Below are 57,671 nucleotides of genomic sequence, written 5' to 3'. Positions count from 1 at the left end.
TCCAAATCTAAGGGAATCAAGGTAATTGAGGACAATGCACAGGCTTTTGGAGCAATTCAAAAAGGGAAAAGTGCCGGTTGCTTTGCTGATATAGGATGTTTAAGTTTTTATCCAACCAAAAACCTTGGAGCACTTGGAGAGGCCGGTGCACTGATTACTCAAGATGAACAGCTCGCCATGAAAATAAGAATGCTGATCAACCATGGCCAAATCAGCAAAGACCATCATGAAATTCTCGGCAGAAATGCCAGAATTGACACCATTCAAGCAGGTTTTTTAAATGTAAAAATGAGTTTTTTTCAAACTTGGCAGCAAAAAAGAAAAACCTTGGCCGGTGTTTATCTTAAAAAACTATCAGGTGTAGGAGACATTATTCTACCTGAGACAATTTTGGCTCCTGACCATAATGCCCATTTATTTGTAATACAAAGTGATTATAGGGATGCATTAAGGCAGTATCTGGAAAACAAGGGAATTGGAACAGCCATCCATTATCCAACCATAGTCCCAAAAATGAAACCTTATTCTTTTCAAGAGGAATACAAAGTCTCAGAAAAACTTTCCAAAACTGTACTCTCTCTTCCTTTGAACCCATTTTTGGAGGAAAATGACATTAAGAATATCAGTGCAGGAATCAAAAATTTTTACTCCAAAATCTCATAGGTTATCACCGGCTTTTCCCTATTTTTTAAATCAAAAGATCCGACTTTTTCAAAGTGGAATGAATTTTTGGCAGATTCGTAGCATGCTTCGCTCACCAAAATCTGTCCTCTATTTGCAGCTGCCTGCAATCTTGCTGCCACATTTACCGTATCCCCGATGACGGTGTAATCAAGTCTTTTTAGCGTGGCAGATCCAATATTTCCCCAAACCATGTCTCCTGTATTGATTCCTATAGAAACATCAGGTTTATAGGTACCTGATTCGATTCCGATTTTGGCTTCATGGATTTTGGACCTAATCGAAGAACAAGCTCTGATACCTTTCTCCAAATGTCTTTCACCTTTGAAGGTAGCCAATATGGCATCTCCCATAAATTTATCCACAACACCTGATTCTTTGATGATTTCTTGGACCATGATATCAAAATAGGCATTCAACATGCTCACAACCCTGTCAGCAGGTTCATTTTCACTGATGGCCGTAAACCCACATATGTCAATAAAAACCACAGTTCCTTCTTCTATTTCATTATCGAAAAAGGAGGATTCAGCATCCTTTCCCACCATGAAATTTAAAACTGTTTCATCAACATACATTTTGAGGATGTTGTTTTCCTTTATCGCTTTTATTGTCTCTTTGATACCCTGTACATGTTTTATTGTCCTGTCGATTGTGATTTCAAGGTCTACGAAATTGACAGGCTTTGTCACAAAATCAAAGGCGCCTCTATTCATGGCAGTCCGGATATTGTCCATATCACCGTAGGCTGATACAATTACAGATTTCATCAATCCATTCAGCTCATTCAGTTTGGAAAGAAGCGTCAAACCATCCATTTCAGGCATATTGATATCACTCAATACTACATCCACATCCTTATGCTCATGGAGTTGTTCTAGCGCATGCCTACCATTCAGCGCAAATACAAATTCATATTCATTCTGCCGAATTTTCTGCCTAAACTTCTGTTTGATCAAAATCTCCAAATCAGCCTCGTCATCAACTACTAATATCTTTGCCATAATAAATCAATGATTTAAGTTTTCATCAAATTCCGAATTTCCTCTTTAAGAGATTCAAAATCAATTGGTTTTGTGAAAAATTCCTTTGCGCCGGATTTGATTGCTTTGTTATAATTATCGCTGTCCCCATAAGCAGAAATCATACTAACGTTGATCTGTGGAAAGCGATCCTTGATTTTTTCCAATAATTCTAGGCCTGTCATTCCCGGCATATTGATATCTGAAAATACGTAGACAACATTTGGAGGGTCTGATTCCTCTAATATTTCCAATGCTTCTGCACCTGAAAAAGCGAATACCAATTCCAGATTTTCGGTACGTGTTTCCTTTCTGAATTTTTGCCTAAAAAGCATTTCGACGTCTTTTTCATCGTCCACAATCAGTATTTTCATAACAATCTAAATTATTGAATCTTTGGAATTAAAATAATAAATCTGGTGTAAACTCCCACCTGAGAGTCTATTTCCAGAACACCCTCATGGTCTTTAATTATATCGTGTGTGATGCTCAGGCCAAGTCCCGTTCCCTCTGTCCCTTTTTTAGTCGTGAAAAACGGCATCAGCAACTTATCACGAATATCATCCGCCACACCTGGCCCATTGTCCTCAACTACAACCATAACACTGTCATCAAGGTTTTTGGTACTCACAGAAAGTTTAGGGAGATAATCTTTACCAATTGCTTCAATTTTATCCCGCATTGCATCAAATGCATTTTTGCATAGATTCAAAATTACCCTACTAAAGTCCTCAGGATTGAGCATCACTTTGGCAAGGTTTTCTTCTAATTGGACTTTTATATCCACATTGATCGGATTCTTGCTTGCCCGCATTCCATGAAAAGCTAGATTGACATATTCCTTAATCAATTCATTAAGATCTGTCGGTTCCTTGATTCCTTTTCCACCCCGTGAGTGCATCAACATCGACCTTACAATGCCGTCAGCACGTGACCCATGTTGCAAAATTTTGGCAAGGTTTCCGTTAACTTCATCAAGAAGGGAGTTGATTTCTTCCTTAATTTCAACCTGTTCCAACTTCTCGACAGCTTCTTTTATTTCACCGACATATTCAATACTCAGCTCTGAAAAATTATTAACAAAGTTCAAAGGATTTTTAATTTCATGGGCTATTCCTGCTGTAAGCTGCCCTAGACTGGCCAATTTTTCCTGTTGGATAAGTTGCTCTTGCGTGGCTTTTAAGTTTTCATAAGCCTCTCTTATTTCATTTGCATGTTCCAATTCTCTTTCTCTAGCTTTTTCTCGTGCCTTAGCTATTAATCTCCTTCTCTGGTAGCGGTCAATCAAGTAAATTATGAATCCAATTATTGTCAGGTATACTAGATAGGCCCACCAGGTACCGTACCAAGGTGGAAGAATGGTAAATGAATATGTAACCTCTTCACTGACTGAATTATAAATGTTTTTTGCTCTCACCCTGAAGGTGTAATCCCCCTTACCTAGGTTGGTATATTCTTTGTATGAGTTTGTTCCCCAATCTGACCAATCTTTGTCAAAACCTTCCAAAAAGGTTTGAAACTCAATCCGATCCTCTTGTTCAAAAAACGGGGATGCATAATCAAACCTCAAAGAATTAATACTATTTTTAATTTCTGACTTTAGGGATCCGGAAGATTCATTCCACTCTAATAAATCCGGACCTGCTTTTACCTGCCTCATTAGAATTTTAAAATCCCTGGATTCGTTTCCACTGACTTTCTCATCCAACCTTATCAATCCATTACCAGTTCCCATCCACACGATCCCGTTTTCCTCAAAATAAAAAGACAAAATCACCTCACCTCCAAACATATTTGCAGGGCTATCTACGATTTTATAGCTCCCATCAGGTTGCGGTTCTGCTATAGCTTGCTTTTCCTCAAATTGAATCCAGACTCTTCCCTCAACATCTTCCTGAATAAATGCTTCTTCTGGTGCTACTTTTCTTGAATCAATACTGAATACACTATCAATTTGAAATTTTTCAGTTTTGGTATCAAACGTATAGAATCCTGAGGCTGCAGGAAAATAAACTTTGTCTTTTACCTCTAAGACAAAACCTGAACCGTCCTTAAGGCCTTGCTCAGGGCCAAAATTTCGGATTTTTGATTTTTGTATATCTAAATTTCCAGAGGAATCCTCTTCGAATTCGACTTTGAATACCACTCCGTCTTGAGTACCGACCCATATTTCCCCTCTTGAATTTTGGGCAATGGACCATATTTGATTTTGGAGTAAAGGGACTTTTCCCAAATTCTCCCAAATGGTTTTGCCAGAATCCAAATTCCTTTTAAATATAACTAGACCTTCATTGGTTCCTGCAAACAAATAATTCGGACGATTGGGTGAAATCGATAATGAAAGGGCTTCAAATCCTAAATCAGTCCCTTCAATTTGGATAAGTTCTTGGTCTCTTATGATGAACAATCCCTTAGTGGGCACTATCAAATCCTCACCATCCCTCAATAATTGAAAAATCTGGGTATTGGGAACTCCAAGAATCTTGTTAAAACTTTTGGTTTTATTTTCAAATTTAAATAGACCTGTGGCTGTTCCTGTGTAGAGATTTCCTTTTACACGTGCCATTGACAAAACACCACTATTAAGGCCTGATTGCTTGGTAAATCTTGTGGCAGGTGAAGATGCCTCGACTCTTGCTATTCCGTTTTCACTACCCAACCATAAAGTGCCTGATTTATCTAAATAGGTGGCATAAAAAGATTCATCTAACATTCCTGTCTCACTATTGATGATTTTTTGGACTTCACCATCCTTGTTTACAATCACCAAACCTTCTCCTAACAATGAAAAAGCCAGATTTCCGTCAGGAAGAGAAATTCCTTTATAAATAACAGAACCGTTTTTTACAAATGGGTCAATTTCTGATTTGAAAGGCTGAAATTTTTCTCCATCGTAAAGTATAAACCCACTAAAAAACATACCAAAAAGATACTTTTTTTTGCCTTCAGGACTTTCACCAAGAGGTACCATGACTTGTACTCTTTCATCCCCCAAAATTTCACTGCCCTCTATAAATTCTAACTCTTCTCCAACAACTTTAAATAGACCTTTTCCAAGTTCATGAACTATAACCTCTCCATCCTTGTCAAATGCATACATAAATGAGGTCTCAGGTTTCCAGATTTTAAATTCCTTCGCTGTATTATCTTCATTAAGTTCCAATCTAAATAGAAATTCTCTTGCCTGTCCAAAAATTTTGTTGCCTGAAAAAACCAAACTCCAGATATCTCCATATAGGTCTTCCTTATTCGAAAAAATAGACTTCAGGGATTTTGGCCTAGTAAACCCAAATGGGTCAACTTCCAAATAACCAAAATCACTTCCTCCAAAAAACACTTTCCCGTTTGGATCTTTTCCCAAAAATCGGACATTAGAGGACCCGAATTCTTTAAGCAAATCAACCTTTCTCCAAGAAACTCCATCAAATTCCACAATACCATTAGAAGTACCAAAGTACATGATCCCTCTATTATCTTCAACTGCGCTCCAAACCTGATGGTGGCCTTTGTACACATTGGGAGGATAGGCTTTAATGGGTGGAATACCAATTTCAATATCGGATTGAGCTATTCCGGGAAATTGGATTAAAAGAAAAAAAAATAAAATGAAAACCGGTAAATAAAATATGCTACAAAAAGAGTTATTCGGGCGAAAGGCTTTTTTCATATTATGACAAAGGTCAATTATTAATGTAAAATACAAATTCTATTCGATATTTTGAACATCCTTTGTTTTTAACTCAATTGATGTATCGCTAACTCAATACTTTAAACAAATTCTAGATAAGGATAAAATGTATTCCTAATGCCCCGTTGGTAAAGTAATTACAAAATGAGTTCCTCTTCCTGCTGCACTTTCTACATTTAATTCTCCTCCATGTGCTTTTACAATGTCATACGAAAGGGATAAACCCAAACCCGTCCCCTGTCCTGTTGGCTTTGTGGTAAAGAAAGGTTGGAAGATTTTCTCCTTTATGTCTTCAGGAATACCCGGTCCGTTGTCGGAAACAGTGATTTGTATTTTTTTTCCAAGTTTCTTGGTAGAAACGGTTACTGTGGGTTTCAATTCCGGATTCTTTATCCTGTATTCAGAGTTTCCGCATGCATAAAATGCATTGTTGATCAGGTTTAACAATACCCTTCCGATGTCTTGTGAAACAATATTTACTTTCGGTAATGAAGCATCAAAATCCATTTTAAAATCGGCGTTGAAACTTTTATCCTTGGCCCTCAAACCATGATAGGATAATCTCAGAAACTCATCTGCCAATTCATTGACATCGGTCAGCTCCTTTTGGCCGGAACCTGTCCTGCTGTGTTGCAGCATTCCTTTGACGATGCCATCTGCCCTCTTGCCATGATGGGCTATTTTTCCCAAGTTTTCTTTGATGTCTTTTAATATTTCATCTATTAATTCTTCATCTCTGGCTTCTTGTTTTTTACTTCTCTCCTCTTCGATCTCTTCGATCAGTTCATTACTGACTTCCGAAAAGTTATTCACAAAATTCAATGGATTTTGTATCTCGTGGGCGATTCCGGCAGTGAGCTCTCCAAGAGAAGCCATTTTTTCTGCCTGAATGAGTTGGGATTGGGCAGCTTTAAGTTCGCTGAGGGTAGTTTCCAATTCTTCTTTTTGTCGAGTGAGAGCGGCAGTACGTTCCGCAACCTGGATTTCAAGCTGGGCCTTGAGAGCTTGACTCATCTGAAACTCTTTCTCTTTTTCGAGCGCTTTCAATCTTTCTGCATCAAGTGCTTTTTTCTGTTTTCTACCTGTCCACCATACAGAAATAGCCCATATAAAAGCAAAGAATTCAGCTGTCTCAAAGTAAGTGTCAATTTTACCAAAAAAATCAGGTGCCAGATTTTGAATCAACTGTCCGGCAGAAGTGATAATAAAATAAGGCAGAACAGCATAGACGAATGATTTCCCTTTAGAAAATCCGGGTACCCTATAGACCAAATAACTGAGGGCGGCAAATAATGCTATGGTCAATACAGTGAGTAGAAAATCCGGAAGCAGATGGGTGACTTCCAAAAAAATAAGAGCAACTCCTATCCCGATTCCAATTTTTAGTAATTTCTCCCATTTGGCAAAATCAGCCGTTAAATCTCTATTCTTCCTGAGATAGTTTAAAATAAAGATTGAAATAATATTTTCTAAAATCATATTTCCTTGTGTGAGGTAATTTTTTTAAGATATTCAAAAACCAAACATACTGACTAACAAATTATTTTTTTGCAAAATTTTTACTGACAGAATTACGAATTCCAAGGAAAAACCGGTATCTGAAATCCCAATCCTACTACCGGAATTAATTTGGATTTACGCCTTAAATATCAATCTAGACAGGTAAAGTTATAATAAACTCTGTCCCTTCTCCTTCTTTAGATTCAACAGCAATTTCTCCTCCGTGGGCTTTGACAATATCATAACTTAAACTCAAACCCAATCCTGTACCTTGACCTGTGGGTTTGGTGGTGAAGAAAGGTTGGAAAATCTTATCTTTGATAGAATCAGGAATACCCGGTCCGTTATCCTTTACTGAAATTTCGATTTTATCTCCTTTATTTTTGGTGGTGACAGTTACAAGTGGTTTGTATCCAAGACTAGGGTCAATAGATTTTTTTATACTAAACTCATTGTTATTCAAAGCCTGAAAAGCATTACTTATGATATTCATCAAAACTCTTCCAATATTTTGGGGAATGACATTGACTTTAGGCAGGTTTGGATCAAGGTCTGTTCCAATGGCTATGGTAACAAAATCACCGTTTGCTGATTTATCCTTTGATTTAATTCCATGATAAGAAAGCCTAAGGTATTCTTCACATAATGAGTTGATATTTGTCGGTTCTTTTTCTCCTGTACTTGGCCGGCTGTGGGCAATCATGCCTTTGACAATAGCATCGGCTCTCTTTCCGTGGTGGGTGATTTTATTCAGGTTGGTTTTGACATCTTTCAAAACTTCACTGATAAAAGCTTCACTTCTTTTATCTGCACTTTTAGCCCTTTCCTGTTCAATTTCATCAATCATTTCGCTACTTACCTCTGAAAAATTATTTACAAAATTTAATGGATTCTGGATTTCATGGGCAACCCCTGCGGTCAGTTCGCCAAGAGATGCCATTTTCTCAGATTGAATCAATTGGGCCTGAGCAGATTTCAGTTGGTCAAAAGCAGATTCAACTTTTTCTCTTTGGGCGTGGATTTCTTCTTTTTGGGCTTGAAGTAAGTGATTTGCCTTTTGCTTGCTGAGGTTGTTTTTAAACAGAGAGATACTGATGATGATAAACATCAGCAATCCTCCCAATGAGGCAAAGATGATTATCCTTTGGTTAAAAACTGCAGCATTTTTTAAATCTGTATCTTTTTGAAGAAGGGCTATTTCTGCCTCTTTTTTATCCAATTCAAATTCGAATTGAAGTTGTTGGATCATTTTTTCAGTACTCGATTTTGCAATTTCCTCCTTTACAGACTTTGCATTGATTTCATTTTCATAGGCAGCTTTATAGTCTCCCACAAAGGCATGTATTTCCGAAAGGTTTAGATATACCTCAACCAATTCGTTTTTTGCATCTATCTCTTTGGCTATGATTTTGGCTCTTTCCAAAGTACTGACGGCACTCTCAAAATCTTCCCTTTTCCTTTGTGTTTTGGCTAATCCTATCAAGCCTTGTGTCAGCTCAAATTTTGCATCCAAGCGTTCAGAGATTTCCAATGCCCGTCTGTGAAAACCAAATGCTTTTTGAAAATTCCCCAATTGCGCATTGATTTCACCTAATTGAGTGAGTGGAAATGTCGCGTCAAGAGTACCATCGCAAAGTTCTAAAGCTAATTGATGAAAATATATTGCAGAATCATACTTAGATTTTAAAAAATAAACCTCTCCAATATTCATAGCTGCAGTTGCTTTCCCCTGCTCTGATTCTGTTTCCTGAAACACTTTTAGGGATTTTTTGAAAAAACCCAATGATTCGTTGATAGTGTTTGGGTTTTTTTGGTAGACAGTCCCAATATTATTCAAAGAAGTCCCTATCCTCAGTTTGTTGTCAAGTTCCTCTGATAGTTTGAGGGATTCAAAATGAAGTTCTAAAGCCCTGGTACTGTTTCCCAACAAAAAATAAATGGAACCTAGATTGCTTAAAATATTTGCTTCACCTGTTTTATCATTGATGTCGTGAAAATTTTTCAATGCTTCTTGAAAGCTCAAAATACCTTCCTGAAAACTACCCTGCTGGGCATATGCCCTTCCTTTTGCATTGTAAGCATTTGCAAGACCCTTTTTGTAATTTAATTTATTTCCCAAAGAGATGGCTTCATCGAAGTAAAATATGGCTTTATTTATATCTGAGCCTAAAAATTCGAGACCCAATTCCAAATAGTGAGAGACTTTTACACTGTCATCATTGAGTTTTTCTAGAGAGTTAAGCAAACTATCTGACCTGTAGGTCTGCCCAACACTATGCCAAACAAATACTAAATAAAACAATGGAAAAAGAAGGATGTATTTAAAAATCGTCATATTTCGGTTCATATACCTAAGAGAATACTAATAACAGCACTTTTGTCAGAACGGATATTTTTTCCTCATTTTACACTTTTAAAAATATCATTTAATTAACCAAAATCCAATCATGTCATTTTGCAAATGATTTTGAGTTTAAAAATATGTTTTTCCTCCTTCCACCATATATGAAAAAAACATCTGTTTTCTATTCAATTGAATTCACTTAGGACTTTCGTGAATTGAATGTGGTCGATTTTTAACAAACCTAAGACCAATTTAATCTATGCTTTCAAAATATCTAATGATCTAACTATTAATCAATGAAGCATTTTACCAGACAAAAAGGCATAAAATCATTTATGGTTCAGGGATAGAAATGAAAATCATTTACAACTGGATTTTTTTATACAAAACTCAAAAAGAATAAATCTTCTTTCACTTTGAAATTAAAACATGATTTTCGAAAGAATATTAATGTTTACCGTCAAACCTGAGATTTACATCCTTTTGATCCATTTGGCAAACTGACTGATTTTGGTTAAAACAAAAAGAAATGGAAGTAACTTCCATTCCCTTTTGCTTTGTTGAAATTGAATTTTTTACTGAGTCTGTTTGATTACCCGTATGGATTTGACACCATCCAAAGTTTGGATATTGATAATATAGAAACCAATGTGCATTTGTGAGAAATCCAATTCCAAACGGCCTTCATTTCCATACCAAACCTGAGGTAATCTATGGCTTCTACCCATCGCATCCAATATCACCAATGAAGACTCACTTGGCTCTTCATTGACCAGACCCCTAAGGCTTAAATTCATTCTGTCTTTTACAGGATTAGGATAAGCCTTTATTTGACCTGAAGTTTCATCTTGCTCAAGTTTAGAAACACCTTCAGAAACTGACAACTCTGTGAGAGATTCTCCTGACAAAGGTTTTGTTCGTACTGATTCAAATGAAGTAAGCAAAGGACGAACAGCAATTGCCTGTGCCACCCAATGTTCTGCCAAAGAAGCGGTTGCACGTAAATCACCTGTTTCTCCCGCCTCACTTTGAATGAAGTATGACATCATATTAGAGGTCAAACCTTGTTGATTATTAGGATCATCATATACCTCAATGGTTCCAACAGGTGACGTCCATGTGGCATTCTTCTTATTTGTGTAGAACAGCATCACCATAGTATTACATTCCTCTGTGGTCAATGACGGTGCAGTTGCAACAAATCCCTGAGAACCTGACAAACCACTGAATGCTGCTATGGGTCCATCCGGATGATTGATATCCGCACCGCGAACCCTTGAAATTCCCATTGTCCATTTTGGACTTTGATTGATTCTGAATCCATAAGTTTCAGGCTCATTGTTACTTGTTACAACTTTGTAATAAGTTACCATTGCCACTTGGTTTAACTGATCGATCCTTTGGATGATTTTCCAACTATTATCAGGTGGAGACACAGATGGCGCCCTACCTTTTTCAAACATTAAACCTACTATCAACAAATCTCCTGTTTGGGTATTAGCTGGCCTTTTTATGGTTGCGGGATTAGTTGAATTTCCACTTCCCATGGCTGTTTCAAAATCACCCATTTCAGGTGCTTCATTGACACAACCTACAATTACCAAGGTGGCATATTCAGAACTTGCAGAATTGTAATTCTCATTTCCTCCAAAACTGGCAATCACACGATAGGTACCCGGTAATACAGGTGCAGAAGAGGTTGGTCCATATTTGGTTTCGCCTGTTCCTTCATACTCCAAAGTAATTAAGCTTTGATCAAGTACATCCTCCATTCCGCCTACCCCATAAGCAAACGCAGTCGCTTCCATCGGTTGCCCATCAAACTCAAACACTCCCCCTGTTACAGAAACATTTGGCGTAGCTTTCCCTACGTTTAACTGACCTCTAGTAATCGTTCCAAGGATATAGTTAGAAGTTTCAAAAAGGCTTACTGTAGGATCAATCTCATAAAGTCCTGCTGCGATTAACCCACTTCCGGGGAAGGATCCTCCATCTTTTAATAACGAATAATTAATAGATTCAATGATTGATTCCTGATTTTCTTCTTGGATCACTTCATTTCCTTCATTATCTATGAACCTTGTACTTACCTCAAATCCTTCGAATTCAGTAGAGAATTCAGGTGATTCATCACCATACACAATCACATCTGGATTAGCTGATGTTGTTGCTATAAGAGTGGCAGGTGTAATTGAAAGGTCCGCAGGCAGGTATCCAACTCTATAATTTCTTGACTCAAAGGTTCCTGGAATAATAAAATGTTCCCCTACATCAGTTCCTGTCACCATGTTTACAGAGAAAAATTCAAGGTTGAAATCATCATCACTCTCAACGACCTCTTCACCGAAATCATAATATTTGATTCCATCTTTTTCCACTTCTTCTGCGAGTTCAAGGTCTTTTTCACCAAAAATCACCAAGGTATTATCATCCTCCCCTTCTCCTTCACCACCAGAGCTGTTGATTATGGTTCTTGAATTGAAGATGGTCCGACCATTGAGAATAGTACGTGCATTAATGATAGTCCTACCATTGATAATTGTTCTACCATTTACAATAGTACGTGCATTTAAAATTGTTCTGGCATTGATTATAGGTCTACCATTGATGCTTACAGTTTTTAGTTCCTGATTTTCTTGATCATCAAGATATTCCAAGAATGAATCTGCCGGAACATCAAAGGCAGAATTAATAATCGGCCTGCTATTGAATATGGTGCGAGCATTGAAAATAGTTCTAGCATTTATCATGGTTCGTGAACTGACCATGAAACTCTTATTGTTGAAACTAGCCTTATTGAAAATTGTCCTACCGTTAAAAATCCCCAATGGAAGGCTGTTGTCATCAGGCTGTTTTGCAATTGCAAGATCTTCGAAATATTGATTGAGAATGGCATCCTTTATACTTTGTACATCAACTATTTTTACCTTACCATCAGATTCAATGACGTCTTGAGGAATAATTACCTCAAATTTCAAAGCGTCACTGATTGACTCTCCGTACTTCAATGCAGATTCACCTGTCAAATCTAAAGGCTTGATGGTAATCGGTAATGGCTCTACTGTGATTATCCCAGGACCATAGTTTCCAAAAGCATTATTTGTACCATCGTAAAATAAATCCCCGTCTTCTTGAACTATTCCTACATAATTGAAAAAGTCAGAGAAAGCAACGCTCGTTTGAGGATGAGAAGCTGTAATGATATATGTACCTACCTCTGCTAAATCACCTTCGATTGGACTAGTTAGTGTCAACAGAACTAAAGGACTTCCTTCCGATAAGGGACTCAAAGTAATTCCAACATCTTCAAGCGTGAGTGTACTCAGAACCCAATCATTATCAGCTCTTTCGTATACCCTAGCTGAAAATGGCTCCAAAATCTGAGCATATTTCTTTGTTTGGTTATCAGCCTTGATAGCAATTGTTTTTTTAACTATATCAAAGAAATAGACAGGCCCGGCTGTTCCACCATCGAGTCCGCTATCCGAAATAGCATTATTAACTACAGTTACGCCAGGGTTCCCTTCAAATTCCGGAATGGTCACCTCCAAGAATCCTGCTCCAAATTCGTCTAATCCATAGGTGGCATTTAAGATTTCATCTCTCAAATAGACATTGGAACCTTCGTATAAGTTGGTGCCAGTTATTTTCAATTTGAACTCAACTTCTCCCGGATTTACTCCTTCATCATATACTAGTTCTATGTTTTCAGGATTTGGTGCAGCAAGAAAAAGTAAAGCCCTATCCGCACGTACTAATCCGGAACCAGACTTAATGTCAAAACCTGTTTCATGCATGTCTTGTGAGGTAGTTTTTAACACTCTCCTAATATCTGCAGGTAAACTTGTTCCGGTCCCTCCTAACCAATCCGTAGGGTTAGTTGTCGGGTAATATTTTAAACGTGCTTGCTTCACCAAAGCTGCAACTGCCGCTACATGTGGAGCTGCGGCTGATGTTCCAAAGAAGTTTGGAAAACCATCACCTTCCAAATCCGGTGCCCCTAGGTCCACCGTAGTGTTTCCACCATTTGGACCTGTGAAATCCGGTTTGTCCCGAAGTTCTCCATTGGTAATTGTTCCTCCTCTTGAAGAGAAAGTTGCTACTGTGAATGGGTCAGTTCCGCTCGGTACGAGGGTTGGACTAAATCCAAAAACCGAGGTATTGGCATAGAGTACTGCACCTACTGTCATGGCACCGGCTGCATTTGCATGGCCTACAACTGTCGAAGCATTTATTCCATTCGGATCATTAGGATCAAGTTCTCCCCTGAAGACCACATATTTAAACTTAATCCCCCTATTTGAATCCAAATCTGTACAAGTCTCACATTCACGTGCAATCAAAAGATCTACTGTAGTTGGCTCTGAAATGGTGAAAGATAGGATTTCAATTGGGTCACCGTTTGCGTTATTTCTGTTAAATCCAAAGAGTGGTGCACCAAAATCTTTAAGATAAATATCAAGGTCATATAAGCTTCCGATTTGGTCGACAGAATAGAGTGGATCATCCCATTGAAGTGCAATCATGTAAACTGCCGGACTATTTTGACCGGGGAAGACTTTGATCGACTGTGTAATATTACCATCACTAAATTGATGAATCCGGCCACCATCTACCCATTCATCATCATTAAGAGGCAAATTGACTGACGGGTCTTTAACAGGATTAAATGTTCCTTCGAAAGATTTACTTCCAAAATTTCCTGCAGAGGTAAAATAGGAAACGCCATTTGCAACTACTTCATTTACTGCTTTTGCTACTTTCCCGTCGCTAAAGAATGGTTCTGTTACATAAGTAATATCATCCACAATAATATCACTTCCTGCTGCGGCTAAGTCACGGATTCCTTGGGCAAAATCACCTGAAGTGATAACTCCCGTACGGAAACCTAACTGCGCACCAGGTGCAACATCATGAACAATTTGAAGCATGGCACGGCCCTCATCAGAACCTATCCCAAACCTACTAGGCATATCTCTATAAAAATAAAGACTTTCCGGTAGGTCTCCGTTGCTTATATCTGCCGCCAAGGTATTGACACCTCCATCATTTCTTGTGGCATAGCTATCAGAAAGCAAACCAATTTTAATTCCTGAACCATCTATGGCTTGATCACCTTCAAAATGAACATAACCTGCTCTAACTAGATTGGAACGCATTACCCTATCTCCTTGAGTAGTGGTCGCTCCTTTATTGGGAACACCGGGAATTGCAGGACGAACAGAGTTGATGACATCCGGAAAATTGTTTAATTCCAATAACTTTTCAATTGGAAGAAATCCTGCAATGATAAGGGAATTAGGATCTTGCTTAAGTTCCGATTCATCAGGAGTAACAAAATTTAAACTTAGTAAGGCTGTTTTTGCTTCGTTAAACTTGTTTTTGAAGTAAATAACCTCGACGAGGACCTCATTTCCACTGATGTAAAATACTTCATTGGATCCAACAGTCTGGCCTTGTTTGAAAATTTCATAAAGGGCTTTCAATTCAGAGCCTATAGGTTCATACACCTTACCTTGGGAGCAAATACCGAAGATCTGACGGTCGTTGACTTTGATCTTCATTATTTCAGTTTTGCCGCAACCACCTGTTGCAGTAACTTCAATAACATCTCCATCTGTAACTAATATAGACTCCGGTGTTTCGATAATATTTCCTTCGCGCTTGAAAATCAATTCTCCAAAACTGACCCCTGCAAATTCAAATAAATTTGCGATTGCTGTATTACCACCATTCTCTGTACTACAAAGGGTTCCATCAACTACTTCTAAGATTGGTGGAGTGGTCAGGGTAACATTCAAACTACAATGTGTTGGGCCGCAGGAACCTTGGTTGCTCACTTCTAAAGAGACTGTCCCGGAAGACACCCAATTAACAGTGATCGACTTGCTACCCTGCCCTTCGACGATTTCACCACCTGAAACTGACCAATTGTAATTATCGGCATCTACTGCTACTGAATAAGAAGCTGAAGAACCAGCGCAAACTTCTGCATCACCTGTGATAGCGCAGTCAGGGTCCAAGTCTATGGAGGTAGAAGCCGCTTGCACTGAACGATCCTGACTTCCTATTGATTTTCCATTCAATGAAACCACTCTTGTATGATATGGAGATCCATTAATACTTGAAGCCGAGTTTCCTTCACCCCAATCAGTAGCACTTGCAATATGTCCACCCCAAGCAATTACTACAGAATTGTTTGTGCCTGACTGTGTTCCGGTCGCGGTAAATGCTATCCTCAGGCGAGTGATGGCTGATGTTGAAGAAGGACTTTGTTGAATTACATAACTTATCGTTCCAAATTTTCCACCATAGATGGCCAACCTTCTTTCAGATTCAGGTATGAGGTTAAAGCTAGATGCCGGCAATCCATTTCCAGACCCCGGAACAGGAATCTGAACATATTGATATTGATTTGATCCAAATGGAATACCCGGAACAGGTTCAACATCCTCACATATTCTGTTAAACCCTGTTATATAGTCAATGGCACTTTTCCCATTGGTTCTGGTATCCCATTCTATTTCAATAACACCTTTATAGCCGGACTTGATTTTAGAAATGGTTAGTCTGTAAGGTATAGATTGACCCTCAAAAAAGTGGCTATTGGCATTATTGGAGTTACCGGTAGCCCAATTTACAGGACTTATGGGATCACTTTGGATACCTCCATTTTGACCTTGTTCTAGTTTGACAGTTTGGGCATGTGAAAAATTTGCCGAAAGTAGCAATAATATCAACAGCAAATTGCTGAATTTTGATAGCATCCGCATTGGAAAGTTGTTTAAAATTGAAGAGTTAAAATTCAAGTAATCTTAAAAGAATTGGTTAAGTTATTAGGTCAATCCAATAAATAACAATCTGTCGCTTTTGGATTATGAAGTGCAAATAACTTCTAATAAAAAGGACTTTCCAATATACGAAATTACTTTTAAAAAAATTATCCTACTAAAAATAGAGAAAAAACGGCTTGTTTTATAATGAGAATTCAAATAAAATTAAATCACTAAAAAATTTAACTATTTATATTATTTATATCTAAATTAAAATTATAAAATTTTATTCTTTGGTTATTTTTGTATCAAAATATGTAATATAAATAAATACACAAAGCCAATTTTTTTTGATTTAAGAAATCCTTTTTGGAAAAATTTAAGATTTTTTTTGAAGGATTGAAATTAGCAAGAAAAGACCCAAAATAAATTAGGTAATGGACAACACCAGAAATTAAATTCATTTATAAAAAATACCAGATTTTCCAATGGATGGATTCCCAAAAAGAAAAAAAAGCAGAATTGAAGGATTCTAATTAGACCCTTAAGCAAGATTTTGAATCAAAAAAATGATCTTAATATAAAATAGAAAAACTGTGATTTTTATTTGCCTTAATCAGAAAAATCAATTTAAGCTAGACCTCTTTCTGTCTAAATGTTAAAACTGCCTCAATAATTGGAAATATGGTTGATAGGTAAAAAATCAAAATATTTAGTTCTCTTTTGATTAAGCTTCTTTGGGGATTGTAATTACAAACTCACTACCTACTCCTTCTTTACTTTTCACCAAAATTTCGCCCCCATGTGCTTTGATAATATCGTAAGAAAGGGACAACCCCAATCCCGTTCCCTGTCCAGCCGGCTTGGTAGTAAAGAAAGGCTGGAAGATTTTGTCTTTGATCGCATCAGGAATTCCCGGACCATTGTCGGATATGGAAACTTGGATTTGGTCACCAAAATTTTTCGTGGAGACGGTTAGGTGTGGTTCAATACTCTTTGAAGATTGCGCTAGGGCCTGAAATGCATTGTTGAAAATATTCTGCAATACCCGGCCAATATCCTGTGGTATAACATTCACTTTTGGAAGACTCGTATCAAAGTTAGTTTCATAGGTTACATTGATATCTTTTTCAATCCTTTTCATGCTTTGAAAAGACAATCTTAAATATTCATAAGACAAAGCATTGATATCTGTCAATTCTTTTTCACCAGAACTTTTTTGGCTGTGCTCTAGCATTCCTTTTACAATGTCATCTACCCGTTTGCCATGATGGGTTATTTTTTCAAGGTTTGATCTGACATCTTCAAGTATCTCAGTAACCAAAGACTCGTCTCTTGCTTCTTGACTCTTGGATCTTTCCTCTTGTATTTCTCCAATCAATTCATGGCTAACTTCCGAAAAGTTATTTACAAAGTTTATAGGATTTCGCATTTCATGGGCAATCCCTGCTGTAAGTTCACCAAGGCTCGCCATTTTCTCTGATTGGATAAGCTGTAATTGTGTTGCCTTTAATTGTGAAAGGGCATTTTCCAATTTCTCGTTTTTGCTTCCGATTTCAATGTTTTTTTCCTTCAGGATAAGAAATGCCCTATTAAGTTTGTTCCTGTTTCGATAAACCAAAAACAGGATGATCAAAAAGGCAAACAATCCGAAAAAAGCAGAAAAAATAAGCCATTTCTGCCTTAGGTTAGCTTTTTCAAATTCCAACGTCTTTTTAGAAAATTCATATTCAGCCTCTAAAGTTGCAGCAAGTCTTTGTCCCTGAGTATTGTTGACACTGTCGCTATACTGTTTGAAAAGTTTGAATTTTTCCAAAGCCTCAGCAAAGTCTCCGTTTTTTTCATAAATTTTTGCCAACAATTCATTTGAATTACGCAACTGCATAATCTGCCCCATTTTTTCTGATTGTGCCAAACCTTCGTTAGCCAAATCCAAGGCTTCTTTGATTTTTCCCTTCTTAAGGTACAAATCAGCCAAACCGATAGTCGAATGTGACAATGGAACCCCATATCCCTTTTCTTGGGATATTGATATTGATTGTTTGTATAAAATTTCTGCTTTATCGATGCTGTCAAGCGCTGTGTAAATATCCGCCAAAGTCCTCGAAGTCATCTCAATGAATTCCGAGCTTTGTAGCTCTAGAGCCATGGCATGTCCCAATTTCAGATTTTCAAGTGCATCAAAAGGTCTGTTTTGCTTGAGTTCTACATCACCAATGTTATTTAAAGCGAGAATCATCCGGCCTTGATTTCCCAAAACCTTATAGATTTCCAACATCTCTATATACTTGGATTTCGCATCTTCAAATTTGCCTTGTTCAAAATAGATAAGAGCGATATTGTTCAACGCAGCAGCTTTCACATTTAGGTTCTTTGTGTTTTCAGCTCCTTTTATAGCATCATAGAAATTTTTTAAAGCCTCTGCATAATTTCCTTGGCTAAAGTAAACCAAACCGATATTATTCAAGATTCCCGGGACAAGATTTCCATCCGGCAGACCCTCTGCTATTGAAAGTGCTTTTTGGTAATATCCTATAGAAGCAGTAAAATCCCCCTTATTTTGGAGGGCATTCCCATATATTTTCAACGCCTCAGATTCACCTTTTTCAAATTTTGCCTTCCTGCACATTTCTATTTGCTTGTCGAGAAAAGTAAAAGCCTCCTCCGGATTACTTTCTGCAAGCATAAATCCAAGTTCATTCGCTTTATTGAGATAGATGGTATCTTTTTCAAAGCCAGGTTTTTGCCTAAGGGTTTCAAGTTCTGAATTCAGACTTTCAATGGTCTGTGCCTGAACTTCTAAAAAAGGCATATAAAAAAAGCTGAAAACGACCAGTCGAAAACCCCAAATACTTCCCTTAATCAACATAAGAACGGACTTCATATATATTTTACAAATTAAGGTTTTGATTGTTGGTAATTCATGGCACACATTTTCAATGTATTAAAATTTGGTTTTTTAACATAAAAAACTACCTTTAATATATAAAATTTGCATTTTAAATTTAAAATCATGAAAAAGCACTTTATCAATTTTGAAAACAACGGGTTCATATTTTTTACTTTTGAATTAGAGTCAAGCTTTGAATTGGCAGATTCCAACACTGATGATCAGGATAATCTATTGCCTTCTGATGAAGATGGACAAGGGTCTTCTGATAGTCTGGATCAGATCAATGAAAACCTGGCTCAACAGATAGTGGATCCCGCGAGAACCCGTGCTGTAGATCCTGCAAGGACCAGAGTTGACCCAGCCCGGACAAGAAGGTAATCATTGATAGTAAAGGTATTAATCTTTGCAAATCCTAAGCAAGGTATCTGATTGATACCCGGTTTAGGATTTTTTTTGAAATAGCACCTATCCAAAGCAATTAGATTTATTGGCTTACCAGATATAGAAACCTTCAACATGGTAATATTATTCTAAATTCTGTGCCTTCTCCCCTTCCGCCAATCTCTTTAGCATCCGTGCTGAAAGAGGTATGTTTTGTTTCTACTTTCAATTCCCCACCATGAGCCTTCACAATGTCGTAAGATAACGATAGTCCCAATCCTGTCCCCTGTCCTGTGGGCTTGGTGGTAAAAAAGGGCTGGAATATTTTATCCTTGACATGTTCGGGAATCCCATTTCCATTATCAATTACTTTAATCTCCACCTTATCACCAAGGTTGATGGTTTTTACCACGACTGTTGGTCTGTATCCTTCATTGTGCTGTTTTGCCCTTTCACTTACTGCATAAAATGCATTGTTGATCAGATTCAATAATACCCTGCCCAAGTCCTGTGGAACCGCATTTACTTTTGGAAGGCTTAAGTCAAAATCTGTCTTGAAGTCGGCATTGAAGCTTTTATCCTTGGCCCTTAATCCGTGGTAAGACAATCGCAAGTATTCATCCGCCAAGGCATTGATATCTGTGGGTTCCTTTTGGCTTGAGTTGTTTCGGCTATGTGCCAACATTCCCTTTACAATTGCATCTGCCCGCTTGCCGTGGTGGTGGATTTTTTGTTGGTTTTGGATGATGTCGTTCGCTATAGATTCCAACTCCTTTTTTTGACCTAATTCCAAAGTGATTTTTGACAATTCCTCCTTCAATTCATCAGCTAACTCCACACTCAACTCAGAGAAGTTATTGACAAAATTCAGTGGGTTTTGGATTTCGTGGGCGATACCGGCTGTGAGTTCACCCAAGGAAGCCATTTTTTCAGATTGGATAAGTTGGGATTGGGTGGCTTTGAGTTCATCTATGGATTTATTGAGTTGCGAAGTCCGGTGCATTACTTTTTCTTCCAAAATCCTGTTCTCCTTTTTCAGATACTGTGATCTTACATGGACAATTCCATAAGTCATACCTCCAAAGAGCGAGGCAAAAAGCAAATATGCCCACCAAGTCTGCCACCATGGAGGGAGGATTTCAAAATCCAAAGTGGCAGGTTCACTCCAAATACCATTGAATCCCCGGGTGGCCACCTTGAATGTGTAATCTCCCGGGGTAAGGTTATAATAAATCCGGGAGTTTGCTTTGGGACTGACGTTTGACCATGCTTGGTCTGCCCCTTCTAAAATGTACCTGTACACAATTTTATCCCTTCCCAAAACAGATTGGTTGACAAAACTGAAATTGAAGGAATTTTGGTCGTAGGGAAGTTTGAGATTTACAGGCATCTGAAAACCCGGGCTAATGCTATCCCATTGGATGTTGTTTTGGGCAAGATAACTGGAATCTTTAGGAAAATTGTCTTTTGTAAATCCTTTTGAAAAATCACTGTTCCAAAGCGTATCTCCCTCAGAAAGGCTGTTTTTTAGAAAAGAAGTATGCATGAATACCGGGTTTTGATCCATGATATTCATCCCTTTGATTTTTACCACAGGGGCAAGGCTGTCCATGATGGGGTCCTGATGCACCACAGTCATGATCGGTGAAGCTCCCCAAAAAACCGGACCTTTTTTGGTTGGAAATGCAGTGGACTGGTTGTAATCATTGTATGGAATCCCTGAAGATTTGCCATAATTGGAAAAATGCCAAACCTGATCGGGATTGTTGGGTGTCGGCCGATCGACTACGATTATCCCGTTTTCAGAACCGACATGGATCTTTCCGTTTACTTCAGTCAGGTCATATAGTGCCGGTGGCATCAGGCCGTTTTTGGCCGAAACGTGGGTGATGGAAGTTTCATCCAAACTAAAGATCGAGAAGCCCTCATCCCCTCCGACAATAACTTCTCCGGATGCAGACTCAAAAACCATGGAGTTATAATTACTTAGCAATCCCTCCTTTTTTTGTAAGGTCACATTGGTATTGGTTTTGGGATCGATGATGTTGATCCCCGCATCTGAACAAACCCAGATCTTTCCTTTCCGGTCATTGATGACGACAAAGGAGGTGTTGGATACTAGTCCATTTGATTTGTCCAATTTTTGGAAGGAATTTGAAGAAGGATCAAAAACCAACAATCCGTTTCCTGTTCCCATCCAAAACTTACCATCTGCAGTTTGTATGCCATTAAATACAGCGTTTACAAGGCCTTTTTGAACGGTATTGTAATGGGTGATGGATTTCGCCTGGACATCTATGATGGCAAACCCACCCATAATACCAGCAAGAAATTTATCTTCCCCGATCGCAATCAATTGGCGAAAATCATTTCCGCTCAATTCACTAGGAAGTTTCAAAAGTGAAAGTTTTTCTTTTTCCGGGTCATAAATGTTGATGCCTCTGTAAGTCGCCATCCAGATTCTTCCTTGGGAATCTTCATCGATTCCCCAGACATCATTGCTTTCCAAGCCATTATTGGTTGAAAAATTTTCCGCCATCATTCCCTTTGGATCAATCAAGAGAATGCCATCCTTGTCTGTACCTATCCATATTTCACCACCTTTGCCCATCATGGAGGAAGAGGGAAAACCCACCACCCGGATCGGTGAACCTGTCAGGATTTTCTTAATTTTGGACGAAACCGGGTCATACACCGTAACGGTATCGTTGGATATCAGCCAAAGCCTATCCATTTTATCCTCAAATACATCTGTGGTCCGTCCAAAATATCCCTGAGCAGCTCCCAAATGATTGATCTTGCTGTTTTGCAGGGAAACACTGAAAGCATCAGTTGAAAACGCGGTGATCCAGACATTCCCGGATTTGTCCTCTGTAAAGTTATAGGCAGTCCTCACAACAAGGCCTTCAGGTTCTCCGATAAACCGGATGGCTTTTCGTTCGGGATCAAGTACTCCGATTTTTTGTCCCAAACCTATCCAAATATTTTTTTGACTGTCCTCTTTGACTCCAAAAGCAATATTCATATTGGGATTGGTCCGGTGAAGGTCGACCTCAGAAATCAGCCTGTTTTCCATATCTAGGAAGAACAAGCCATTATTTGTCCCCCACAAAATTCCCTGATGGTCTAATTCCATCCGTACAAACCCTTTTTCGTAAGCAAAATGCTCTAAGATACCCAACGTAATATCCAATCGATAAACCCCGGTAACTAAACCTGAAATAATCAACCTACCTTCTTTATCCAATATCAGATCGGAGATTATTTCAATGGAGCCGTTTTCATTTTTTCCAAAGAAATTATAAGTCAAAAACTCAGAACCATTGTATTTGTGCAATCCCCGTTCTGTTCCAATCCAGACGCTCCCAAAATTATCAGTCTGCAGGGAGTAAACTTTATTTCCCAACAAACCTTCAGCTTGACCCAATCTCACAATGGCAGATGTTCCTCCCGTCCATACTGAAGGCAGGGCCGCAGAAGTCACAACTGGATTAGGTAAGATGAATTTCCGGACTTTGACAGGAAACTTATCAATAGAATCGGCTTTAAAAGGTATGGATTCAAGCTTATCCCAATCAAAAGAAGTAGAAGTGATGGGATTTTTGAGCGGTTTAAACTCATTTATGGTAAAGGGCTTTGAGGGGAGTTTTTCTACATCAAAGGCAATTTTGACAGCCTTGGGAATACTGTCCTCCGGATAGGTTTTCCATTGGATGGGTTTTCCTTCCGGCATTTGGAAGGGAACAGCTTTTGGGATTTCATATCCTGACCCATTTTCCGGAAAAGGAGTGTCGGTTTTGTTGGTACAGGAGATGGCCACTACCAATAGAATAAATAACAGATAAAAAATGGGGTGCGAAAATCCTGTCTTGGGTTTCATATGCTTTGGGGTGATGGTTTGTGATTCAACAGTATTGTAAACGTAGTGCCTTTCCCTATTTCGGATTCGACCTTTATCTCTCCGCCATGCACCTTCACGATATCATGTGTAATGCTCAGCCCAAGTCCGGTTCCTTCGGTACCTTTTTTGGTGGTGAAAAAAGGCTGCAGGATTTTGTCTTTGATGTCGTCGGGGATGCCGGGGCCATTGTCCGCCACTTCGATGGTTATTGTATCTCCCTGCTTTTTGGTGTTTACACTTAGAGACGCTGCATGCTGCGTCGTTACGGTCCTCATTGCGTCAAAAGCATTGTTACACAGGTTGATGATTACCCTTGTAAAGTCCTCTTTGATCAGGGCTACTTCCTTTACTTCAGGGTCCAAATCCAAGACTATCTCCACATCGATCGGATTCTTTCCTGCCCGCATACCGTGAAAACTCAGGTTAACATATTCTTTGATGAGGGCATTGAGGTCAGTTGGTTCTTTTTCCCCTGATCCTCCACGGGAATGTTGTAACATCGAGGTCACGATACTATTGGCGCGACTGCCGTGTTCGTGGATTTTCTGCAAGTTGGACTGGATATCCTCAAGGTTTTCTAGGATGATTGTCTCGTCTCTGGTCTCTCGCTTCTCCATCTCTTCCAAGGTCTCGCCAATTATCTCAATAGACACCTCCGAGAAGTTATTGACAAAATTCAGCGGGTTCTTGATCTCATGCGCGATTCCTGCGGTAAGTTGGCCGAGAGAGGCGAGTTTTTCCTGTTGGATGAGTTGGGCTTGGGTGGCTTTGAGATTTTCCAAAGAGTTTTTTAATTCCTTGGTTCTTTCGGTTACCTGAGCTTCCAGCAGTATATTTTGATTGGCTAAAATTTCTCGCTTTTCTTCGGTGACTTGCAGGAGCTTTTGACTTTCAATTTGGACAGCTGAAAGGGTTTCCTTGAATCTGACTGAGATGTAGGCCAGATAAAATAAAGGCGGAGTTAAAATATGCAGTGAAAGAATCAGTTTGTCATATTCATTGTACAGATCCAGCGAATATTTATGCAGAATGATTTGGACAATAATTGCCACGGTTGGTATGACGACTGCCGCTACAATTGTCCATTTTGCTCCCTTTATTTCAAGTCTATGAGCGTATAGCTTTTTCCCAAAGTGCAGGAGCATGAAGACAAAAGCTATGGCGAATGGTTGGGAAATAGAAAAAATATGCGCCGGGATATTCATGATAAGCAATACCGCAAGTAAAGCCCAGGACAGCCTCGATATTTTTTGAGTAAGAACCCACTCCAAGATAAAGAGCCCAAAAAGGGTCATGATGGCTTGGAAAGTGATAAAAAGTATAAACCTGAGCTTTTCTAAACTGTAGGAGATTTCAAAAAACGTGTTGCCGAAAAAAACAATTGCTCCAATCAAAACGACCGTCGTGTACCAAGCAATGATGCGGAACAAGGTCTGATCGGGATTGAGGTACAAAAGAAACCAATACAGGAAAAACAATAAGAAAGAAACCCCAAGGCAAAGGGTCACATAGATGTGGGTATGCTTGTAATCCCTGCTGACCCACGTAGTATAATCAGGGCCGGTTAGGTTGATAAAGGGCTGGAGATTCTGTGGGGTCAGTCTGATTTCCCGCTGGGTAAAAGTAGATTCGTAATCCACAAAATGGATGGCCAGCAGATATTCCTTCCCAGCCTCAAGATCAATAGGAACCGGATATTTGAGGATGGGATTGAAAGCCTGATAGGGATCTCCAGTATTTCCGAAAGAATGAATGAGCTTCCCATCAAGATAGACATCTGTGGCTGCCCAAAGACTCCTGCTCAAATAAAACGGAGTGTCTTTCAAAGAGTCATCTAATTTTAATATGATCCGAAACCAGCCTTCCAACCTTCCATTTTCATCTTCCATCTTTGGGTTTAGAGCTGTGGGATTCATAGTTTCCCATCCATTGGAATCCAAGTCCAGATCTGCCCATTTGGGGTCATTTCCTTGTCTGAAAATCCAGCCATCCAATGGCGCTAAAAAAATCCTTTGATGAGACTTAAACATATCAGCCGATAACACAATCACCTCTTGTTGGGCAAAACTGTTAAAAGAAAAGGCATAAATAACCAAAAGAAAAATCAAAAGTCTTTTCATAGAATACCGATTTTAGGTAGTGAAATTATGAAAGTAGCTCCTTGCCCGGATTTACTTTCAATGCTCAATTCTCCCCCATGGACCTTTACGATATCATGCGTAATGCTCAGCCCCAAGCCTGTACCTTCGGTGCCTTTTTTAGTGGTGAAGAAGGGTTGCAGGATTTTGTCCTTGATGTCGTCAGGGATGCCGGGGCCATTGTCCGCTACTTCGATGGTTATTGTATCTCCCTGCTTTTTGGTGCGTACTCTTAGAGACGGAGCATGCAGCGTCTTTACAGTCTTTAGGGCATCAAAAGCATTGTTACACAGGTTGATGATTACCCTTGTAAAGTCTTCTTTGATCATGGATACTTCCTTTACTTCGGGGTCCAAATCCAAGACTATCTCAACATCGATCGGATTCTTTCCTGCCCGCATACCGTGAAAACTCAGGTTTACATATTCCTTGATCAGGGCATTGAGGTCAGTCGGTTCTTTTTCCCCTGATCCTCCACGGGAATGTTGTAACATCGAGGTCACAATGCTATTGGCGCGACTGCCGTGTTCGTGGATTTTCTGCAAGTTGGACTGGATATCCTCTAGGTTTTCCTGTATGAGTGTCTCGTCTCTGGTCTCTCGCTTCTCCATCTCTTCCAAGGTCTCTTCAATTATCTCCATAGACACCTCCGAGAAGTTATTGACAAAATTCAGCGGGTTCTTGATCTCGTGTGCGATACCGGCGGTAAGTTGGCCGAGAGAGGCGAGTTTTTCCTGTTGGATGAGTTGGGCTTGGGTGGATTTGAGTTGCCTTAAGGCTGATTCAACTTGTTGGTTTTTTTGAAGCAGTGAATATGCCGCTTGCTTTTCTTTTCTATAGCCACGGAAAATAATCAAAGCAATTACAATAATCACTCCGAGGCCACTCAGCAACAAAATTTGCCTAAAACTATTTTTGAAAGCTGTTTCTGCGGCAGCAATTTCAAATTCTTTTTGTTGTTCATCAAACCCTGCGATTGTTTCGAAGTCAGTAATGTTGGCTAAGTGTGTTAAGCTGTCATTGTAAGCAATTGCATGGGTGCTATATGCTAGTGCTTTTTCAAAATCTATTTCCCGATGGATTTGGGAAAGAAATTCGTTTGCTTCTATGATGTTGGTATAAATGCCACTAGCATTGGCTATGTCTAAAGATTTTGTTGCGTAGAAAATGGACGAATCACTCTCTCCTAACCGATAATGGAGTTGGGCCATATCGAAATTGGCTTGGAACAACCAAAATGTACTTGTAGCCTCCTTCGTGCTTTGATGCAGGTAAGATTTGGCCAGATCAAAATGTCCATTTCGTTCTTCCACTCTTGCCTGGTTAATCAGTGTAATATTGGACAACCAATTAGTTTCAAGTTGAATCGATTTTTCATATGCCATTTGATTATAGAATGTTGCTGAATCGATGTTATTCAATTCCAAATAAGCGTTGCCTAAATAGGACATCGCAAGCGTTGCCATAGGCAAAGGGTGAGCCTCCGATTTTTGCACCGAATCCAAAACAAGGTAGGCTTGTTGAAAATACTTTGATGCGTTTTTATAATCACCAATGTTGGTGTATGTATGACCTAGGCCCAGCAGAAGCATTCCTTTCATTTCTTTCTGACCAATTTTGCTTGCGAGGTTGACGCCCTGCAGAGTGATTTGAAAGGCTTTGGAAAAATTCCCGAGTGTATTTAATGCAATAGCACTTGCTTGCATGGCATCAACTTCTCCTTTTGGGAACCCAACTTCTCTGGCAATATTTATAGCTTGATAGCCATAGAAAAGAGCGGAATCAGGCTTATTGAACATATATTGATTGCACAGTCTGACCATAATAGCAATTTTGCCGGTGTCTGTTTTTGATTGAGTGAGGGCATGCATTAGGCTATCAGTTACGGTATTGTGATTGGCAATGATCGTATCAAGACTTTGTGCAATAGTCCGTTTAGCACCAATGAAAAGGAGGAGAATCAATATTGTCGCCAGTTTCTTCATAGCGTTGTTTCGTTAGGTAAAGAGACAATAAATTTTGATCCGTTTCTCACTTCACCATTATCGCTAGTAGGAGGGCTTTCCACCCTCAACTCCCCTCCATGCGCCTTTACAATATCATGTGTAATGCTCAGCCCAAGTCCTGTACCTTCTGTTCCTTTTTTGGTAGTGAAGAAAGGCTGTAGGATTTTGTCTTTGATTTCTTCTGGTATACCTGGGCCGTTGTCCGCTACTTCAATAATGATGAAGTCTTTTTCAGCTTTGGTGCGTACTCTTAGAGACGCAGCATGCAGCGTCGTTACGGTCCTCATTGCATCAAAGGCATTGTTGCATAGGTTGATGATTACTCTTGTAAAGTCCTCTTTGATCAGGGATACTTCCTTTACCTCAGGATCCAAGTCCAGGATTATATCGACATTGATAGGGTTTTTACCGGCGCGCATTCCGTGAAAGGAGAGGTTTACATATTCCTTGATGAGGGCATTGAGGTCAGTCGGTTCTTTTTTCCCCGATCCTCCTCTTGAATGTTGTAACATCGAGGTTACAATGCTATTGGCGCGGGAGCCATGCTCATGGACCTTTTTGAGGTTGGACTTGATGTCCTCCAATATTTCGTCCACCAAAGTCTCGTCCCTTGCTTCTTGGCTCTTGCTCCTTTCTTCAATTGCCTCATCCACAAGTTCGATTGAGACTTCTGAGAAGTTGTTGACAAAATTCAGCGGATTCTTGATCTCGTGTGCGATACCGGCGGTCAGTTGGCCGAGGGAGGCGAGTTTTTCTTGCTGCACGAGCTGAGATTGCGTGGCTTTGAGTTCGCTCATGGCGGATTCCACTTCGGCTTTGGCCTGCTCCAGCTTGACAAAATCCTCAAATCGGGCATAGGCGATGGAAAAAGCTTTGGCCAATGCCTGAACCAATTCCAATTCCTCATCATCCAATGGATTGACTGCGCCAACATAAAGCATCCCCTGTGTGAAAGGAACAAAATGAAGATTGAGCGATTCGGGAGGTGCCGCAGTTCCCTGATAGGTGCTGCTGTCCTGGATCTGATCCTGTTCCATCAATTGGTTGATCCACTGGATAAAGTCCTCCTTATTCCAATGCTGATGGTAAACCACTCCTTTTCGCCAGGCCTCCACTGTCTGATAGGTGAGTTCGCTCGCCTGATAGGGAAGCCTCAAAACCCCTAACGAATTACCCTCCGGTGAGGAAAGGTAGGCTTCTACTATTTTTTGTTTTTTTTGGATAATAAAAACCCCACAGCGGATAAATGGAACACCTAGTACGGTCAATTCTTTAAAGATCAGTGGTGTGATTCTGTCCAGGTCACTGGCACTGCGCATAGAGGAGATATCAGCTCTTACCCTATCAAGCGAAGCCTGTCTCATCGCCGCCCGTGCGCTCGCTTCGGCCCTTTGAAGATCCTGAAAACGCGTGAAGGCAAAGGAAAAAACAGCGGTGGCTCTTTTTAGCAGGTCCCAGCTTTCTGAGGAAATCTCCCCCGGAGCGGCTGCTCCGATGTAGCCGTTTGAAAATTTATACAAGTGATAGGTACGCTCTGGAATGGTTTCCCCATAGAAATTGCTTGTTCCAAATAATTTTGATTTTCCCTCACAGTATCGGATCCATTCGATTCGGTTCTTTCCTTGCATCAAAATGGAAGTTTTCTCAGCTGAGGATTGGAAAAAATCCCTCATCTGCCTTCCAACCCAAGTTTCTTCCAACTTGATGGTCATTTGATCGGCAACAGCCTTACCGGGATTCGATGTGTTCTTGATAGTAAACCAACATTCCGTCAATCCGCTACTCTCATCCTGAATGTAGATGGAACTTGTTTCCAGCTCTTCAACACCCAATTCCCCCATTTCCTCTCGGAGCATTTGGGCTACCTCGATCAGTTCATCTGGACTTTGCATAGCCAAAGAGCGAGAACGGACTTTTTCCAATGCTGCTTGAATTTGGGCTTCTCTGGCTTGTTTTTCCGCTTTTTGAAGATCAAGGAATCGGGTATAGGTCAAGTCAAATACCTGAGCGAAGCGCTTGAATATTTCTTCCTCTTCACAGGGCACTTCAGTAATAATGACCAAATACCCAGTCTTAAAATAGGCGGCATGTAAGCGTTGCCAGTTTGGACGTGGAATCCCTGAACCTTCCATGTCTTCAAAAATTTTCCTCGCAATGGGGATGCTCATCAGCCAGTCGTAGTGCTCTTGTAAGCGTTCATTTTCTAGGGTCACTTTGCAATAAGCTTCTCCTTTTTCCCAACCTTCATAGAGCGTTTCATGTGCATAATCCCCTACATTTGGAAGAGAAAAAGGCTCAATCAATCCGTTTGTTAGACTGAGCCACCACTCGTCTTCTTTTCGGTTTTTTTCACAAAGCACAAAACCACAGGTCCAAAGATTGTCCACAAGGGTATTCATCTCTCCGAACAATATCGTGGCTACTTCTCCCAATTCCTCGGCTTTTTGCATTCCCATGGTGCGGGATCTTACACGTTCCAAGGCAGCTTCAATACGAGCTTCACGGGCTTGGGCTTCTGCTTTTTGCAGGTCAAGAAAACGGGTATAGGTCTGATCAAAGATTTTGGTAAAACGCCGGAAAATATCATGGGCATCCGGAACTTGTTCGTAGGTGATAAACAGCAGAAAACCGTGGGAGAATTTGCAAAGGTGGTTGATTTGGTAGGTGGGCAGGGAAAGTCCCTGCGCTTCAATAGCAGAAAAAGTGGGTTTTAAATCCGGGAAGGATTTCATGTGATCATAGTGTTCCTCCAACGCTATTCCGCCAAGTTCCTGAACCAACATTGTTTGATCACTCAGGACGAATTCACCCATTTCATCGAATGAATTTTCACCCCAAAGGCGAAGCTGAAATGGCGTTTGAATGGTTCCTTCACTACTCATCCAGCAGGTAGCCGTTTTCTTATCCTCTGCAAGAATATTGTATCCACAGCTCCATGCATGGATTCCGAGTGCTCTCACTTCAGTAAAAAGGAGATTTGCTACCTCGGGAAGTTCCTCACTACTCTGCATGCCCATTGTTCGGGAGCGGACTTTTTCGAGTGCTGCTTCTATTTTGGCTTCGTGCGCCTGAGCTTCTGCCTTTTGCAGATCTAGGAACCGGGTATAAGCCTGCTCAAACACTCTCCCTATTTCTCGCAGGATTTTATTTTCATCCTCTTTGAAAGCCTTTCCATTGTGATTGATAATGAAAATGCTGGTATTGTTTGAAACAACACAAGATCTTGCATAGCCCATGGAATTTGACAGCAATGCTTTCTGGCGTTCAGGTGGAGTTTCGTCAAAAGGGGCATGCTTGAAAAGATGCTTGAAGAATTCCCATTTTTCCTCATAACCGTAATTCTCCGTGAAAAATGGAGTTCTGTTTTCTATACCTTTTTTTAGCTCCTTATAAATTGGTCTGTCTAAAAAAGGAATGTCAACTTTGCGGATATAGTTACCAACTCCTCCCGCACCCCAACAGCTGAAACCATCTTGTAAATCTTCATTGATTACGATAAAGGCTCCTCCGGAATTGTCCACATTGAGTGCCTTTATTTGGTCATCAACTATTTTAATGACTTCTTTTAATTCGGAGGTTTGGTGCATTGCCAAGGCCATCGCTCGAATTCTTTCTACTGCAAGGTTTATCTGTGATTCCCTTCCTTGTGCTTCGGCTTTTTGGAGGTCTAGGAATCTGGTATAGGTTTGTTGGAATACTTTTCCAAACCGCATCAGAACAGCATTCTCTTCGGCATTAAAAAGTGTCTCTGAGTAATGCTCGATATACAAGCCCACATTGTCCAGCAATACAGTGGAAATGGCAAGTCCAGGTTTGTTGAAAATTGCTTGCTGCGCTTCTTCCGTTAATTCCGGAATCAATTCAAAAAGATCCCGGTAGAATTTGTTTTTTACTTCAAAGGGGAGCAGGTTGGCAAAGAAAGATTCTCCCTTGGCTTTTGCTTCGAGGTAACTGTTCCAATGCGGGGAATCAAAATAGGGAATGGTGATCTCAGTTGGCACTCCTTGTTGGTGATCTGCCAGCCAAATATGCATATCCTCCCGTTCTTTATAGTCCAGAATAAACCCGGCATGATCGACATGGATACTCAAACCCACCATTTGCTCGAATACGACCTGGATGACCTCTTTGAGTTCTTCGGTATGGTGCATGGCCATGGTTCTGGACCGAACCCTTTCCAAAGCTGCTTCTATTTTTGCTTCTTTTGCCTGGGCTTCCGCTTTTTGGAGATCCAGGAAACGCGTATAGGTCTGTTCGAAAACTTTAGCGAAGCGCTGGAAAATGGCATGTGATTCGGGAACTTGCTTATAGGTAATGAATAATAAAAATCCATGCTTGAAAAAAGCAATATGGTCATACTGCGACTCAGGAAGGGAGGCACCAGAAGACACAATTTCACGAAGTGCATCACCCATAACCGGAATAGTCATGAGGTAATCATAATGAACTTTGCAATCGTCACCTAAGAATTCTTCCACATGAAAAGTTTCTCCGGCTTTGCCTTTTTCGTAAAACTTCAAGAAGAAATTTTCTCTGGGAGTTTTGTAAAATGGCAAAGTCCCTTCACGGCTACTGAACCACTCATAATCCCCTTCAGGATCATCAGCATATATATGAAAAGCACAGCCCCAGGTTTCGATACCCAATGCTCTGACCTGCTGGTCCAAAACCACTGAGGCTTCGGTCAGCTCATCAGAGTGCTGCATGGCCATCGTTCTTGCCCTTACCCGTTCGAGAGCCAATTCGATTTCTGCATCATGGGCTTGGGCTTCAGCTCTTACCAGATCGAGATACCTTTGGTAAGTTTGTGCAAACAGAGAACTAAACCGCTTGGTTATGTGAATCAATTCGGGTTGGAATTCACGGGGACTAAAGGCATAAAAAAATCCATGTTCGAAGATGAAACAATGTTGTATTTCTTTTTTGGGTAATTTTTCAAGCGGGATCTGAATCTTATAATCAGGTGCTTTATTGAGCATTCGATAATAATCCAGCAAATCCTCTCCTTCCAATACATACTTGTGGAAGGGAGTCTGCTCTTTCCAGGCTTTGCAGGCGCTTTTCAGCAAGGGGTGTGAGGTCATATCGATATTGCCGATATGCATGTTGACTTCATCTCCATTTTTGCGGGCCGTCCAAAGTTGGTTGTTTTCGTTGTCATGGTTCAGGATGCCGATGCCAAATCGGGTGCCTTCATCGACACCTAATGCAGTGAGTTCAGAGAACATCTTGACGATGCATTTTCCTACATCCTCGCTACTGTGCATGGCCATTGTTAAGGCTCTTACCTTTTCCAACGCTGCCTCTACATGCAAATCCCTGTTTTTCCTTTCCAGTTCGGCCGTCCGGCGCTTTACCGCATCACGGAGTTCAAGGTTTTCTTTTGTGATTTTCTTAAAAGCCATTGTTTCCCCTTTCTCCACACGCATGTCAGGGAGAGAACCATGCTGCTGTATTATTTTCCACCCTGACTTGGTTTCATGAAGAATCGTCGACAATCTCAGTTTGGAATAAAAAGTCAATTCCGGTGTACCTAAAATATATACATCACAAGCTTCATTCACGAGAAACATGTCACCCAAAGGTTTGGAAGAAATGATTCTATTTCTCATTTCTGTCTTTCCCACTACCTCTTGGATTTGGGCTTTGTAAAATTCTATGCCATCTTCTTTGGAATGACAGACTTCGGATTCTGATGTTCCGATCATTTCAAAAGCATCATCCATGGTGGATGCAAAAGTCTCAAGGTATCCGTTTAAATAGCTGTCCCAATACAAATTGTAGACTTTCAAAACTTCGGATTCCCGATCCTTATTGGATTTCTTCATATTGGCTTTTTGGGTAATTAATATTCTGAGGTCTACTCTTTGAATTTTACAGATTCGTCCAAAAAACTATCCTATAAATTCCAAAAACTATTTTCACATAGACCTATTTTCACTTGGAACCTGACAGTATTTCTTGTAATTCCGCCTTGAGAGAAATAAAATCTATTGGTTTGGTGAAGAATTCTTTTGCCCCCGAACTCATGGCTTTGTCGTGGTTTTCATTGTCGCCATAAGCCGAGATCATGCTGACCTGAATTTGAGGAAACTCGGATTTGACCTTTTCCAATAACTCTAATCCTGTCATTCCCGGCATGTTAATATCCGAAAAAATATACATAACCTCAGGTGGCTGATGACTACGCAAAACTTCCAATGCCTGACTTCCCGAGAAGGCAAATTCAAGCTCAATCAATCCTTCACGGACTTCCTTTCGGAGTTTCTGTCGGAACAACAATTCGACATCTCTTTCATCATCTACAATTAAAAATTTCATGGACATATTGGTTCTATTTTTTAAATTTTGGTTAATTGTTTACAAAATTTTTTTAAAAATGGAAGGGCCTGACTTTTTTAATCAACTTGAAGTTAATTCATTTTAATCAATTTCCATTTATCCATCTTTTATAACTATTAGCGACCAAATATTGAAATGAAATTTGGTATAAATAGTTTCAGATAAAATTTTCATTTAAAAGGAAAAATCTATTTCCTCTCACTTGAAAATTGCGATAACATAATTTAAAAAATACTAGAGGAATCTAATCCTATTTAGGACGAACGCAGGGATATATTGTCCCAATGTATAAAAAAAATTCCCGAGGTTTATCTCGGGATTAGGCATTAAAGTATTATATAAAAAAGCTTTTTTAAAAAGAAAGAGGTAAAAAAATTGAGGTAAAAAATGAATTCCTGTAAACCTCAAATAACAAAAAAATAATTTGGCTGCGCCTATTTCGAGGGTGGTCGAACCTCAAAACCCTGCGCTTCCAAAATATTTAACATATCATACCAATATCGCAAAAACACAATCTTACCATTCACTACCCTTCCGGCAGTATGGTAAGGAACAGGAATGGTTTTACCGGTTTTTTTGTCCTGAATAGTGTTGGTACCCCATGATAATACCCATTCACCCTCATTCCAATTGTTGGTGACTTTGACTGGCAAATAAAGTTCTCCTGAAAGGGTGTGTTTGTATTGACTGGTACTGTTGGTGTAATATTCTTTGTGCTGTGCTTTAGATAGGGAATCCAAACCGCCTCCCAAACCATAAACCATTGCCCCGGGTGCGAGTTGGGCATCCATCGTGGCAACATCTCCTGCTTGAAGAGCTTTCGTATATTTCTGTACGACCTCTAAGGCTTTTGCCGCGTTGGGAAATTCCAGAGTAGATGCGGGTTCCTGAGCATTTGAAATCAAAGGCATACACATTACAAGCAAAACCAAACCAATAGCTACTTTATAATTTTTCATACGATGTTTGTTTAGATTTAATGAAAGCAACCATTTTGATTACCGTAATGAAGTTTAGGATAATAAAAGATTAATAAAACCTATCAAGGACCAACGAGCGGTTCTATTGTCCCAACAGACAGGATTTTTTTTCTAATCAAAATTGAAATCTATAGTTCTTGATCCAAAAGACCGAAAATTCAAAAATACTATGATTAAATTATCTATTTAAAGATGAAAAAGCTAAATCACTGACTATGCCAAGACCGAACCAAAAAATCGGGATTCAGTAAATTTGGTTTATTATAAGGCAGTGAATTCATTTCCTTCATGGCAATTACCTCCCCTCCCATTGCTTTTACTATGGCATGCGCAGCAGCGGTGTCCCACTCCATCGTCGGACCAAAGCGTGGATAAAGTTGGGCTTTATTCTCAGCTACCAACATAAACTTTAAAGAAGAGCCCATACTGATAATTTCGGCTTTCGGATATTGGGAAATAAACTCAGCTGTCTCAGGATTCATATGAGATTTACTGGCAGCTATGGTCCTGATGTTGTGATCGGATACTTCAGTCAGCTTGAAAGGCTGCTCATTTCCCACCTGCTTCCAAGCTCCAACAGATTTACTTCCCCAATACATCCAATCCAAAACCGGGGCATAAACTACACCCATGACAGGAGTCCCTTTATGGATCAATGCGATATTGACAGTAAATTCTCCGTTTCTTTTGACAAATTCCTTGGTGCCGTCAAGCGGATCTACCAACCAAAAATAATCCCATTCTTTTCTGATTTCATAAGGAATATTGATGCCTTCTTCTGATAAAATTGGCAGTCCTGTTTTTTCCAAATGACCAAGGATTTCAAAGTGGGCTGACTGATCTGCCAAGGTAAGTGGGGAATTGTCGTCCTTAGAAACCAATCCAATCTCATCCGAAAAATAAACTTCCAGAATCTTATCTCCAGCTTTTAAGGCCGCTGTTTTTGCCAATTCTGTCAATGAAGAAATATCAATTGATTGCCTGTCCATCATTTATAAATGCAATCTATGTATCAAACCCATAGCTTTTGACTGAGGTTTTTATTTAATTTGAAATAACTATATCTCGCAATATTCTTAATCCAAGAAATTCAGCCATGAACACCAAATCTATCAAACTTTTCTTTTTCCTGTGTCTGATCACAAATATCCTTTTGATTTCCAATATTGCCTCAGCCCAGGTCTCGGCTGTAGAAAGCGCCTTTGAAACCGCCGAATCCAAAGGGTTTTCAGGTGTATTGTTATTGGCCGTAGATGGCAAAGTTGTTTTTGAAAAGGCGACGGGCTACCGTTCCTATGAACAGAAAATCCCTCTGTTGACAACAGATATATTTGAGATGGCCTCTGTTTCCAAGCAGTTTACCGCTATGATGGTCATGATGTGTCAGGAAAAAGGACTTCTTGAGTATTCCGACAATGCTGACAAATACCTTAATATTCCCTATAAGGGAATCACCATCAAGCAATTACTAACCCATACCAATGGACTTCCTGATTATCAGGCAGTCATGGACAAACATTGGGATAAAAATAAAGTGGCCGATAACCAAGCTATTTTGGAATATCTCCGCAAATACCATCCTCCAATGCTTGCTGAACCCGGAGAAAAATACGAGTACAGTAATACTGCATACGTTTTCCTTGCAAGCATAGTGGAAAAAGTAACAGGACGGGATTTTATCGACCTTTCTAGAGAATGGATCTTTAAGCCCTTAGGGATGAAAGACACAGACATCCGCACATTGGAAGAAAAAGCCAAGGTAAGCAACTTTGCCGCAGGCCATATCAAAAACAAAAATGGGGAATATGTCAATGCCAATAAATTCCATGATTCAGATTACACCGTATGGTTAGGTAACAGAAAAGGTCCGGGAAGGATCAGCAGCACTGCAGAGGATTTATTGATCTGGGATCAGGCATTATACAATGGCACACTGGTCAGTGAAAAAACATTGAAATCAGCATTCTCTCCCCAATCTCTGAACGATTGTACATTAAGTTACTATGGCTTTGGCTGGGACTTGGGCAAAGATGAACTTTTGGGAAAAATAGTTTCTCACACCGGTGATAATCCCGGATACAAAACGCTGATCATGCGGTTTATTGATCAAAACAAAACCCTGATTTTGTTAAATAACAATTACCATGAAGCCAACACCGAATTGGTAGAAAGTGCTGTGGCCGCATTAAAAGGATTTTGATAGGTAAGCATCATTTTTTATCACCTTCTCTAAAAAGAGGATTCAAGACAAATACCGGTATTTAGTTTTTCGGAATTGGATCAGAAAATCAAACTATTGAGGCCTTCACCAAATCAATCTATCCCCAGAATAAAGACACGGTTTTTTGTGTTTTCATACCGGATATTGATCTGAAGCGAAATCAGAATTCCGATTATTACCAAAAGAATTCCCCAAGACAATAAGCTAAATATCGGGTTAGCTGGTTTCCTGCCCTCTAGGAAGGTTATGGCAGATTTTGAGGAAAAGTGAGGTCATATTTGTTTTTTTAATTTTAGAAAAAACTATCATCATCCTATCTTTCCATCCCCATCAATATCTTTTCCACTCTGCTCTTCAAGGATCTTTAATGTGTTGATCAAAAGAGATTTGGTCTTTTGAAGTTCATATTCTAAATAAGCTACTCTCGCTTCCAAAGTATCTGCCCTGCCTTTTTGGTCTGAAATTTGGCTTTGCTGGATAAGGTTCCAAAATAGTCCCATGTGGTTTTATGGTTTAGGTGTTTTAAAGAGTCTAAGTTTTTTGATACGCGATTGAAATAGATCAGGTCGTTTGCTGAATTGATGCACGCAGATCGTTTTTGGAAATCGGAAGTTGGCGAATACGGATACCTGTAGCATCAAAGATGGCATTGGTCACAGCCGGGGCGATGACTGGAGTGCTTGGTTCTCCACCTCCTCCGGGAGGATTTCCGGAATTGATGATATGGGTTTCGATTTTTGGCGCTTCATTCATTCGGGTAACGGGATAATTATGGAAATTACTTTGTGCCACTGCACCGTTTTCGATAGTAATTTCTCCGGTCATGGCAGCAGCCAATCCGTAGATTATTCCACTTTCCATTTGGGCAATGAATCCATTTGGGTGAATGGCAAAACCCGGATCCACTGCACAGACCACACGATGAACTTTCACCTTTCCGTCTATTCCAACCTCCACTTCTGCTACCTCAGCCACAATGGAACCAAAAGACTGGGCAATGGCAATTCCCCTGCCCCAATTTGCAGGAAGAGGTGCACCCCAATTTGACTTTTCGTAAACCAAGTCCAAAACACGCTGAAACCTTGAATTATCCCTGGTTAGTTTTTTCCTAAATGCAAAAGGATCCTGTTTTGCCGCATGGGCCATTTCATCAATGAACGATTCGGTCAAAAAACCATGGGTAGAATGGTCTACACTTCGCCAGTTTCCCCAAGGCACATGGGAAGCAGGGCTGGAATACTGAATCAACTGATTGGGAATCGAATATGGAATATCCGCCGCCTCCGGAGGATGATGCTTGAAGATAAACTGATGCGCGTAAGCAGTGGGAAGTCCCAATTGATCCAAGCCTGCCTTCATTCTACTAATTGTCGCCTCCCGATAGACATCGTGCTGTGTATCTTCTTCTCTGGACCAGATTAATTTGACCGGGTATTCCACTTCCTTGGCGATCAGGATCGCCTGTTTCATCACATCTGTCTCGGAGCGTCTTCCAAATCCTCCGCCCAAGAGTTGGTTGTGGACTGTCACCTGATCGATATCTATGTCAAGGAGTTCTGCAGCTGCCGCTTTGACTCCAAGGGGATTTTGGCTTCCACACCATAGTTCACATTTTCCATCGTGCACCCATGCAGTGCAGTTCATGGGTTCCATCGTCGCGTGTGCCAAAAACGGAAGTTGGTATTCTGCCTCGACAAGGATAGCTGCCTGTTCCAATGCGGTTGTCGCGTCACCGTCTTTGAAGTGTGTATCCAGATTTCCATCTGCCAAATCGGTATCCTTGGCCTTTCGATAACGGTCGATGATATCATCCTGATTCAGGCCACTATTTTCTGTGGTTTCAAATTCTATCGGAAGTGCATCTAGTGCAGTTTTTGCATGCCAATAACCATCAGCGATGACAACCACTGCATCTCCCAAGTTTAAAATCTTTTTTACTCCCCGTTGGCTTGAGGAAACTGTGGTATCCACATATTTTACTTTACTTCCAAAAACCGGGGCTGCCTTGATCGTGGCGTATTTCATTCCGGGTACCTGCACATCCATTCCAAACTTTGCTTCTCCGGTCACCTTGGCCGGAATATCGAATCGTGGCTGGGAAGTACCCATGAGGTTAAACTCTTCTGGTGATTTTAGCTTTGGTTGGGTAGGTACATTGACCTTGGCTGCTGCAGGTGCGAGCTCCGCAAAAGTGGCACTGCGGTTGCTGCTAGTATGACTTATGATGCTGTTTTTGGCAGTAAGCTCCTCCACCGGAACCTTCCAGGTATCTGCAGCGGCCTGCATCAGCATGGATTTGGCTGCAGCTCCTGCGATTCGCATGGCTTGCTGACCGGTAAATCTCACCGAAGCACTTCCACCTGTAATCTGGAAATTCAGGGATTTGACGGCAGTGAGGAAAACCCCATCGATCGTTTCCTCTATAAACTTGGGGAAAGTTGCATTGCCTGCAACAAAACCTTTCAACAAGGTGAAATTGGCATATTCTTTATCAGCCGGAGCTTCCTGAAACTTCACTTTAGACCAATCAGCATCCATTTCATCAGCGAGCATCATCGCCAAGGCGGTATGCACACCCTGTCCCATTTCGGCATGTGGAATGATGGCCGTGACCGTATTATCCGGAGCGATTTTGAGCCAAACATTCATGACCGTTTCTCCTTCTGAAGCTATCAATCCGGCTACTTTGGAGGAGCGGTTTCCCGGTCGGATGGCTATTCCAATCACCAAGGTCCCTCCTGCCAAAACTCCAGCTCCTATAAATGCCCGTCTAGTCCATTTTTTCATAGCTATATTTTTTAGAGTGTGGAGGAGGATTGAAGAGCTGCTGAAGCGCGATGAATGGCTGACTTAATGCGTCCATACATGCCACAGCGGCAAATGTTCCCGGACATGGCTGCATCTATCTCCTCATCGCTTGGAGATGGATTCTCATTCAAAAGGGCTACAGCCGACATGATTTGTCCGGATTGGCAATACCCACATTGCGGCGTTTGCTCTTCAATCCAAGCTTCTTGAACGATATGAAGCGTATTTTTTTCAGGAGCGATCCCTTCAATGGTGGTGATGTTTTTTCCTTCTGCCGAAATCGCCGGTGTGACGCAAGAGCGAATAGGTTGGCCATCAAGATGAACCGTGCAGGCACCACATTGGGCAATGCCGCATCCAAACTTTGTACCTGTCAAACCGCACTGTTCGCGGATCACCCAAAGTAAAGGTATCCCTTCAGGAGCATCTACCTTGTATTCCTTTCCATTTATCGTCAAACTGGTCATGATTCAGGGTTTTGATTTTTTATCAATATCGGAATTTTATTAGAAAATAAAGGTCTTCAATGGTTTAGATGATATTCTCTGCAAGGTAGAGTTGGACTTTATTATTTTTGAATTCTATGACTTGAAAGTGCAATGAACCGGCTTGAAGGAAGTTTAAAAAGAAGTTCCTTGTATCCTTCATACGGTAAAATTTTCTGAACGGAATCGGAAGTGAAATTCAAAAAAACAAAAAAGCGCAGATGCATCTTTCGAAGAGGAGTTATTGCCAGATTCCTGCACGGCAGGTAGGTTTCGGAAGAGTAAGATCATTTTATTCGGCTAATTTTTGATCAATTAATTGGAGAATCTGAATGGAATTTTCTCTATACTCTCTTAAAATTCTAAGTCCGAACTTGGAAAAAATCATATAGTGCGCACATGCTCTGCGGTGTTTTTCGTTTTCAAAAATGTATAAAATAAATTCCTTATTATAAGTTTTCCTGCCAAAATTCGCATAGCTGATAAACCAGTCATATTGCTGGTATTCGGCCAATATGTTTTTGGAAAGGTCAATGAGTAAGGTTTGTGATTCGTCAACTTGAGGGAGATAGTTTGAATAAAACTGGGTGATGGCGTTGGAAAGCGAATCCTCTTTGAAGTTTTGAGCAGTATTGACAGTTTTCAATAATTGATAGCCTTTGTCCAAATATTGAAAGGGTTCAAGATTAGTAATGTCACTGACGCACTTATCACAAGCTGCATAATTGGATTCGTTAAGTGTATCATAATAGGTAACTGGAATAGTGCGCTCAATAATTTCAGTAATCCTGGCATTCTTTGCTTCCAAATCTTCTATGGAACGCCGCAAATTGAGTGTATCTGCCTGTAGGTCCTGCCTGATTTGAGTATATATTTTGAGGAGGTATTTGTTTTCTTTCCGATTTTCATTCCATGTATTGATTTGTAGGGCAATGAGAATACCGATAGTAACCAGGAAGATTTCGCCCAAAGCATAGACCAGGTATCGGGTAACCCGGTTTTGTTGAACGAGTTTTTGACGGATTTTTCGGAAGAAGGTGATCATTTTCAATGTTTTTCAGATTCAAGATAGCTAATGGTGATACTTAAATTTTCATTTAAACTTTTCATTTTATCCACCAACTGAAAAGAAAAAGAATTGATGGCTGCAACGAGGTTTTTATATTCCTGATCTTCTAAAATAGGGAGCAAGAATTCCAATTCAATTTCCTTTTTATTCAAAAACTGATTATAGACCACCATTGTATTGGTTTTGGTATAATATGGAGCTACTTGATTACTCCAAAGTCTCTCCATATTTGAGATGATGCTCACTATGGAATTGTATTCGTTCTGGACAGTCCGCAGCTGATGAATCAATTCTTCTTTTCCTTGAATACTTTTATCAGAACTGAGTTTACGTTCTAGAATGGGTAGATTAAGGGTAATTTGCGCAAAGCCTGTATATGAAAATACCATATGTGGCGCTAATCTCAAGGAATCTAAACTGATTTCTCCATCTATGAATTCTTGGGATAACCTCCGATTTTCTCGATTAAAGTGATAAGCTCGCTCCAGTTCCACCTTAGCTTCCTCCAATTCAGCTTTTAAATTCACAATTGTCTCACGGGAAACGGCAAGCTTTTTCCTGTTCTCATTCCAAGTATTAACCTGCAAGGCAATCAGGATTCCGATTACTACCAGAAGAATTTCTCCTACAGCATAAGCTAAATACCGGGTGACCCGATTTTCTTTGAGTAATTTTTGGCGGATTTTGCGGAAGAAGGAGATCATTGATCAAGATATTTTTGAATTCGGTTTGACAAAGTAATGTTCGTTTCCTTATAGGTTTTAAGATTGCTAAAAACCAATTCACTCTGATGGAGCAGATCTACCAGGAAGTTTAATACTTCAGGTTCTTCAATAAATTCATTAAAATCGGTTGTATAATAATCTCCAACATCCAACCGGAAATTGGGAATGGATTGATAATTGGCCCCTCGCTGAAGTTTATCCAATGGGTTAAATTGAGGCGTATCGTTAAAATCAAAGGCGCTGGCCTTTTGTTGGTAAATTTCTAAAGACCACTCTAAGAACTGTTTGGAATAGTAAGTGATAATTTCTTCTGAAAGTGTTTTGTCTTCAATTTCCTGCAACAGGCCACTTCCGTAAAGTGTCTGATAGTTGGTATTAAACTTTGAAAATTTTCGGAATTCAAAAGTGTTCAGAAAATATTGCCCTAGTTCTTGATTGGTATTGCTTTCCTTCCCTTGGTAATTTAAAAGAATTTGTTGAATACCATTAGTAATATCACCATAGTAAGCCTGCAGAAAATCAATTCGTGCAGCTTCCAAATTCAAGTCAGCTTGTATCCCAATCAAAAGCTGTTCTGTTGCTTTCTTTTCTTTGGCTTTTTCATTTAGAATATTTAATTGAAGGGCAATCAAAATACCGATGACAACCAAAAAAATTTCACCTGCAGCGTATTTAAGGTAATTGGCTGTTTTGTTTCCCTCGAGGAGTTTTTGGCGGATTTTGCGGAAGAAGGAGATCATTTGTTTTGTTTCGTTCTGTCAATAATTAAGTCCATTGTACTTACCACTTTTTGAACCTCCGACTGGGTATTTCCGCCAAGGTCTTGTTCTACAAACCCATATAAGATAGCCTGAAGAATTCGTTTCTTTCTTGCAATAAGATTCAAGTATTTGTTCAGTTGTTTTTGATCAAAATTCAGGACTGCATCAAAACGCTCCTCTTCATTATAGAGCTTAAAATTTTCAAGTGTGAAGGGAATCACATGTGCTGTAGTGAACTCCCTCATTTCCTTTTCTTCTTCCAAATAATCGACAAGAAGATCTTTCCAACCAATCAATGCATTTCGAAGGTCAACATCCTGGATGAGATCAATAGCACCGGAATTCACCAAAGACTCGATGCTACTATAGGAGGGGTCAAATGTATAGGATACTCTGGACCAAAGGGAATGGTATCTGAGCGAATCAATTGAGACGGACGTAAAGGGTTGGTTTTCAAGCATCCAATCGCAACTTTCCAAGGATTTACTATGGAGTGCCCTTAAACTCTCAAATTGGGCTTTATTGTCAGTAAACTCGTTATGAATTTGATTTAGAAAGGCAGCTTCCTTTTTTTTATCCTTTCTGGTTTCATTCCAGGTATTCACCTGAAGCGCCAAAAGAATCCCAACCATGACTAAGGCGATTTCTCCCAGTGCATATATCAGGTAGCGTGTGAACCTGTTTTCAGAGAGGAGTTTTTGTCGGATTTTTCTTAGAAATGAGATCATATCAAAAGTTAAGATTTTGTATTGGAATCAATTTCCTCATCGATGATTTGAAGGAGTTCATTGAAAAAAACCAACAAAGCTTTTTCATCATTTATCCCGTCAATTCTCCAAGAATCCACATTGCTTAAGATATCTTCAATAAGCCTATTCTCAAAAAACCAATGGTAATCGGAAATGTAAGATCCTTTAGGAAAATCTTTGTACTCACCATCTGCCAAGATTCGATTAGAGGAACTGATTTTACCATCAATGGCTGGCCAAAGCCTATTGATTATTAGGCTTTTAACTACATCAAATTCCTCCAATCCATCGACTACTTCGCCTTCAAAGGAAGTCAACATGGATTTTAATTTTTCATTTCGAATGTAATCCAAATTACCCGAGGAGATAATTGATTTGATATAACCGTTTCGGACTTCAAATGTGTACACCGTTTCGGAATTGAAAAGCAGGGTGTCCAGTCTAATGGTAGGGATATTGGATATATCTGTTCCAAAAAGAGTTAAAAGCTCGAAACTACAGGTATGAGCAAGCTCATGGTAGGAAATATTGGTTTCAAGATTTTGGATGTTCAAATGAGTTCAGTCCGAAGGTTTTGGAGTATGTTTTGTTCAGAGATACGGTTTTTGCGTTGTTCATTCCAATTATTCACTTGGAGTGCCAAAAGAATTCCGACCATGACTAAGGCGATTTCGCCAATGGCATAGATCAGATAGCGTGTCACCCGGTTTTCGGCGAGAAGTTTTTGGCGGATTTTCCGGAAAAAGGAGATCATAGGTCTTTTTTGATTTTCAGTTCAATTTTTTTTATGAGTCGTATTTCTTTTTAATCTCCTTGATCAGGTCTTCACTGAGTAGCAGCTGTGCCCTATATTCCTGAAGGGATCGTCCCATCATGGTCCGGACGGTGACTACCTTATTGATAAATAAATCCAAAATGTCTTGGTCCCGGATCTTGATGTAGGTCTCTTTGGTAATGGGTTTGTTGAACCGCAATTCACCTGTGACCTCAAAATTGATCAGTGTGGCTGCAATAGGGACCAATTCCCATTCTCCCTTTTCCACTAGTTCATCCCGGAAAATTGTTTTCTTCAACTGATTGTCATAGGCATTCATTTTATTTACCAGCCTCTGATCAAAATAGCGAAGGGTACCCGAGGATTTCATCTGGGAATAAGTACCATCTGTCGGGGAAAAAGGAAAGGTTGAGAAAACCATCGTCATACTTTTGTAAAAAGCCACCGTATCCCAATCCACACCGGGAGCACGAAGCATGCGGAGGAATTTATCCATGTTTTGGTCTTTCTCTTCCATAAACCGGATCCCTTCATCCAAGGCTTTTCTGTCCTGTTCCAGATCTTCCAACATGGATTGCGCGAGGACTTCGGCACTTTTGTTTTCAACATAAGCTTCCCTTTGGTTCTCTACAAAAAACCCAAGAGAAATAGCCAAAAACAGCATAAAGAACTCCTTGAAATAAGATGACCATTTTCTCTTTTTAGAGACGGTTAGCTCATTGGGATTGCGCTCTTCAATAGTCTGATCTTGGTTTACAGTCTGCTTTTCCATGATCAATTGAGTTTATATTCTTTTTGAATCAATTGTAATAATCGGGCCGCATCGGACTTTAAAGATTCTGCCCTAAGGCTATTACCCATAGTCATCTTGGATAGGTAATGAATTTGGAAAGCGATCTCATTGATGGTGGCAAAATCATCTGTGATCAATTGAGGATTGGTAGTTGGCAAAACTGATTTCATTTCTGAATCCATGGTAGCATTCATTTCCGTGGAGTGACAAACCCTCCCTCCCATTTCGCGGAAGGTGGTTTTGGTGCGGTTGTCATTTTCATACCATTCCTCCAAAACCTTTACCTTTTTTTCATAGGTTAGCAATTCATTGACGATGTTTCTTTTTTGAAGTAACCGAAGGTTTCCTGCATTTTTAAGTTGTTGTATTGTCCCATCGGAATAGATAAATGCCTGTTCATTGAATACCTGCCGGGCTAAAAAGTAAATCTGATTTCCCATTAAGCTCCTGTTATCAGATAACATCATATCTGCCAAGGAATCCATGAGTACACTTTTTTCTTTCCGGAAAGAGATGTACAGACTGAGATTTGTCGTGTCCGTTTTCAAGTCTTCAATCAAAGAGAGGATATATTCCTTTTCAATCTTATTGGCACTCAAAGACTCCCGATAATTTTCCGCCAGGAAACCACAGAATACAGCCAAAAACAGCATAAAGAATTCCTTCGCATAGGATCTCCAATTCTTTTTTTTCAGTGTATTGATCACCTCTTTATTGGAAAGGTCTTTCTCAATTTCGGGGACTTGGTTTTCTTCCATTTTCTACTCTAGGTTATATTCTTTGGTAAGCAAAGCAATCAGCTCAATTGCACTTTCATTGAGCCTTTTTAACTTAGCAGAGATGATGTAATCACTTCCTTTTAATTGGTGAGCCCAGTGGGCTAAGTTTTGCTGAAGTGATGGGTCATAGGAACGGAGCGGTGGATTGCCGGAAGTTCTACGGATACCGGTTTCTGTGACCATTTCGTTGAAAACAAAGGGGTCAAAAATCTGAATGATATAATTCAGTGCTTCGTAACGTTCTATTTTCTCGTCTTCGTAGTTTGTATCCAATTGATCTACCAATAACTGATAGGCCATAATGCTATCAGTCATCTGTTCATTTCGGATCAGTCGTATAGATCCTGAGTTTTTTAATTGAGAAAAGGTGCGGTCATTACTTCGAAAACTAAATCCTCTTACAAGTATTCTTCCAAAAAAATACAACTCATTTTCATGCCCTTTAATGGTTTGATTTTTTAATAGCAGCATAAGCGAGTCCATTTTGGACTTCTTTAATTCGCCTATTTCAAGAACTTGTCTAATTGAAGCAGTATCGGATTTTAAATCCTCAATATAGGATTGGATAAACTGTCTTTCCTGTTGCTTTTCTACCCTGCTTTCCCGATAGTTTTCGGCAAGAAATCCACAAAAAACCGCCAGAAAAAGCATAAAGAATTCCTTGATGTAAGTACTCCAGTTTCTCTTTTTCAAGGAGCTGATCACCTCTTTGTTGGAAAGGTCTTTCTCAGTTTTGGGGACTTGGTTTTCTTCCATCAGCTTAATTTTCAAGTGTGACAAACAACTGCGAATGAATCAGCCAAATCCCTGAGGCCTTCGTCCATTGGGCGGAGTACTTCCCTTCCACCACTGCCTCATCCGAACCTTCTACATATCCTTTCCACGTTCCCGTTTCCCATGCCAATAGGATTTTGGGATTGACCAGTACTTCATCCGGAGTCCTAATCCAATACATCCTCGGGCCTGATTGGGATTTGATGTAAGCTGATAGTGCTTCCTTACCTGCGATCAGTGTACCTGCTCCGGTGGTAACAAATGAATCTTCTGTGGAAAAAGTCGCATTCAACTCCTCGTCAAAAGCGCGAAGGGCCAGATTAGACGCTTCACGTTGCTCAAGAATCTGAGGTATCTCAGCCTCCTGAGCAAAAGAGAAAGCTCCCAATAAAATCCCTATCAGGGAAAGGATCGTTTTTTTCATAGTATTAATAATTCATCAGTTTAGCCCCTCACCTTCTTTTGGAGTAGGTGTAACTACCCCAACTTTTTTGGAATATTTCTCCCATTCAAGTAGAAGCTCTTGGTATTTTTCCGGATAGGATTCTTTCAGATCCTGCTGTTCGGATAGGTCAGTATCCAAATTGAACAGCCCAAAGTTCTTCAATTCCAATGGGCTTTTGGTATTTAAAATCTTCCAATCGCCTTTCCTAAGCATCGCATTGCCCCGGTGTTCCAGACCAAAAACATAATTGGAATCATGGACATGATCTTGTTTTCCCGTCAGTATTGGTGAAAGGGAGCTCCCTGCCAAGGGTTTTCTTGCTTTTCCTTGCCAGATTTCAGGGTAGGCTACTCCCGCTAATTCATAAAATGTCGGAGCGAGATCCATCACCGTGAGGAATGCAGGATTGATGCTTCCCTTGCCTTCTACTCCTTTGCCTGCAATGATCATTGGGGCAATCATTCCCCCTTCGGAGGTGAAGCCTTTAAAATAGAAAAAGGGAGCGGATCCTGCCTCTGCCCATTGCGGACCGTAAGAGATATAGGAGTTTTCCTTACCCATATCTTCAAATCCATCAGAATAATTTTCTTGTAGATAGGGACCGTAATAGTCATGATAATAGAAGTCTTCAGCAGCTGCACCATTATCGGACATAAAGACAATCAGTGTATTTTCATATTGCCCGATCTCTTTGAGATAGGCTATCAGTCTTCCGATGTTTTGATCCAAATTGTCTACCATGCCTGCATAGAGTTCCATCTTTCGGGCTTCCTTTTTTTGCTCTTCTGGAGAAAGAGAATCCCAAGGTCTTACCCTGGGATGAAGCGGTGGGAGTTCTGAGGTTGGGGATATCATTCCTGCTTTTTTGAGTGATTCCAGTCTCTCTTTGCGGAGGACTTCGTAACCGGCATCATATCTTCCCTCATATTTTTTCCAATAGGTTGAATCCACTTGCAATGGCCAATGCGGTGAAGTATAAGCGGCAAATGCGAAAAAAGGCTTTCCCTCGCCTTGGTTGGAACTGATATATTCGATCAGTTTGTCTGTATAAAAATCAGTGGAATATGCACCATCCGGCCAATTGGCGTCTTTTCCATTTTCGGTGTAGGTGGTGGTAGGTAAATCCGGAAATATACCCCTGTCGCTAAAGTGATTTGCCCCTCCCTCTTCTTGGATGACAAAGGATTTTTCAAAGCCTTTGTCAGCAGGATTTGCACCTTTTATTCCTCCCAAATGCCATTTCCCTGCCATATAAGTGTGGTAACCTACTGACCGAAGAAGTTCAGGGATTGGGATAATCCTGTCACTCAGCCGTCCCTCGTATCCTGGCACAGCCGTAACAAGGCCCTGAGAACCCATTCCCGCCACGTGGTTATAATTACCGGAAAGGAGCATTGCCCGGGTTACAGCGCATAATGGTCCGGTATGAAAACGGCTAAAGCGAACCCCTTCTATTGCCAATTGGTCCAAATTGGGGGTAGAAATATCCCCTCCAAACGAACCCATATCTGCATAGGCCAAGTCATCAGCGACGATTAAAAGGATATTAGGAGGCTTTGTCTGGGTAATTTCTTGTTGGCAAGAGAAAAGTGAACATCCAAAAAGTGTTAATAAAAGGTTTATCCTAAATTTATTTTTCATACTTGATTTAAAATTTTCAAACTTGGCAAAGGATTATGGTTAAAAGTCAACTTAACCAAAATTACCGAGATTTTAACCTGTTATTAATTTTGGCCTCATTGCCTACTGATCCTAATTCTTGTCCCTGAGATCAATTAAAAATTTAAATAAATAAAAGAATCCAATCTCAGGATCGAGGACGAAACGTATGAAATTCTTCCCCAATAGTAGGTTTTATTTCCCGAAGGAGGTTTTGCAAGAAAACGGAATTCAACTTGATCATCAAAATTTGAGTTGGTCGAATTTTGGACTTGTATGTATTTGATTTTGAAAATTAACTTCTCATTGGCAACAGAAAGGCTTTCTGAGTTGGGAAAAACTTGAAAATAGGGTCCTACTCCATCTAAAAAAACACAAAGTGGACGCATTATAGAAGGCAGGTTTGAATTTAATTAGCCATTCCAATGCAAAGCGGAGAGCGCCTTCGCGTTCCCCACTTCATATATAGACTGGCGTACCGTCATCTCGGGCCTTGCTGCATCAGTTGCAGGATACTGGGGAGGAGAGGGAGTTGTTGAAATTGTCGAGCTTCGTTGCGAGGTGGAGCATCTGGTCGCGGACCGGGCTTTTCATAGATAACGCACCTACCTGCGCAGGAGTGTAGGTATTGAGCAGCGCCTCAGCCGTGTTGAGTTCAGCTGAGACCGCAGATGGATTGGCACCGCTCAGCACATTCAGCTTCGCCGCCATGAAATGGTGAGCGAGTTGGTAGTAGGCATTCCTCGCGGGTGCCGTGTTGAACACTTGAAGCCAGGTCGAACCGCTGAGGTAGAACGGGGTACTCGCCCCGTTTGACAGTAGGGCCCACGTCTCATCATACAGGGCAGGACCGAGCTCTGAATGTGTCTTCCAGTATCCAGGACCAGGGTAGCATTCATAGGCAATTTGTATATTCCAAGAACCGGAGTTGTCTCCAAAAAAGGAATCATTGACATAGAAAACCACTTCTCCGCTTCCAGTCAACTGTGTGGGCCCTGTTCCCACAAACTGAAGGTCACCTCCACCAACACGCGCAACAAGGGAAACTACCGGAAAACCGTTAAAGGAACCCGCATCGGGACGCCCATTAGGGGTGGCCGGGTCACCAAGACCTGCAAAGTAAAATCCTACCTCTCCTGAAGCAGTGATAAGTGCAGGAACACTCTCGTTGAGTATAAATCCGGTGGCAAGCCCTTCAGACATTGTTCCTAAAATGGTATATTGGTCTATAACTTGAACTCTCACCGAATTCAGGTCGGTCAGGCTAGAACTTTCATCTTGGGCTGTAAAACCATTTTTTAGCAGGAGATTGTTTTCTAGATTTTGATTTGGTTGTGTGTCGGTCATGCTTTCCATTCCACAAGAACCTAGGATTAAAACAGCCAATAAAGGTAAAATGAGTTTTTTCATTGTTTTTAAATATGAAGGTTATAAATAATAAAATAGTCTTACAGTAGCGAAGACTATGGGAAAAGATATAAAAATCAATCATCTGAAATCATTGGTTTGGGATGAAATGATAGGATTTCTTCCCCAACATTAGGGTTTTATTTTCGGAGGGATTAAAAAGTAAAATCCTTTTGAATGGCCCGAATCTTAAACCCGATTTTTCAATAAATATTTGCCATTAAATTTCAGTTAATTACAAAAATTCCTGATAAAACATATTTCAGACCCTTCCTTACATTGTCCTATCCGCGGAGTTATTGAAGAACTTTTCTTGACAATATGATCATAACAGGGATAAATGATATCTACCCACTGATTGTGGAAATTAAGATGACCGAAACAGTAGTTAAACTAGTTAACTCAAACAAAGATGCTAGGACTCAAAGTTAAAAGTCACCTAAAAAATTTTTGATGGCTTAATTTTTGAAAAAATTCTGATTATACTAAAAAGCCCTAATAGCCCTTACCCGCTTTCTTTCATTCCTGAATTCAACACTCTCTTCACCATTGCTAAAATTAACATACCAGGCAGTTTCTTTTTTGGCACCATAAGTACTTGAACTCCAATAGTCTGAATCCCCAAAACCTCCAATTGCTTTTCTGTTGACATACAATTGTTTCAACTCCTCCAAACTTGGTAAAAACCAGTCTGAAAAGCCACCACCTTCATAATTCCAGGCAATTGACACAGCAATAGGTCTTTCTGCACAATTGCTCAGAACAACATTGGTGTTTTCAAAACCATAACCAATTCCGGTAAAATAGGCATATGAGCCACCCTCATTCCAACAATTGAAATCAAATTCAATCCCACTACTCTGATCCTCCATTGCCACAACCAAACCATGGACTACATTTGGATCAAAACCCCTGTCACCAGATTTTAGCAGGTAGACAATAATTCCTCCACCATATTCCTGACCGATAACATAATCCTTACAAACAGCTATCAGATTGTAATTCTCTGAAAATGAAATCGGTGATCCAAGCCCTTTTTGGACAATAGAAAATGTTACTTCATCACATTTTTCCCATCCCTTTTCGAGTGGTATGGAGAACGTGGCGGTATAGCCTGAAGGAACAGCTTTAAACTCCTTTTTCTTTCCATTGATCAGGATCGCAATGGAGGATTTTGCCTGTGAAGGCCCTGAGGTAATCTCATATTTAACCTTTACCACAAATTTATCTTCTGTATTGTAGGCCTTGTAGGAAACCTTTTTTGTGTTGATTCCTGAGCTTTGGCTTTTGGAATCTTTTATGGCAAAGTAATTTCCACTTCCTGGTTCTATGCAATCAGATTCACAATCCGAAGTGTATACTAACCTACCATTGATTGGATCATCTTCAGGTTCAAGTGCTAATCCGGAGAGGTCTTGAAATTCTTCCAATACTGCTAGAGGCTCTTCCACGGGAGCTAATTGCTCGCAGGAAAAAAGCAAACCAAATACAAACAAAACTACCCAGTAGCTTTGGATGCTGAACCGTTTTTGAGTTTCCATTTTTTTTGGGTTTGATTGTGAATAAATTTCTATAAAGCTACTTTCATTGGAAATAAACAAGAATGATTTTATGCAATCAAAATAGTGATTTCTATCATTAAATTATTGATATCCAATCTATTAAATGACATTAAATAGCTTATTTCACTCCAGTTAATCCGTCTCTAATCCTAACATCTTTAAATTGATAATGTGAGTAAAAAATTACAAAGTAAAATCCCGAAGAAGAGCTTCCTCGGGATCGGAATGAGAAACTTTTAGAAATTGGTTTTGGCTACATTATAAATCTTAATTTCATCTAAAATGAATTTTCCATCAGGAAAATCATTAGCCCCTGCTATATCAGCCCTTTCGCCAAAGCCTGAATTCCAATTATTTTTGGTTGTTGACGCAACTTTTGTTCCATTGATGAATAGTTGCATGGTTTCATTTGAGCCAGAAATCCCTTCTCTATCCCAAACTGCCGCGATATGCACCCATTGACCGTTGAATTTATTAAAATCATCATATTTGATTGAAACATAAGACTCTTCTTTTCCAAGTTCAAATAATAGCACATTGGTTTTCCCTTCATTACTATCATCAAAACTTGACAATCCTATCCCAGCCTCTAATCCATAAGGACCATCAAAAATTCTATAGGGATTATGTTCATAGCCAACCGGAGTTTCTTTTTGGTAGAACCAAACAGAAATAGTGCCCCCATCAGGATTAAGTACCGAATTCAAGTTGTTCAAAACCAAATTATGTATTCTTGAGGTTATGAAGTAATCTCCAGGTGCAATGGTTATCCCTTTTCCAATTTTTCCAGGAACAAAAGCTCTGTTTGCTGAGATATTCAATCCATCGTCTTCATCAAAAAAAGCAAGATCCGGTCCTACCTCACTGTTCAAGACCTCCTCAATGGATCCCAATTTATTCCATAGAACCAGGCCTTTATCAATATTCTTACAAACAAGTATCAGATTGTAATCCTCTGAAAATGATATGGGAGTCCCGAGTCCTATTTGGACAATGGAAAATGTAATCTCTTCACATTTCTCCCATCCTTTTACCAGCGGTATGGCAAAGGTTGCGGTATAGCCTGAGGGAACAGCTTTAAACTCCTTTTTCTTCCCATTTATCTGGATCGTAATGGAGGCTTTCGCTTGGGATGGCCCTGAGGTAACCTCATATTTTACCTTTACAACAAACTTATCCTCGGTATTGTATGCCTTGTAGGAAACATTTTTTGTATTGATTCCTGAGCTCTGGCTTTTCGAATCTTTTATGGCAAAGTAATTTCCACTTCCAGGTTCTATGCAATCAGATTCACAATCCGAAGTGTATACTAACCTACCATTGATTGGATCATCTTCAGGTTCAAGTGCTAATCCGGAGAGGTCTTGAAATTCTTCCAATACTGCTAGAGGCTCTTCCATGGGAGCTAATTGCTCGCAGGAAAAAAGCAAACCAAATACAAACAAAACTACCCAGTAGCTTTGGATGCTGAACCGTTTTTGAGTTTCCATTTTTTTTGGGTTTAATTGTGAATAAATTCTTTCCAAAGCTACTTTCCGAAGTAAATAGAAGTAATGATTTTATCCAATATCAAGGGTGATTTTTGTCATTTATTTATTGAAAATCAGAAGGTTATAAAATAATTTCTAAATATTATTTTATTTTTAAGCTTTGATTTTACGGCTTGCGGTTTACCGAAAAATTACATCGACACCGAGGACTTAATTTGGGAGTAAGTGCTATCGGCATGCGAAAACCGTAAGGTGATAAAAAACTACTTCCAAATTATTTTAAAATGGATCGGTGTCTCACAATCTACCTAACAAGACTGGGGTTTCTTATTTTCAATCCTCAAAAATCGATATCACCTAAACTTTAGCACTTATAATTTTTACATTAAATACCCATTGTTTTTAAGAAAGTAGCCTCTTCGAATTAACCAAAAATAGGAGAAGAAATTCCGGTTCCTATTATTGGAAAAAATTACCTATGTATAAAAGAATTAGACATTTTGGTTAGGTTTTTTCTTTTGAAAATATTGGATAAAAAAATAAATGGCTGACAATATTCCTGTAAATATCAAGGTTCCCCATATTTCAAAACCTGAAAGGTTAGATAAAAAATAAAGGATGATCAATGCAGAAAGGATCGGGACGGTGTATCCAAATGGAATTTTGAATTCTAAAGGAACAGAAGGCTTTATTTTTCGAAGTTTGATTACAGAAAGGGACACCCCAAAATACACCAATAACATACTTGCGGAGGCGATGACGGCCAATTGCCTAAATCCTCCCATGGAAGCTATGGTAAAACCAAGTCCTGCATAGAGCAAAATCGAAACATAAGGGGTTTTGAATTTATGGTGTATAGAAGCCAATTTTGCAATCGGGATCACCCCATCCACAGCCAACCTGAAAAACACCCTCGGCAAATTCAGAATCTGACCGCTTAGCATCCCAAACATCGAGATTCCAGCACCGACAAAAAGAAGGGTAAACCCAACAGGACCAAAGACAATCCGGGCAGTTTCGGCCAAGGGAGCCTTCTTGAATTCCGTGAGTTCACTTCCCAACACGCCCTGAGAAACAGTTTGGATCAGGATATAAAGCAAAAGCACAAAAGAGATGCCGATAAAAATCGCTCTTGGAACCGTCTTTTGGGGGTTTTTGATTTCCCCTCCTATCGTCAGTCCGGCATCTCCTCCCTGAAAAGCAAAAAACAAAATCAGTGAAGCCTCGCCAAACTGTTGGATACTCGGGGCTGATTCCCAATATAAATTGGGTAGTTGGGCGTCCTTCCAGCCAATCGTCACCAACAACAGAAGCGGGATCAATTTGGCGACAGTATTGATTTTGACCAAACCGATGCCCTGTTTGACTCCGACGACATTTAGGGTAGCCAAGCCTGCAAAAATCACAAACAGGGTCAGAACCCTGATATATTGATTTTTGAAGACCGGAAATACCAATCCCAAAATTTCCACAAGGGCATTGGACACCGCTGCATCCGAGAATATACTGCCCATCAACAAAAATATGGCCGCCAAAAAACCGGGATATGGCCCAAATGCTGTCTCTATATAAGCATATCCCCCGCCGGAGTGGGTCACCTTACTCCCCGCCTCCGCAAAACACAACATGACCAATGCAATCAAAAACCCGCAAAACAGGTAGGCAATCACTGCTTGGGTTCCCATGATCTCGGCAACAATAGCCGGCAAAACAAAAATCCCTGCCCCGACGATGATATTGACAATATTAGCCGAAAGCCCCCACACCCCAACTTCTCTTTTTAATCCCTCTTGGGCAATTTTCATAAAAATTTCTAGAATTTAGTTTATACGGATTTTCATCTTTTCAATTTAATCAGAAATCCAGTAGATACAATTTGGCAGAGAAAAGAATGGGTTTTGTTGATTTTGGAAAAAATTTTAAGGGATAAATGCTTTTTTGCAAGAAACCCGGTAATCAACTTCAGTCCGTACGGAAGACCGAAGTCGAAAGCCCCCCGTCTGTCGTCGGGCAGGGATGTACCGGACATGTCAGTCTCCAACCTTGAATTATTTTGGGTTAACGCTTTTAAGGGCATCATTGCGTGAAGAAATAAAATATGTATTTTAAATGCATTGGTGGAAAAGGTAAAAAAATTAAACTTTTTCAGACATCCGAACAAGGACGAAATGCATGTATTTTTTCCCCAATGGGTAGAATTTTTTTCCGAACAAGAATTGTCTATCCCTAGAACTTCAAAGCAGAAAACATTCCTTCATCAACATTTTAGAATTGTAAAAATTTGATATTGGAATTTAATTAAATATGATTTAAGTTGGTGAATAGAAATCACCTGAAAACCAATGCCTAACCCAAAATTTTTCTTCTTTTTTATTTTTGTTCATATTTCATTTTTATGTAGAGGTCAAGAAGTCAAAATCACTCCCATACCTTATCCATTGGATCAATTCCTCACCAATATGGTAGGAATGTGTCAGGATGAGGAGGGTTTTATCTGGTTTGCCGACAATTACAACGGACTAATCAAATACGATGGCTCCTCTAAAAAATTCTACAAAACTGATCCCAATAACCCCAATTCCCTGTTTTCAAATCGACTTGAAACCATAACATCAGGCAAGGGAGGTATCATCTGGATTGGCAGTGCCCAAAACGGACTTGACCGCTTTGATCCTGGTACAGAGACTTTCACCCATTTCCAACACGATTCAAATGTATCCTCAACACTTATTGATGATCAAATTAGTGCGCTCTTAGAGGATCCCTCGGGTACACTTTGGGTAGGGACAGGAAAAGGAATTGACACCTTAAACCAAAAAACGGGAGAATTTGTGCCCATCGAAGATAATTCTCCTGCTGGGATTTTGCTTAAAAATGCGGGAGTCAGGGTAATTTATGAGGATCGGACAGGTACTATTTGGATAGGTGCCGGAAATGCTTTTGGCCCACATAATGACCCTTCAGCAGGATTGTACCAATTTGAAAGAAAGTCAGGCTTGATCACCCATTACAGGCATGATCCAAAGGACCAGCAATCACTTATTGGAAATAATGTCAGGGCCATTTTTGAAGACAGCCAAGGTAATTTTTACGTAGGTACAGACGGAGACGGACTCCATATCATGGATCGTCAGCAAGGTACCTTCCGACGGATGCTAAACGATCCCAATAACCCAAATGCGCTCTCCCGTCCGCCCGTCAATCCCAAAGCCATTTATGCTTTAGATCATATCACCTTTATCAATGAAGATTTCCAAGGTTGCATTTGGATCGGAACCTATGGCGGAGGAATCAACAGATACAATCCAAAATTGAAAACCATGGAATTTTTTGGAACTTCCGGAATAGGGTCACATCATTTGGAGAAGAATGACTTTTGGACAATGCTGAAGACAAAGGACGGGCTTCTTTGGATTGCCGGATGGGAACCACAGACGGAAAATCAGGTTTTATTTCAAGTTTCAACACTTCAAAACCATTATGATCATACCGAAACCGGCCCCAGAGTAATCACTTTTGCACAAGGATCAGATAAAGGAATTTGGATTGGGACTACAAATGGACTCTATGGAAAAGAACAGGACGAAGGAACCGCCAGTTTTTTCTCTTTTGTAAAAAGTAACATAGGCTCAAAATACATTACAGACCTAGGTTTTGATGAACAAGAAAATTTATGGATGACAACGCTAGGTGGACTTTACTTTTTTAACAGAAAGTCAATGAGCGCTACTTTCCTCGGCCCTAACGAGAAAGACAAGGAAAGCCTATCCTCCTTTGCGGCAACTTCTGTGCTACCCCTAAAAGATGAAACTGTTTGGATCGGTACCAACAACGGTCTTGATATCCTGAATATTAAGTCGGGGAAAATCAAACGTCATAAACATAAACTGGATGATTTAAGAACCCTCAGTGGCAATTCTATTTCAGATCTTTTTCAAGATTCAAAGGGAAATATCTGGGTAGCGACAAACAAAGGTCTTGATCTTTATCAACCGGATTCAGGAGATTTCAAAAGGGTCTTAAGTTCAGCAGGAGCAGCTATCCTCAGTATTTTTGAGGATAGCAAACAACGAATTTGGGTAAATTCCCATCGTTCAGGCCTTTTTTTGTTGAATCAAAACACTGAAGAGTTTGTCCCTTTTTATGATGCCTCCGGTTTGATCACTGATAGGATGCTGGTCAAAGGAATGGTGGGAGATAAGTCTGGGTATTTGTGGTTGAATACAGACATAGGGTTTATTAAACTGGAACCTGAGACGAGAGATGCCGTCTTGTTTGGACAAAGCTGGAAACAGACCTCTGAGAATAATTTCAATTCATTCAGGACTTTTATTTCCAAAAGTGCTGAAATCTTTACCGGGGATGCCTCCGGATATTTTCATTTCTTTCCTCAGGATCTCGCGGACCAATACTTGGCGCAACCAATTCCTTATTTTACCAGATTTTTTCTTTCTAATTCTGAACTTATTCCAGGAACTAACAAAATCCTGCCCTTACAGCTTCAACAAACCAAACACATC

The 57,671-nt window shown here is 40.0% G+C and carries 36 protein-coding genes (2 of these 36 cut by a window edge); 4 read left to right on the top strand and 32 right to left on the bottom strand.

The annotated features are described in order from the left end of the window. On the top strand, positions 1 to 663 hold the 3' portion of the coding sequence (locus tag NK987_RS12790) for a DegT/DnrJ/EryC1/StrS family aminotransferase (protein WP_259264164.1). The gene continues 444 nt to the left of window position 1, outside the view; the window shows 663 of its 1,107 coding nt (coding positions 445-1,107); its start codon lies off the left edge, out of view; its stop codon occupies positions 661 to 663. Here NK987_RS12790 and NK987_RS12785 read toward each other — a convergent pair. The 7 genes from NK987_RS12785 to NK987_RS12755 all read right to left on the bottom strand — a co-directional run bounded on the left by NK987_RS12785 (position 645) and on the right by NK987_RS12755 (position 18,820). Continuing rightward, positions 645 to 1,685 (bottom strand): adenylate/guanylate cyclase domain-containing protein, encoded by a 1,041-nt coding sequence (locus NK987_RS12785; protein WP_258423241.1) that lies wholly within the window; start codon positions 1,683 to 1,685, stop codon positions 645 to 647. The two genes, NK987_RS12790 and NK987_RS12785, sit on opposite strands and share 19 nt — an antisense overlap. 14 nt (positions 1,686 to 1,699) lie before the next feature. Next, the gene (locus NK987_RS12780) at positions 1,700 to 2,077 is read right to left on the bottom strand and encodes a response regulator (protein ID WP_258423242.1); all 378 of its coding nucleotides are present in this window, start codon (positions 2,075 to 2,077) and stop codon (positions 1,700 to 1,702) included. A gap of 11 nt (positions 2,078 to 2,088) precedes the next feature. Continuing rightward, positions 2,089 to 5,217 (bottom strand): sensor histidine kinase, encoded by a 3,129-nt coding sequence (locus NK987_RS12775; RefSeq protein WP_259264163.1) that lies wholly within the window; start codon positions 5,215 to 5,217, stop codon positions 2,089 to 2,091. A 288-nt stretch (positions 5,218 to 5,505) separates the two neighbouring features. Beyond that, complete coding sequence (locus NK987_RS12770) at positions 5,506 to 6,870, bottom strand: sensor histidine kinase (protein ID WP_259264162.1); 1,365 nt, start codon at positions 6,868 to 6,870, stop codon at positions 5,506 to 5,508. A 175-nt stretch (positions 6,871 to 7,045) separates the two neighbouring features. Further along, a complete protein-coding gene (locus NK987_RS12765) occupies positions 7,046 to 9,226 on the bottom strand; it encodes a tetratricopeptide repeat-containing sensor histidine kinase (protein ID WP_259264161.1) in 2,181 nt (726 codons plus the stop codon). Positions 9,227 to 9,810: 584 nt separating this feature from the next. Further along, positions 9,811 to 16,008, bottom strand: coding sequence for a S8 family serine peptidase (locus NK987_RS12760; protein ID WP_259264160.1), 6,198 nt, complete (start codon positions 16,006 to 16,008; stop codon positions 9,811 to 9,813). A gap of 727 nt (positions 16,009 to 16,735) precedes the next feature. After that, complete coding sequence (locus NK987_RS12755; RefSeq protein WP_259264159.1) at positions 16,736 to 18,820, bottom strand: tetratricopeptide repeat protein; 2,085 nt, start codon at positions 18,818 to 18,820, stop codon at positions 16,736 to 16,738. A gap of 201 nt (positions 18,821 to 19,021) precedes the next feature. Here NK987_RS12755 and NK987_RS12750 point away from each other — a divergent pair, with 201 nt between their 5' ends. Further along, complete coding sequence (locus NK987_RS12750) at positions 19,022 to 19,279, top strand: hypothetical protein (protein WP_259264158.1); 258 nt, start codon at positions 19,022 to 19,024, stop codon at positions 19,277 to 19,279. A 133-nt stretch (positions 19,280 to 19,412) separates the two neighbouring features. Here NK987_RS12750 and NK987_RS12745 read toward each other — a convergent pair whose 3' ends face one another. The 7 genes from NK987_RS12745 to cysQ form a co-directional block, all read right to left on the bottom strand. Then, on the bottom strand, positions 19,413 to 23,162 hold the full coding sequence (locus NK987_RS12745) for an ATP-binding protein (RefSeq protein ID WP_259264157.1): 3,750 nt from the start codon (positions 23,160 to 23,162) through the stop codon (positions 19,413 to 19,415). Beyond that, positions 23,159 to 25,303, bottom strand: a complete 2,145-nt coding sequence (locus tag NK987_RS12740) for a sensor histidine kinase (protein ID WP_259264156.1) — start codon at positions 25,301 to 25,303, stop codon at positions 23,159 to 23,161. The genes NK987_RS12745 and NK987_RS12740 overlap by 4 nt, the downstream gene beginning before the upstream one ends. After that, positions 25,300 to 27,306, bottom strand: a complete 2,007-nt coding sequence (locus NK987_RS12735; RefSeq protein WP_259264155.1) for a tetratricopeptide repeat-containing sensor histidine kinase — start codon at positions 27,304 to 27,306, stop codon at positions 25,300 to 25,302. Before NK987_RS12735 ends, NK987_RS12740 begins: the two co-directional genes overlap by 4 nt. Then, the gene (locus NK987_RS12730; RefSeq protein ID WP_259264154.1) at positions 27,303 to 33,155 is read right to left on the bottom strand and encodes an ATP-binding protein; all 5,853 of its coding nucleotides are present in this window, start codon (positions 33,153 to 33,155) and stop codon (positions 27,303 to 27,305) included. Before NK987_RS12730 ends, NK987_RS12735 begins: the two co-directional genes overlap by 4 nt. A gap of 109 nt (positions 33,156 to 33,264) precedes the next feature. Further along, positions 33,265 to 33,648, bottom strand: a complete 384-nt coding sequence (locus NK987_RS12725) for a response regulator (RefSeq protein ID WP_259264153.1) — start codon at positions 33,646 to 33,648, stop codon at positions 33,265 to 33,267. 455 nt (positions 33,649 to 34,103) lie between these two features. Further along, positions 34,104 to 34,628, bottom strand: a complete 525-nt coding sequence (locus tag NK987_RS12720) for a nuclear transport factor 2 family protein (RefSeq protein WP_258423255.1) — start codon at positions 34,626 to 34,628, stop codon at positions 34,104 to 34,106. A gap of 227 nt (positions 34,629 to 34,855) precedes the next feature. Next, positions 34,856 to 35,641, bottom strand: coding sequence for a 3'(2'),5'-bisphosphate nucleotidase CysQ (gene cysQ, locus NK987_RS12715; protein WP_338021202.1), 786 nt, complete (start codon positions 35,639 to 35,641; stop codon positions 34,856 to 34,858). A 104-nt stretch (positions 35,642 to 35,745) separates the two neighbouring features. On the opposite strand from cysQ, the gene NK987_RS12710 reads away from it, so the two are divergent. Continuing rightward, on the top strand, positions 35,746 to 36,849 hold the full coding sequence (locus NK987_RS12710; protein WP_259264152.1) for a serine hydrolase domain-containing protein: 1,104 nt from the start codon (positions 35,746 to 35,748) through the stop codon (positions 36,847 to 36,849). 329 nt (positions 36,850 to 37,178) lie between these two features. Here NK987_RS12710 and NK987_RS12705 read toward each other — a convergent pair whose 3' ends face one another. From NK987_RS12705 to NK987_RS12620, 18 genes are all read right to left on the bottom strand, one after another. Further along, positions 37,179 to 37,370, bottom strand: coding sequence for a hypothetical protein (locus tag NK987_RS12705; protein ID WP_258423257.1), 192 nt, complete (start codon positions 37,368 to 37,370; stop codon positions 37,179 to 37,181). Positions 37,371 to 37,431: 61 nt separating this feature from the next. Then, entirely contained in the window at positions 37,432 to 39,657 is a 2,226-nt protein-coding gene (locus tag NK987_RS12700) for a xanthine dehydrogenase family protein molybdopterin-binding subunit (RefSeq protein ID WP_259264151.1), read from the bottom strand. A gap of 11 nt (positions 39,658 to 39,668) precedes the next feature. Further along, entirely contained in the window at positions 39,669 to 40,145 is a 477-nt protein-coding gene (locus NK987_RS12695; protein WP_259264150.1) for a (2Fe-2S)-binding protein, read from the bottom strand. A 310-nt stretch (positions 40,146 to 40,455) separates the two neighbouring features. Continuing rightward, positions 40,456 to 41,208 (bottom strand): DUF6090 family protein, encoded by a 753-nt coding sequence (locus NK987_RS12690; RefSeq protein ID WP_259264149.1) that lies wholly within the window; start codon positions 41,206 to 41,208, stop codon positions 40,456 to 40,458. A gap of 2 nt (positions 41,209 to 41,210) precedes the next feature. Then, the gene (locus NK987_RS12685; protein WP_259264148.1) at positions 41,211 to 41,936 is read right to left on the bottom strand and encodes a DUF6090 family protein; all 726 of its coding nucleotides are present in this window, start codon (positions 41,934 to 41,936) and stop codon (positions 41,211 to 41,213) included. Further along, entirely contained in the window at positions 41,933 to 42,697 is a 765-nt protein-coding gene (locus NK987_RS12680; RefSeq protein WP_259264147.1) for a hypothetical protein, read from the bottom strand. Before NK987_RS12680 ends, NK987_RS12685 begins: the two co-directional genes overlap by 4 nt. Then, positions 42,694 to 43,446: a DUF6090 family protein gene (locus tag NK987_RS12675; protein ID WP_259264146.1), complete on the bottom strand. Its 753-nt coding sequence runs from the start codon at positions 43,444 to 43,446 to the stop codon at positions 42,694 to 42,696. The genes NK987_RS12680 and NK987_RS12675 overlap by 4 nt, the downstream gene beginning before the upstream one ends. 8 nt (positions 43,447 to 43,454) lie before the next feature. Beyond that, entirely contained in the window at positions 43,455 to 44,021 is a 567-nt protein-coding gene (locus NK987_RS12670; protein ID WP_259264145.1) for a hypothetical protein, read from the bottom strand. Continuing rightward, positions 44,018 to 44,221, bottom strand: coding sequence for a DUF6090 family protein (locus tag NK987_RS12665; protein ID WP_259264144.1), 204 nt, complete (start codon positions 44,219 to 44,221; stop codon positions 44,018 to 44,020). Before NK987_RS12665 ends, NK987_RS12670 begins: the two co-directional genes overlap by 4 nt. Before the next feature lie 31 nt (positions 44,222 to 44,252). Continuing rightward, a complete protein-coding gene (locus tag NK987_RS12660; RefSeq protein ID WP_259264143.1) occupies positions 44,253 to 45,014 on the bottom strand; it encodes a hypothetical protein in 762 nt (253 codons plus the stop codon). 2 nt (positions 45,015 to 45,016) lie between these two features. Then, positions 45,017 to 45,793 carry a hypothetical protein gene (locus tag NK987_RS12655; protein WP_259264142.1) on the bottom strand — a complete coding sequence of 259 codons (777 nt, stop codon included), beginning with the start codon at positions 45,791 to 45,793 and terminating at the stop codon, positions 45,017 to 45,019. Positions 45,794 to 45,796: 3 nt separating this feature from the next. Next, complete coding sequence (locus tag NK987_RS12650) at positions 45,797 to 46,570, bottom strand: hypothetical protein (protein ID WP_259264141.1); 774 nt, start codon at positions 46,568 to 46,570, stop codon at positions 45,797 to 45,799. A gap of 4 nt (positions 46,571 to 46,574) precedes the next feature. Continuing rightward, positions 46,575 to 47,012, bottom strand: a complete 438-nt coding sequence (locus NK987_RS12645; protein WP_259264140.1) for a nuclear transport factor 2 family protein — start codon at positions 47,010 to 47,012, stop codon at positions 46,575 to 46,577. A 15-nt stretch (positions 47,013 to 47,027) separates the two neighbouring features. Then, positions 47,028 to 48,674, bottom strand: a complete 1,647-nt coding sequence (locus tag NK987_RS12640) for an arylsulfatase (RefSeq protein WP_259264139.1) — start codon at positions 48,672 to 48,674, stop codon at positions 47,028 to 47,030. A gap of 519 nt (positions 48,675 to 49,193) precedes the next feature. Continuing rightward, positions 49,194 to 50,102, bottom strand: a complete 909-nt coding sequence (locus NK987_RS12635; protein ID WP_259264138.1) for a hypothetical protein — start codon at positions 50,100 to 50,102, stop codon at positions 49,194 to 49,196. Positions 50,103 to 50,584: 482 nt separating this feature from the next. Next, on the bottom strand, positions 50,585 to 51,640 hold the full coding sequence (locus NK987_RS12630) for an Lcl C-terminal domain-containing protein (protein ID WP_259264137.1): 1,056 nt from the start codon (positions 51,638 to 51,640) through the stop codon (positions 50,585 to 50,587). Between the two features lie 257 nt (positions 51,641 to 51,897). Then, positions 51,898 to 53,151: a LamG domain-containing protein gene (locus NK987_RS12625; protein ID WP_259264136.1), complete on the bottom strand. Its 1,254-nt coding sequence runs from the start codon at positions 53,149 to 53,151 to the stop codon at positions 51,898 to 51,900. A gap of 491 nt (positions 53,152 to 53,642) precedes the next feature. Then, the gene (locus tag NK987_RS12620; protein ID WP_259264135.1) at positions 53,643 to 54,956 is read right to left on the bottom strand and encodes an APC family permease; all 1,314 of its coding nucleotides are present in this window, start codon (positions 54,954 to 54,956) and stop codon (positions 53,643 to 53,645) included. Positions 54,957 to 55,493: 537 nt separating this feature from the next. Here NK987_RS12620 and NK987_RS12615 point away from each other — a divergent pair. Continuing rightward, on the top strand, positions 55,494 to 57,671 hold the 5' portion of the coding sequence (locus NK987_RS12615) for a hybrid sensor histidine kinase/response regulator transcription factor (protein ID WP_259264134.1). Its footprint extends 1,920 nt past the window's final position; the window shows 2,178 of its 4,098 coding nt (coding positions 1-2,178); the start codon lies at positions 55,494 to 55,496; its stop codon lies beyond the right edge, outside the window.

It is taken from the genome of Aquiflexum gelatinilyticum (assembly GCF_024813435.1).
GTDB lineage: Bacteria > Bacteroidota > Bacteroidia > Cytophagales > Cyclobacteriaceae > Cognataquiflexum > Cognataquiflexum gelatinilyticum.
Note: the sequence above shows the minus strand (reverse complement) of the source record. Positions and strands in the feature narration are given on the sequence as shown.

Coding starts and splice junctions, on each gene's coding strand:
- NK987_RS12755 (WP_259264159.1), bottom strand. CDS start 18,820: ATGCCTTTTTTAGAAGTTCAGGCACAGACCATTGAAAGTCTGAATTCA.
- NK987_RS12635 (WP_259264138.1), bottom strand. CDS start 50,102: ATGAAAAAACTCATTTTACCTTTATTGGCTGTTTTAATCCTAGGTTCT.
- NK987_RS12760 (WP_259264160.1), bottom strand. CDS start 16,008: ATGCGGATGCTATCAAAATTCAGCAATTTGCTGTTGATATTATTGCTA.
- NK987_RS12630 (WP_259264137.1), bottom strand. CDS start 51,640: ATGGAAACTCAAAAACGGTTCAGCATCCAAAGCTACTGGGTAGTTTTG.
- NK987_RS12700 (WP_259264151.1), bottom strand. CDS start 39,657: ATGAAAAAATGGACTAGACGGGCATTTATAGGAGCTGGAGTTTTGGCA.
- NK987_RS12680 (WP_259264147.1), bottom strand. CDS start 42,697: ATGATCTCCTTCTTCCGCAAAATCCGCCAAAAACTCCTCGAGGGAAAC.
- NK987_RS12685 (WP_259264148.1), bottom strand. CDS start 41,936: ATGATCTCCTTCTTCCGCAAAATCCGCCAAAAATTACTCAAAGAAAAT.
- NK987_RS12675 (WP_259264146.1), bottom strand. CDS start 43,446: ATGATCTCATTTCTAAGAAAAATCCGACAAAAACTCCTCTCTGAAAAC.
- NK987_RS12745 (WP_259264157.1), bottom strand. CDS start 23,162: ATGAAACCCAAGACAGGATTTTCGCACCCCATTTTTTATCTGTTATTT.
- NK987_RS12780 (WP_258423242.1), bottom strand. CDS start 2,077: ATGAAAATACTGATTGTGGACGATGAAAAAGACGTCGAAATGCTTTTT.
- NK987_RS12710 (WP_259264152.1), top strand. CDS start 35,746: ATGAACACCAAATCTATCAAACTTTTCTTTTTCCTGTGTCTGATCACA.
- NK987_RS12730 (WP_259264154.1), bottom strand. CDS start 33,155: ATGAAGAAATCCAATAAGGATCGGGAATCCGAAGTTTTGAAAGTCTAC.
- cysQ (WP_338021202.1), bottom strand. CDS start 35,641: ATGATGGACAGGCAATCAATTGATATTTCTTCATTGACAGAATTGGCA.
- NK987_RS12770 (WP_259264162.1), bottom strand. CDS start 6,870: ATGATTTTAGAAAATATTATTTCAATCTTTATTTTAAACTATCTCAGG.
- NK987_RS12655 (WP_259264142.1), bottom strand. CDS start 45,793: ATGGAAGAAAACCAAGTCCCCGAAATTGAGAAAGACCTTTCCAATAAA.
- NK987_RS12765 (WP_259264161.1), bottom strand. CDS start 9,226: ATGACGATTTTTAAATACATCCTTCTTTTTCCATTGTTTTATTTAGTA.
- NK987_RS12625 (WP_259264136.1), bottom strand. CDS start 53,151: ATGGAAACTCAAAAACGGTTCAGCATCCAAAGCTACTGGGTAGTTTTG.
- NK987_RS12740 (WP_259264156.1), bottom strand. CDS start 25,303: ATGAAAAGACTTTTGATTTTTCTTTTGGTTATTTATGCCTTTTCTTTT.
- NK987_RS12650 (WP_259264141.1), bottom strand. CDS start 46,570: ATGGAAGAAAACCAAGTCCCCAAAACTGAGAAAGACCTTTCCAACAAA.
- NK987_RS12690 (WP_259264149.1), bottom strand. CDS start 41,208: ATGATCACCTTCTTCCGAAAAATCCGTCAAAAACTCGTTCAACAAAAC.
- NK987_RS12725 (WP_259264153.1), bottom strand. CDS start 33,648: ATGAAATTTTTAATTGTAGATGATGAAAGAGATGTCGAATTGTTGTTC.
- NK987_RS12705 (WP_258423257.1), bottom strand. CDS start 37,370: ATGGGACTATTTTGGAACCTTATCCAGCAAAGCCAAATTTCAGACCAA.
- NK987_RS12660 (WP_259264143.1), bottom strand. CDS start 45,014: ATGGAAAAGCAGACTGTAAACCAAGATCAGACTATTGAAGAGCGCAAT.
- NK987_RS12645 (WP_259264140.1), bottom strand. CDS start 47,012: ATGAAAAAAACGATCCTTTCCCTGATAGGGATTTTATTGGGAGCTTTC.
- NK987_RS12665 (WP_259264144.1), bottom strand. CDS start 44,221: ATGATCTCCTTTTTCCGGAAAATCCGCCAAAAACTTCTCGCCGAAAAC.
- NK987_RS12640 (WP_259264139.1), bottom strand. CDS start 48,674: ATGAAAAATAAATTTAGGATAAACCTTTTATTAACACTTTTTGGATGT.
- NK987_RS12620 (WP_259264135.1), bottom strand. CDS start 54,956: ATGAAAATTGCCCAAGAGGGATTAAAAAGAGAAGTTGGGGTGTGGGGG.
- NK987_RS12785 (WP_258423241.1), bottom strand. CDS start 1,685: ATGGCAAAGATATTAGTAGTTGATGACGAGGCTGATTTGGAGATTTTG.
- NK987_RS12750 (WP_259264158.1), top strand. CDS start 19,022: ATGAAAAAGCACTTTATCAATTTTGAAAACAACGGGTTCATATTTTTT.
- NK987_RS12735 (WP_259264155.1), bottom strand. CDS start 27,306: ATGAAGAAACTGGCGACAATATTGATTCTCCTCCTTTTCATTGGTGCT.
- NK987_RS12720 (WP_258423255.1), bottom strand. CDS start 34,628: ATGAAAAATTATAAAGTAGCTATTGGTTTGGTTTTGCTTGTAATGTGT.
- NK987_RS12695 (WP_259264150.1), bottom strand. CDS start 40,145: ATGACCAGTTTGACGATAAATGGAAAGGAATACAAGGTAGATGCTCCT.